Source organism: Dyella sp. AD56 (assembly GCF_002878475.1).
Lineage (GTDB): Bacteria > Pseudomonadota > Gammaproteobacteria > Xanthomonadales > Rhodanobacteraceae > Dyella.
This window is the reverse complement of the sequence record NZ_NRDP01000028.1, coordinates 1-42,397: the sequence shown is the minus strand read 5'-3', so window position 1 is coordinate 42,397 and position 42,397 is coordinate 1. Positions and strand designations below refer to the sequence as shown.

The window sequence follows — 42,397 nt, the reverse complement described above, 5'->3', positions numbered from 1 at the left end:
CCAGATCCTTCAGTCGCTTTGCTTCGGGCACGCTCATGCCTCCGAATTTACTGCGCCACAGGTAATAAGAAGCCTCACTGAAGCCGTGCTTGCGGCACTGCTCCTTGACTGGCATGCCGGCTTCAACCTCTCGCAGGAAGCCGATGATCTGCTCTTCGGTAAAACGCTTCTTCACGTCCAATCTCCTTCGGTTGGGGGATTGGACTCCAAATCGAATCGCTACTCAAAAGCGGGGGGACGTCGCTGAGCGGTGTACTTGCAGCGCAAGGTCACCTTCATCTGGCACAGCTATACCTGCTGGTAGTGGCGTTTGGCGTCGCCGACGCCTTCGCCATGCCGGCGCAATCGGCCTACCTACCCTGGCTATTGCGCGGCAACCAACTGGTGGCCGGCACGGGTCTGAGCCAGGTTGCCGGGCAACTCACATCCATCCTTGGGCCTATCGCTGCGGGTTTGGTGATTGCGAAGCTGGGCGTTGCCTCGGCGTTCTACATCGATGCAGTGAGCTTCATTGTCGTGATCGTCGCTTTGATGCGATTGCCAGACCCCCAACGAGTGGCGTCCTCCACTCATCCGATCGAGGCCATGAAGCAAGGCATCTCCTATGTGCTTGCTGATGCGCCGCTATGCGCCATGATGCTGCTGGCGATGGTGGTGAACCTGTGCGTGACCGGGCCTTTGTCAGTAGGTATTGCGGACTTGGTGAAAACCCAGCTTGGCTCGGCGAGTGCCTATGGCGTGCTGCTATCGGCCGCCGCAGCGGGTGCCCTTGCCGGCGCCCTGCTGGCTAGCGTGTGGAAAGTTCAACGGCGAGGTTTGCTGATACTCGGAGGTAGTGCAGCATTGGGCGTATGCCTCGTCGGTATCGGTCTGCAGCACACGGGGGTTTATTGGCTGGCGTGCGTGCTGGCGTTGATCGGATGCGTGGCGGGATTCGTCAACGTGCATATTGGCGCCTGGGTGATGCAGCGTATCGACCCTGTAGTGCGCGGCCGCGTATCCAGTGTGCTTATTCTGGGTTCGCTAGGCATAGCCCCGCTTTCGATGGGTCTGGCAGGCCTCGCGTTGTTGGTGAATGTCTCAGCGTTGTTCCTTCTGGCTGGTGGCATTCTGATCTGCATTAGCGCAGTCGCCGCAAGAGGTACTTCGATAAGGTACATCACTTGATCACCCTGATTAATCAGGAGCTGGAGATGTCCTTGTTGATGCTTCGCAAGGTCCGCTTTCGACCCGAAGCGGACAGATTTCAAAGGGAGAAACATGGCCGAGAAGGACGACGGCTGGTTGACCGATCAGGCGGATCACCTGATTGGCGCCACGCTCATATGTCGCGAATGGGCGCCGGCTTGCGCTGAAGACGATCATGACCATTGCGCACTCTGTTGGGCCAAGTTCTCGAAGCTCGGGCTCCCGAGCGAACTACGGGTGGGCTGGTGTACAGCAGATGAGCGCAACTGGGTCTGCCAGCAGTGCGTCGACGATTTTACGGTTCGCTTTCAGTGGACTTTGAACGACAACCTGAATCTCGGGATTGTTTAACATGTCCGCTTCCGCCCCATAGCGGACATCACACGGTCAACCATTTGCGCCAATCAATCAGTGACGAACTGTGTGATCAACGATGAGGCGAACGCTTGGCGGTCTACTTTCGTCGACTGTCCGGGTGGTGTCCGCAGGAGTGTCCGCGGACGCTGCGACACACGATGGGGCGTTGCCGTAACTCTATGATTCGGATGATCGCTCCTCTCGATCTAGAGATGGCATATCGTTTGCTCAGTCACTAGGACTGCGATCCGGTGATTCTGGAGAACGATGGGGATGAGTAAATGAAATGGACTCTCGCCTTTTGCCTGTTAGCCGTATCGACCGCTGTCGGAGCCGTTGTCATCCGGGCAGATGTTGATGATGCCAAGTATCGAGTCCAGGCTTCCGCATTTCCCGCATTGGTAGACATGCCTGGTGAGGGGCATGGTGTCCTGATTGCGCCTCAGTGGGTCGTAACCGCAGCTCACGCGGCGCCAATGCAAATGCAAGGCATGGACGACGACGTATCTATTGGCGGTGTGGCGCGCAAGGTCAAGCGCGTCATCATGCATCCCGGTTACAAGAAAATGCCCGATCAACTGATCAAGGAGGCACTGGCATCCGGTAATCTATCCAAGGTGCATGCATTTCTGGACTCATCTAACGACATTGCGCTGATCGAACTCGCATCGCCAGTCACGGATGTAACTCCTGTTCCTATCTATCGTGGGAACAAAGAAGTGGGGATGACCGCGGAGCTTGTGGGTAAGGGCGCCACGGGCAACGGCACCAAAGGCCAGGACGCTCAAAGCTCGCATCGCACCGTTCTGCGACATGCCTTCAACGTGATTGTTGGTGACGACGCGCGCTATGTTTGGTATCGATTTGACGCGCCACCGTCCGCCCTTCCGCTTGAAGGCATCACGGGGAGCGGCGACAGTGGTGGTCCCTTGCTCATCGGGGATGGGAGCTCAAGGCAACTCGTCGGCCTGGCCTCTTGGAGCAGATATCCACCAGACCATCCATTTTTGAGAAAGTGGACAACAGATCGCCCGTTCGTGGAGGGCCTCTACGGCGAAATCGTGTACGCCGTTCGCGTCTCAAGCTACATCCAGTGGATAGAAGGCGCGATGTCTGCAAGCGCGAATCCGTAATGTCCGCTTCCGATCTATAGCAGACGTTTCAAGGGTCCAGTCGGCACCTACGTAAAACGTCCAGCCTGGGCGAAAACGGATCCTATCGATCGATTACAAAATAGTAGCGGCCGCCAAGATGTAGTTCGCGCCTTTGCCTCCCCCTTACGGATAAAGGAAAGCGCCAGTGGCTCATCGTGCAAAGATTGTCGCGGCATGTGCGTTTCTATGCATTGCCAATGGCCCATTATTTTGTCAGGCGATTCCAGGCACTACCCATGTTCCGAATGATTTGGAGCGACGGATCAATCAAATTGAATCCTGTCTTCCAGATCCTGTCATCGTCAAGGGCGAGCCACCTTCCTGTCACACTCTTGCGGAGCGGATGCAGGCGTTACATGTTCCCGGAATAAGCGTTGCTGTTATTCACCATGGGGCCCTCGAGTGGGCAAAGGGCTTTGGTGTTGAGCGGATTGGCGGAGAACCCATCACCCCCGAAACGCTCTTTCAAGCGGGATCGATCAGCAAGCCGATTTCGGCCATGGCTGCGCTTCATCTCGTCCAACAGGGCAAGCTCTCGCTCGACTCGGATGTGAATAGCGTACTCACGACGTGGAAGGTTCCGGCGAGCCCGGCCGCCCCCGGTGCAGCGGTGACCTTGCGTGAACTTCTCACGCATACGGCAGGATTTACGGTGCATGGCTTTCCCGGTTACGCAGCCAATACTCCCGTACCAACGCTTGTTCAGGTGCTGAATGGCGAAAAGCCCGCCAACAACGGGCCCATTCGACTGGAAAGCGTGCCGGGTAGTCAGTGGAAGTACTCCGGTGGTGGTTACACGGTTATGCAACAACTTCTTTTGGACGCATCAAAACGACCTTTCGCCGAGCTGCTTCGCGACACGGTGCTGATTCCGATAGGTATGATCCATAGCACCTATGAGCAGCCCCTGCCGACTTCGCTCAAGGCCGATGCGGCGACTCCTTACGGTGTCAATGAAGAGCCCATTCCTGGTGGCGCACATACTTATCCCGAGAAAGCCGCCGCGGGCTTGTGGACCACGCCATCCGATCTCGCTCGGTATGTGCTTGAGGTCCAGCAGTCATTGCAGGGCAAAGCCAACCACGTACTCAATCCCGACCTGACGAAGCAAATGCTTACTCCTGGCAAAGGACATTGGGGCCTTGGTCTTGAGATCAGCGGCTCCTCGACCGAGCCCTATTTCTCCCACGGAGGTGTGGATGAGGGCTTCGAGAGCCTCTTGGTTGGATATGAGCACAACGGAGAAGGCGCGGTCGTCATGACCAACGCCAAAGGGGGAGGACGACTCGCTTCGCAGGTCATGATGGGCATTGCGGCTGCATACGCTTGGCCGGATTTTCAACCCGTAGTCCGCACAGCCATCGAGTTGGATCGGTCCGTTCTTGCTCGTTATGTGGGGACATACCAATTGGCACCGGACGTCAGCCTCGTCTTCACGCTTGAGGATGGACAGCTGATGGCCCAGGCCACGAATCAACACAAGTTTCCGGTTTTTCCAGAATCGGAAACCAGGTTCTCTTGGAAAGTTGTGAACGCCGAGATTGAATTTTTTCTAGACAGCGCGGGGCACGTAAAATACGTCGTGTTCCACCAAAATGGCCAGGACGACAGAGGCATCAAGAAGTAATCATTTGACGCAAGCAGTGGCGCGCCGCCAACGTCATTGCGAGCAGGCGGGTGGAACGCACTCTTGGTACGGCCTAGACGGCGTCAGCAGCGGCTGCTGTCACTGTAAGGTCGAGCAGCCTGGCTGCTGGTGGAAAGCGCCATGTAGTCCGAGGGGGGGGCGGTCGGTCCTAGAGCTGAGCGAGCTATCCCTAATTTGCGCTTGCGTCCCAAGCGAATGCTTCGAAAAGTGATCAAGCTGTTGGCGGATGGGCTTCTAATGAATCGCGCGTTTTGCGATTTCAGCTACAAGCGCATCGGAGTCAAGAACGCTGGTGTTGCCCAGCATGACGATGGTGATGTCCTGGTCCATCACGTGGAAAAATTGCGCCTGCGCGCCCATGATGAGTCCGGGGCGCTTGACCACAGGGTGTTTGGCCCCCTTTGCCGAGATCACGTAAGACCATAGGCCATCGCCATAGTCGTCGAGTCCAGGCTTGATCATCTGTTTCAGCGTGTCGGGCGCGATCAACCTGGCGCCGAATAGGGCGTCGGCGAACTTCAACAAGTCTCCCGTCGTTGAATACATGGCGCCAGCCGCATACCAATTCTCTGGATATACAGGCAAGTCCATGCACAGAATCTTTCGATCATCAGGGTACCAATAAGTGTCGGCGAGTCGGTCGATGATATCGCCATGGTGCAGCACGCCACTGTCATTCATTTGTAGAGGTTCGAGAATCCGTTCTTTTAGAACCTGTTCGTATGGCTCGTGATACAGGCTTTCGATGATTTTTCCGAGCACGACATAGTCAGCGTTGTTGTAATTGAACGCCTGTCCAGGCGAGCCGATGAGCTTGCCGCTGCTGAATTGTGTCAGCAGTTGATCGCTGGAGTGCGGAAGCTGGTAGACCGGGATGCCATCCCGGAGTGCACTGGCCTGGTCAGTGACCGCATCGAAACTCGGTAGACCTGAGGTGTGATTGAGCAACTGTTGAATCGATACTTTGCTGCCCGCCTCGCCGGCATAGTCAGGCAAGTACGTTTTGATGGGTTGGCCAAGATCGAGCTTGTGTTGTTCGTAGAGCTGAAGGATCAGTACCGAAGTAAACAACTTGGTCACTGATGCAATCTTGTATCTCGTTTGCTGCGTGTTTGGCACGTTAAACGGAATGTTGGCAAGTCCATAACTCTTGGAAAAGCGAGTCTTGTCGTGCCACTGGATAAGGATCGATCCACTGTAGTGGTGTGCATTTGCATATCCGTCCAAGAACGTTGCCACAGCATCGCTCTGGGCGAATAAGACCGGGGGAAAAAGCAACAGGAATATCGAGACAATGCACCGCATGGGAAGCTCCCAGTTAAAGTGGCTATTGGACTCAGCGTGATATCAAGGAAAAAACAAGGTTCGACTGAACCGCGAGGTGCCGAGCGGGTACATGGATGGCGTGCGCCCCCTGCGGCAAGATCCGCACTGACGCACAAATCGACCACACATGTGCCAGCACGTGGAGAATCTTGAAAAGCAGCCCTGGCACGCGATTTGGGCAGTTCTGTCGAGCATAGCCTGCCCCCGTGAGCACTCCAGGCCCTATGCGACGAAACAGAGGTTGCCGCGACGAATGGGCTCGTCGGCAGTGTGAAACAGCCCGGACGGGCGCGATGGCGCTCCGCGTAACCACATAGTCGCCTGGCAGGGGCGGCAAGCCGCTATCTCAGGAACCGTCCGCTTTTGACCCGAGGCAGACACCCTGGTCAGGGTCATGGAAATCGTCGACAGGGGGACTTATGACGAGCCATCAACGGATTGCCACGCTAGTTCTCCGGCTCCTAGGAACCGTTTGGGCTGCGTTCTTTGCCTTTGGCTGGAGTCTTTACTTCATCGAGATGGCGCTTGGCGTCGAGGTTCGGCACTACCCAACGCACACCATCATTGGCAACGTCGCTTACGTTGCTCTTGGGCTGCTAGTGATTGTCATATCGAAGCCCCTGCGGAGCTTAGTAAAAACGGGGTTGAAAACGGGGTCAGGTTCACTTCCGACTGCCTTATAAGTGAACCGACCCCGTTATCTATCTATCGACCCCGTTGTCGAAGACCTCTTGGACGACACGGCTCAACTGGCTGTGCTACGCACTACTTTGAATTCAGGTATTGGCCTGGGGAGCAACCGATCATTTTTCGGAAGTCGTTTTGGAAGTGTGCCTGATCGAAGTAGCCAATGTTCTGTGCGAGGGTAGCGCCCGCTGCGGGCTCGCCTAAAGTGAGTTGAGTGAGTACGTCATATACGCGATAGCGCTTGATCACCCAGCGTGGGCTCGCACCTATATATCGTTGAAATAGTCGCTGCAGTTTTCGCTCTGATAGGCCAAAACGGGCGGTGAGATGTTCCACGCGTGTCATCTCGCCATCGTTCACTATGGCCTCAACGATAGAGCACGCGAGCCCTGTATTGGGATCGAGAGCCGGCAGGTGGGCGATCAGGAATTTGGCAGCGGTATCCACCATGGCATGATCATCGCCGCATGCCAGGATGCGTTGCTCAGCGGACAAAGCATCGGGAAAAACGTGTTCTGCGGCCATCGACGCATTGGCGATCAGGCTGATCGGCTTACCGAAAAATGGATAGAACGCACCCGGGCGAAATTTGATGCCAAGAATGGTGGCCTGTCCACTCAGTTCACGCGCAAAGCGACGCAACTGCACGCCGTAGATCTTCGAGCGGCCGGGTGCAAACACGAGATGTACGCTCGGGTGTGGAAGCACGACCCTCGCCTGCGGCGAGCCATCCCGAAGATCCCACTTTTCCAGCCAGAAGTGCTCGACCCACTCCGTCAGTTCATCCGGAGGGGCATGGCGCGTGTGCTGGTAGGTGCCTGGCGGAGGCGCATGGTGCAGGACACCACAGCCTTGTCCAAAAGCGCCTCGACCAAGCCGGTCGTTTGCAGCGCCGGGCTGCGTATCCACTTGTCGGCTTTTTACAATCATCTTGGCGTGACCCACGATGCAATAAAAGAACCAGCTACCGGGGTATCGCTCGGCGATGAGCCCCAGCATGCTGCTCATCCTACTACCACGCGAACCGAGATCTCACGCTTATGAACATAGTGAAGATGATTCTTCTCACTTGCCTTGTATGTGGCGTCATGAGTTCACCGTTGCCGGCCATCGCAGGTCAGATGCCGTCCGGTCCAGGTGCGCCGGAGATCGAGCCCATACGAACGGTCGAGTTGAAATTTTCAGCGTTCAATCGACACGACGCGGGCGCAATCGAAGCTCTCTATGCCAGAGATGCCATCTTGCATAGCCCAGACTACCCTGAGCTTGTTGGCAACTCGAAGATCGCCGATACATATCGTTGGATTTTTGATGCCATACCCGACGCCAAAGACAGCATCGTCACCATGGAAAGTACGGCGAACTATGTCTACGTTCAGTTCGTTCTTTCCGGCCATCTGAAAGGTGCAGAAAACAAACCCGTCAGCATTCGAATCATGTCGGTCTACACGATCAAGGATCACCTGATTGTGAGTGACTCAACCTATTACGATCGAAAGTCACCGTAGCAACGGCTGCCTTCCAGGCGATAGAGTCGATGTCTGGTCAGCGCACAGGTTTGAAGCCGCTGCTCTGGTCCTGGCTGCGTTGCTAAGCGACAGCGTCGGATGATGGATCGTCGGTGTGCTCGTGTTGCCACGTGTTTTCGAACACGAGCGCTTCCAGTGGTTGTCGCGTGGCCCAGTTCTCCTGTTGCAGCATGGGCTCGGTATAAAACGCCGGTACGTGTCCCAGGCACAGCACGGCGACGGGTGTTGCTCCTGGCGGCAAGTGGAGCAGGGCGCCCAGTGCCTCCGGGTCAAAAAGCGAGACCCAGCCCATGCCTATGCCTTCCGCGCGTGCAGCCAGCCACAGGTTTTGGATGGCGCAGGCTACGGAGGCTAGATCCATCTGCGGCATGGTGCGTCGCCCGAAGATGTGATGTTCGCGACGGTCCATCAAGGCGACCACGAGTAGCTCGCCGCATTCACGGATGCCCTCCACCTTCAGGCGCATGAAGTCGTCCTGACGTTGTCCAAGTGCGGCGGCGGTGTGTTGCCGTTCTTCGTCCACAAGTGCGTGGATACTTTGGCGCAAGCTCGAATCGGTGACGCGGATGAAACGCCACGGCTGCATGAAGCCTACGCTGGGGCCGAGGTGGGCGGCGCGCAGCAGGCGTTGGAGCAGGGCAGGCTCAAGCGGGTCGGGCAGGAAGTGGCGCATGTCGCGTCGTTGCTCGATCACGCGGTAGATGGCGGCGATATCGCCGTCGTTGTAGCGGTTCATGGGGCTTGGGGCCTGCGGCAATAGCGGAAACCTTGGCGGGCTACGGCAAAGGTCCTGCGATGATACCGCTGCTAGCGCCATGCTCCGAACGGGCTGGCGATGCCCCGCGCGGGCGCTGCCGGGTCTGGCGTGCCAGGCCCGAATCCGTCACGCCACAGGGGCGATCAATCAGCGTCGCAGGCAGATGCGCCCCCCGTTGTCGACGGACGGTGTGAGTTGCCGCTAGGCGGCCATGGATGCGGATGCGTAGAACGGTGGCACGCGTACCTGGCGGATCGGGCGATGGGGTTGTGATATCGCAACAAACGATTTGGCCAAGCCCCATCGTGCACCGCGCTAAAAGTCTTGGGGATGGCGGGCGCATCTACTTACAAGGGCACGTCTCGGCGTCACTTTGCACCCCGCTTTAGCGCATTAGAGCTAAAAATGGATCGTGACAAATTGTGATGCACGTCATGCTTATAGCGTCGATGATCGCTCACAAGATTTTTCGTATGGTGCCATGCTGCACCTGCGGCAGCCGTACTTCAGTTTGAAGCAGTTCCGCGTGTTGCATCGCGGCGGTTGGGGCTGAAGACAAGGACGTCGCACCCGTAGAACGAGACGAATCAGGCTGAATCCCCAGTCATGCCGTTTTCGTTTGAGTCCTCGACACAAAACAGGGGTTGTGCAGGGTTCTTAGTAGCCGAGCGCATCGCGTCGATTCCTTTTTTCTTTGAAAACATCGTTCACGCCATAGTGTGAGCGCAGGGGCACTTTCGTCCCGCGCTCAGGCTCACGCGCGCGCGGATGATCCTTTGCGCCCGGCACTTTTGTCTCCTGCTCATCCCTGATGCCGAATCAGTCATAAGGGAGTGAGGCATGAACAAGATTTACAACAAGGTGTGGAACAGCGCGTTGGCGCAAGTCGTGGTCGCCTCGGAGTTTGCAACGGGGCGCGGTGGCGGCGTGGTGGATCGACGCGATAAGCGTCAGCGACTTTTGCCGAGCCGCCTGGGCCTGGGCATTTTCACGGCGCTGGCAGCGCTTGGTGGAGCAGGGTGGATGGAGCGGGCTCACGCACAGGCGGTGGACTGCACCCCGTTGCCTTACAACGCGTACAACAGCACGGCCTCGTGCATGGGCTATGGGGCTACAGCCAGCGGCACCGGAGCCACCGCGCTGGGGGCGAGTGCCAAGGCGGATGTATTGGGTGCGTTGGCCGTGGGGTATGCCTCCCATGCCGCCGGGCAAAACAACATCGCGCTCGGCTTTCAGGCCTTAACCGCAGGCACCAATTCGATCTATCTGGGTGCGCGTTCGGCGGCGGGCACGGGTGCGAATGCGGATGGAGCGATAGCCATCGGCACGGACGTAACGGCCTCTGCCGCCAATGCGGTTGCTATGGGGTCGACGTCCAAGGCGTCGACCATATCCGCGGTGGCCATTGGCACCAATGCAGCCGCATCGGGTGGCACGGCCGGCTTGGCGGTGGCCTTGGGCGCAGGTGCCAAGGCCGTATCCACCAATGGTGGTTCACCCATTGCGATCGGCGCGAACTCCAATGCCAGTGGCAGCGCTGGCGTGGTGCTTCCGAATGGCGCCACTACAACAACTTTTGAAGCCGCTGCGCTGGGCAACCAGGCCACGGCGACGGGTATGCAAAGCGTGGCTGTGGGTAATCTGACGGCAGCCACCGGTATATGGAGTACCGCTGTCGGCTCCATCGCCAATGCGTCCGGCGGAGAATCCACCGCCGTCGGCCAGATGGCGCAGGCGACCGGCACGTATGCCACCGCGCTGGGTGTGGGCGGTACCGCCGCCGCCACAGCGGTAACGGCATCAGGCGCGGGTTCGCTTGCGCTGGGCGGCAACGCCGTGTCGGGTGCAGTGGCGGCCGGTGATAACGCCATTGCCATCGGCGGGCAAGCCACGGCAAGCGTGGGTGGCGCCGCGGCGATCGGTCTGCGCGCGAACGCCAGCGGAGTGAATGCCTTGGCAAACGGCGTGCAGGCGACGGCTTCGGGTTTGTCGTCGGCAGCGGTTGGCGTAAATGCCAATGCTGCGGGGCAGAGCGCTGCGGCGGTCGGAAACTTGGCCAATGCCTCGGCTGATTTCGCACTGGCGCTGGGTAATCAGGCCGTGTCGAGCGGTATTGGTTCGGTAGCCGCCGGCTCCGGTGCGCTGAGCTCGCAACAATCCGCCATTGCCGTAGGCAACAACGCGGCGGCGACTGCCGCGCTCGCTTCCGCGTTGGGTGCGGGTGCGGCGGCAAGCGGCCAGAATGCGGTTGCACTGGGCGCACTCGCGAAGGCCTCGGCAAGCAATGCCACGGCGATAGGTAATACCTCGCAGGCGCTGGCTGCATCCACGGTGGCGCTTGGCGATAGCAACACGGTTGTTGCTGCGGCGGGAACGGGCTCCATTGCCGGCGGCCACAATTCGAAGGTGTCGGGCGGCACGGGTGCGGTGGCACTAGGCGAGGGTCAAGTTGCCAACGGCAACGGTGCCGTGGCGATTGGTGACCCGAATTCCGCGACGGGCAATGGCGCAGTCGCAACGGGTGCCAATGACACAGCGAACGGTGATGGCGCTGTGGCCATTGGCAACAACAACAATGCGCAGGGCATCGGCTCGGTGGCGCTGGGCAACGGCAGTAGTGCGCTGGGTGCCGGCTCATTGGCCTTCGGCAACGGCGCTGCTGCCAATAACGCGAACGATGTCGCGCTTGGCTCTGGATCCAGCACTACCACGGCCGTGCGCACGCCCAGCACCTCCATCAATGGCACGACCTATACCTTCGCAGGTACCAACCCGACCAGCACGGTGAGCGTGGGTGCGTTGAACACGGAGCGCACCATTACCAACGTTGCCGCGGGCCGCATCAGTGGCTCCAGCACGGATGCGATCAATGGCTCGCAGTTGTTCGCGACCAATTCGGCGGTGACCTCGGTGGGTACCACGGTAACCAACCTGGGCAACACCATCGCTACCAGTATTGGTGGCGGGACCACCTACAACTCCAGCACGGGCGCACTGACCACCAGCGTTACCTATGGTGGCAACACCTATAGCTCGCTGCAGAATGTGTTCAATCAGATTAGCGGCGTGGTGGATGGCGGTGGCATCAAGTATTTCCACGCCAACTCGACACTGGCGGACTCCACCGCCGGCGGTGCCAACAGTGTGGCGATCGGTCCGGTGTCCACGGCCAGCACGGCCAATGCCGTTTCTATTGGCAACGGTGCCAACGCGGGTACGAACGTGGGGGATGTGGCGCTTGGCTCGGGTTCGGTCTCCGGCGCCGCCGTGGGCACGCCGAGCACTTCCATCAATGGCACGACCTATACCTTCGCGGGTACTAACCCCACCAGCACGGTGAGCGTGGGCGCGTTGAACACCGAGCGCACCATCACCAATGTCGCGGCCGGGCGGCTAAGTGGCGCCAGCACCGACGCGGTGAATGGCTCGCAGTTGTTCGCGACCAACCAGGCAGTGACCTCGGTGGGTACCACGGTAACCAACCTCGGCAACACCATCGCTAGCAGCATAGGCGGCGGCACCACCTACAACTCAACCACGGGCGCATTGACCACCAGCATCACCTATGGCGGCAACACCTATAGCTCGCTGCAGAATGTGTTCAACCAGATCGGCGGCGTGGTGAACGGCGGTGGCATCAAGTACTTCCACGCCAACTCCGCGTTGGCCGACTCAACAGCCACCGGCGTCAACAGCGTGGCGATTGGCCCGGTCTCCAATGCGGGTACGGTGAATGCGGTCTCCATCGGCAATGGCGCCACGGCGGATACCAACGCCGGTGACGTAGCGCTTGGCGCAGGTAGTGCCACTGGAGCGGTCGTGCAGACGAAGGGCGCCACCATTGCTGGCACCGCGTACACCTATGCCGGTACGGCACCCACCAGCACGGTGAGCGTAGGCAGTGCGGGCAACGAACGCACGATCACCAACGTGGCTGCAGGGCAGGTGACCGGAGGCAGCACGGATGCCGTCAATGGTTCGCAGCTTTTTGCCACCAATCAGGCACTGGATAGCTTAAACAGCAGCGTGACCGCCAATGCGACGCACTACTACAGCGTCAATGACGGTGGCACAGCCGGTAGCAACTACACCAACAACGGTGCCACCGGACTCGACGCGCTGGCTGCCGGTGTGGGCGCCAGTGCGGCAGCTGCCAGCGGCACCGCCTTGGGTCAGAACACGCAGGCTACGGTGCTGGGTGGTGTGGCGCTGGGTTCGGGGGCGGTTTCTGACCGGGCCATTGCGCCCACCTCGGGCACCATCCTCGTGGGCACCAATGTCATTCCGTACAACACGACGGATCGCACGTTGCTCGGCGCGGTATCCGTGGGCAATGCCACCGCCTTCCGACAGATCACCAATGTGGCAGACGGCACCCTGGATCAGGATGCAGTGACGCTGCGCCAGCTCAAAGGGGCGATGAGTTCGTTCTCGGTCACGCCGATCAAGTACTTCCACGCCAACTCCACCGCTTCTGATTCGGCGGCGATCGGTGCGAACTCGGTGGCGGTCGGCCCACAGACCACGGTGAACGGCGACAACGGCATTGGCATGGGCAACGGCGCCATTGTTCAGCAGACCGCGCCGGGCGGTACGGCCATTGGCCAGAATGCGACGGTGAACCTGGCTGATGGCGTCGCACTGGGCACCAATGCCACGTCCAACGGTATCCAAGCGCTCGCACTGGGTGCCGGTACGCAAGCGGCGTATGCCGGCAGTGTGGCCCTGGGTGCGGGCTCGGTGACGGCGGCTCCGGTGGCCACCACCAGCACGACGCTCAACGGCACGACATACCAGTTCGCGGGCACAACGCCGGGCTCCACCGTGAGCGTGGGGTCGGTTGGAGCGGAGCGCACTCTGACCAACGTGGCGGCGGGACGCATCAGTGCAACCAGCACGGATGCGATCAACGGCTCGGAGTTGTACGCCACCAATCAAACGCTGCAGCAGTTGGGGTCGCAGGTGATCAACCTCTCCAACACCATCCGCAACTACCCGCCTGGTGTGGGTGGCAGCACCACCATCAATACCTATCAGACCAGCGGTAACAACAACACGGCGTCTTCAGCCACGGGTAGTAACTCAACCGCAGCAGGTGCTGGCGCCACGGCATCGGGTAACAACAGTACGGCGGTCGGCGCCGGTTCGACGGCGAGTGGTGACAACAGCGTTGCCATTGGCAATGGTTCCGTGGCGTCGTCGAGCAACACGGTATCGGTGGGCTCTGTTGGCCACGAGCGGACGGTTACCAACGTAGCCAATGGCGTGGGTGCCACCGACGCCGTGAACGTGGGGCAGCTTAGCGATGCCATTGCCGAGGCCAAGAATTGGTCGAAGGACTATGTCGACCAGCGCTTTCAAAGCGTAGATCAGGACCTCAACCGGATTGGCAATCGCGCCAACGCGGGCATTGCCTCGGCCATGGCGCTGGCCAGCTTGCCGCAGGCCTATCAGCCGAATCAGAGCTCGGCCGCGGTGGCGCTGGGTGCGTTCCATGGCGAGACAGGCGTTGCCGTCGGTGTATCTGCGATTACCGAAAGTGGTCGCTACGTGTTCAAGCTCAACGCCACCACGAACTCGCGCGGCGATGCCGGCGCGGGCGTCGGCGCGGGCATGGTCTGGTAATGGACGCAGCCCGGCGCCACGCGTCGCGCTCATCCTCCATCGCATGAAGGAATCAACGATATGAACAATCCCTGGAAACAGATCATGGTGGCAGCCACTGCCGCGCTCGTACTTGCGGCCTGCGGTAACGTGAGTCGCAACGTGGCGAAGGACGGTAACTCGGCCAGCGAACTGGTGTGGCCAACACCGGATAGCGTCACACCCATGCACAAGGGTGGCACTTTTCCGAACCTGGCCAATTTGCGGCAGGTTAGGGCGGGGCTTGTCAAGCCACAGATATCCGAGTTGATCGGGTATCCACATTTCAGTGAAGGCTTGTGGGGCGTGCGCGAGTGGAACTATCTATTCAACTTTCGCAAGCAGGGTAGTGACGAGGTAACGGTGTGCCAGTACAAGGTGCTGTTTGATGAGAACAGTGTGGCGCGCAGTTTCTACTGGAAGCCTGAATCTTGCGCTTCGTTGCTGAAAGAGCAGAAGCCGGTTGCTCCGCTTAGTGAGGAGGCACCGCATCGGTTTACGCTTTCTGCCGATGCGCTCTTTGCCTTTGGCAAGTCGGACCTGAGCCCGGAGGGGAAGAGGGCGCTGGCCGATCTAGCGACGCAATTGCATGAACATCTGGCGCAGATAGGGAGCATCCGCGTCGCTGGCTATACGGATCGCCTCGGCACGTCCGTGAGCAATCGTTCTCTATCCGAACGCCGTGCGCGCGCCGTCATGGATGTGCTCGTCGAGGATGGCGTGCCAGGTGCGAAGATCCGAGCCGAAGGGCTGGGTGAAAGCGATCCGGTGAAAGACTGCCCCGAAGGTCCGCGTGCGCAGATGGTGATGTGCCTCGCCCCCAACCGACGTGTCGAGGTAAGGGTCGATCCGTAACCTCTGTTGCATGATAGGCGGCTGATAACGCCGCCCCGGCCATGGCAGAGCCATGGCCGGGATCAAGCACGGAAGCTCGTTGGCGTATCGACCCGGTGTGGCCTCCGTACACCTTCTGTCTGGGTTACATCGTCGGGGCCAAGGTGCACTCTTGCGGGCACCATGGCCCCATCAGTGGCCCAACGTCAGTCGAGGTGGCTATGCACCGCATGACCTGGTTGATTTCCGCCGCGTTGATCCTTCCCATGACTACGATGGTGCCTGCCCAGGTTGCCAGGGCCGCCCAGGACAATGCAGGCGATTGCGTTTCCAGACAGGGCACCAACTTCGTGAACCGGTGCGATTTTCCTGTGACGCACGAATGGTGCGTTTACTCAGAGCCACGTTGCCCCGATCACTACACCCACAAGGCCACCATTCCGCCGCATGGGTCCATCGGCACTGCTGCCGACCGCAACACCGGAACACGTAGCGGGCGCGTCTGCCGAGGCGAGGACTCCATTCCGTCGGACAACGCGGAAGGGTGCAAGTAGGTTGGAGTTGTAGGTTCCACCTCCGTTTCGGCGTTCCGGCACACAGCGAATATCTGCTTCGGGTCGAGAGCGAATATTTGGACGGCTACTCGGCTTTGCTAGCCAGACCTCGAAAGCAGGTTGCGACGGGCTGCATGGTGGCCCGCCCTGTCTCGAATATGGAGTAGAAATACGGGCCTTCTTCCGGCTTCGTCAAAGACCCTCGACTTTTTGTAGCGGGGTACTTCCAAATGATCCTGGCTACCCTAGGGAGAATCTTGAGTTCCGGGCTGAGTTTCTAGCGATATCCGCTTTGAGTTGAAAGCGAACTTTTTATATCGCGTGGATCACGTGGTTCCCATTTGCACGAATGCCTCGCCGGAGGTAACCAATCACCATCGCTGTACCGCAAATCATTTACCCGACACCGCTCGTCACAGCAAAGCGACCTTTCATCCTGCTTGTGCCGACAGGTTAGCGTCACCCTGCTAGCGTGTTACACGCCAATTCTAGCCAAGCGAGTGCACCATGAAGTCGTCACTTCTAGCAGCTTCACTTATGTCTCTCGCCGGAGCCGCCAGCGCCGATCACCCGTCAGGCGACCGCTATTTGACGCCGCAGTTCAGCGCAGGCCAGACCTACAGTAACGTCTTTTCCATCTTGCGATCGATCAAGGCGGATGGCTATGACGAACATGCTTCGCGCAACGGTGGATCGGCCGACTACACCATACTTTCAGCAAGTAACGATGGCTGGGTGACCAGGGCAAAAGGGCGCTACGACGGCCAGGCGAGTGGTGATGACTCCGTGGAGTTTCGGGACAATGGCCGAACCTATTGCCAGTTGAACGCCGGTGGCAAGACGAGCTGCAATGCGTACCTCGAGGGAAGCGGCCTGACCTACAACGCAACGATCTGGGGTATTCCGCCAAAGCAGCTGGTGCAAGGGATAAGTTGGACGGTGGACGTGAAGCAAGCGTGGGAGCTCGGCGGTTCGAACGGCACCGAGAAGGTTACCGTCGTCAGTGTCGATGCTGCGACAGATACCGCGGTCCTGTTGCGTGAGGGTGCATCGGAAGGGTTCTACTCGGAGAGCGATGCTCATACCGTCCAGCTCACCCATGACGGTCACACCGAGATACTTGAAGTAAAGCCGGGTACGTCGCACTGGAAGGGGTATACCACCTTCGTGAAAGGCGTGGTGTTCAGCGATGAACTTGTCGTGACGCGCCAGGATTTACTGGTAAGCAAGAGCGGCAGCTCGGTCAATGCCACTGAGCGTCGAGTGATGCTGCTTAATGCTGCGCCGTTCCCCACGCTTTGATCGCAACCATCAAACGGTGGTGGATTACTGTTTTCCCCTCAGGAGAAACGCGCGGCCAGCGAGCCGTAGCCAAATAGTCCGCTCCGCGTCGAACGTGGAGGTTTTCAGCTTGCTGTCGGGAAGACTTCCCCGCAAAGTCGTCTACCTGTGGATACGGACTTCATCCGCATCAGCAGGGCATTGACCAAAGGCAATGCCTGACTTGATCAAGATCGCCTTCGTCCATTAATGACGCGGGCGTCCTTCCCGACAGCGCTGGAACCGAGCGTTCCGTCCAGCTGACGGAGTCAGCCCTGAGATGGAAGTAGGTGGCCCAAGCGATGTCTTCGTGCCCTCGGCAGGCCCGAATCAGTAGGTCTTGAAAAGTACAGCTCCCGAACTCGTCCTGGCATACCTTCGCGAACACGTTCCAGCGTGGATCCATTTGGTTGAGTTTCCTATCCAGTACCGTTGCACGATGTCTGCTTTGGGGCGGAGGCGGACATCTGAATACCGCACTACTATCACCAATGCCCGCACAAGCGCAGCAGCTTGCAAAAGCGGTCAGGCAAGGTCGGAGGAGAGAATCAAGTGACCAAGACAGAAGTGATCCATGGTTCTTGCCGCTGCGGTACGGTTCAATGGCGCTTCAAAGGAATGCCCGAGTCAGCGACGGTGTGCAATTGCACCGCATGTCACCGCTACGGCGCTCTGTGGGCCTATGATTTTGAAGGGGATGGTATTCACGTCTCGGGCCCGACTCAAACCTACACACAGGGTAGGTGGGTCGTGTTTCATTTTTGCTCCGTCTGCGGCTGCGTGGCGTATTGGCGAGGTTTGAAGAACAGCAACAACGGGCTGCGCCCCATGGGGGTCAACCTGCGGCTGGCCGACGTCGAGAGTGTTGCGCAAATTCCCGTTGTCCGTCACGACGGACTCGATACCACTGATGACCTGCCGCAAGACGGTCGATGCGTCATCGACTATTGGTTCTGAGTCGTCCCTCTGTCATGAGCCAAGACTGGGGTCGGAGAGAACTTTCCATGAATACTGACAGCTACGGCCCACTCTGACCCCTGTTCTAATAACGGCGTCCCCGGTCATGGCGACGTGGCCGGGGTTGAGCACGAAACCCAGCGCAGCAGTGTTTAGCGCTGCATCGACCGGCTGAATCCGCAGCTGGAAACAGGCATTGAAACGGCCTTCCTTTGCGAAGGTGAAGTCAGTACTTCAAATTCAATTCGGGTACGCGCGTTCTGTTGAGCTCGAAGAGGTCTTGGAATTCCTCTTCTGTCAGTTCGTCGGGGGCATAAACCGCCACCGGATCCCAGACGCGGTCCGTCTGCCGTGGCTGGCGTGGGCCAGCGCGCAACGAAAACCAGTGCCCATCGCGTTGGAGCAACTCGGGCGCTTCCTCCATGTGCTCGGTTTTCGCGTCATGGGAGGTCTCAAGGAACACGGCGAAGATCATGGGCAACTCCTTGTGAAGCGTGGTCGGATGTACCGATGGAAAACAACGGATCCTATCTTTGTGTAAGAAGGAGATGGACCGGGAATGAAAGCGATCGCGCGCAGTGTGGATTTTCTTAGGGCTTATAGCTGGGTTGCCGGAAAGGATGCGCGTCGGCGAACGCTGAGAGCTCGAAGCAGCGCTGGCTTAAGGTCGCTAAGTTCGGAAAAGGCGCCATATCCAGTTTATAAAGCTCGGCGAGAATAACTTGGCCGGCGATGCAGATGTCGGCGATCGTCGGCTCGCTTCCCAGTGCGAATGGAGCCGCCGGGCGTCGACTGAGCAGTCGCTCGTAGGTCGCCAACCCTTCCGCCACCCAATGCTTGCACCAGGACTCGATCGCAGCCGTATCGGCACCGAAGGTTGCCTCGAGATGTCTGCGAACGCGCGGTACGACAAGGGGGTGAGCGTCGGCAACCGAAACAAGCGCGAGCGACCGGGCATAGGCACGTTCTTTTACGTCTGCCGGCAGCAGGCGCGGTTCCGGCTGGATGTCGTCGAGATACTCCATGATCGCCAGCGACTGAAAGATACGATGCCCTTCATGCACCAAAGTGGGCACGACGTGCTCCGCGTTCACCTCGTCATAGTTGGCGTCGAACTGGCGACCCGACAGAATGTCGACTTCAATTTCATGGAAGGGGAGCTGTTTCAGCGCAAGCGCGACACGGACACGGAAAGCCGCATTGGAACGCCAGAAGCCATAGAGCTGGATGGTCATGGGGCTAGTCCTTTCTTCGGTTTTCTGGGGATACCTTATGGACGTTGGGCTGCTCGTGAAGACGATTCATGGGATCTCGCCTAACCGGGATGTGGGCGGATCGCGCAGGGCATTGGCCTGAGGGGAAGGCCGTCGTCCGGGGCAGTGGCGACATACGATTGCAATTGCAATCGATATCAGTCGATCATGCCGCTATATAATTGCGATTGCAACTCAATGGGCAGGAGACATCGCATATGGCGAACAAAGAGCCGGATCTCTGGTTCTCATTCGTGCGCTCGCATCGCGCACTGATTCGGGAGATCGAGCGTCGACTGTCCAACGCCGGCTTGCCTGCCTATGCCTGGTATGACGCACTGTGGGGCGTGGAAAGCGGCAAGGACGGCACGCGGCGCATGCACGAGCTGGCCGACACGCTCGTGATCGAGCGCTACAACCTCACTCGCCTGGTGGATCGCCTGGAACAGGAAGGCCTCGTCACGCGTGCGCGCTCCCCCGACGATGGGCGCGCGGCCTATGTCTCCATCACGGATACGGGCCGCACGTTGCGCAAACGCATGTGGAAAATTTACGAAGCGACCGTGACTGAGCTTTTCCTCACGCAGTTCGACGCAAAGGCACAGCGCGAGATGTCAGGTGCCCTTGATCGCGCCGCGCTGGCCGCGCGTCAATCGGCGCAATAACGCGTGGCTGTTTAGGCGATCCATTGGTAATGCAACGTGGGCGCTTGCCAAAGCGCCACTCAAAACCTCTCCTAGGGGAGAGGCCCTGGTCTGCGGCATTGCTGTACCAGGCTACCTATCTCATCGGCTGTAAGCGTTTCTGTTCCCTGGATACAAAGGATGTGTGCTTCAGCTCGGACGCAGGCCTTACTTGGGTCTGCATTTGCCTGCGAAGCCCCATCCTCCGTCGAGCCCGCCGCCGGAGAACTGCAGCTGGCTGGTTGATTGGTCGAAGCTTAGTCCCTCTGAATACGTAGGGTCGGCTCTGGTGCCTAGCGGAGGCTTGATTGATATCTCAGTAACCGTTCCTTTGTGGGCGACTTGGCAAGATGCGCCTCCGCCGCACGGCAGGCTATGACCGGGAAAGTCAATTTCGATCTTGGTCAACGCCGTGCTTGGGTAAACGAGCAACCGTGACCTGTCCTGTCGGCGTCCCGTTAGCCCAGTGACACTGAACGTTCCCTCGCATATCCAGGTGTCATGCGATCCCGGGTTCATAAGGTCCAAGCTGCGCCCAGGGCGCAATGCGCAACCACTTAGGGCAAGCGCTAAGGCAAATAGCAAAGTTGCTTTAACGCGCATCACATCCCCTGAGTGTTGGCAGCCGGCGATAACAGGGTCAGGTTCACTTACAAGACAGTCAAAAGCGAACCTGACCCGTTTTCAATCCGATCTGTTTAGCGCACTGATAGGATCGTTGTCGCATCTGCCTGCCGGGAGGGAACATCATTCTGGCAGGCTGATACTCGGTAGTACTCGAATCGGTAAGTCGAGTTGCGAACGATCCACGGGATATTGATGTTAGTCGCCAATCCGCCACAAGTGACGAGCTTTCGCACTCCGTCAGGCCCGGAGACGAACAACTCAATATCCTGCATGCCATTGGCTGGCGCGTAGGCCATGTTCGCCTGCAAAGTACAGGGGTTGCTGGTAGTGCTGGCGCAATTCACATCACTGAAGCTCAACAGGGAGTCGTCTGAATTGTCCGTGACCACGCGATCGGCTAGTGGTGCGTAGTTGGATAGCTGGGTGGTGGTGTTCAACAGCTGGATCGCTGCTGTTCTTACGGCAGGGTCACACCCACTACATTCTGTGGCTCGCGTATTTGGCCATTGATTCACGGCGATCAGATTGATCTGTGGATTGGCTTCGAGCACGGTTTGCAGCTCGCCTTCCGTCACCGAGTCATTCTGATACGTCTCCATCAACATGATGGGCTTGCTTCCCTCGGATCCCAGTGCCTGCCAGGCCGGGACGAGGTCGCGTTCGACGTTATAGACATCGAAAGCATAGATCTTCGGCTTTACCTGGCCGTACCAAGATAGGCCCGCAAGGTGAGCAGCATCAGGGATGGTTGAGAAGCCGACTGTGTCGTCATTGCCAAATGAGAACGTGTAATCGGACCACAGGCGCTGTACGTAGGCCTGCATATTAGTGCCGCCCAGTGCCTCGCATCCGAGGTCATACAGAACGTTTGTCAATCCACCGCTCATCTGCTGCTGAACAAGACGATGCGTATTGGCGATAAAGTTCCAGGCCTTTTGATACTTGGCTTCTTGCCAAGACGCATATCCCGCGTCGTAGTCCGCAAATCGAATGACTACGGTTCTGAATCCAGCGGCGCGAACCTGATTGAGAATCGCAACCAGATTGGCCTGCTGCATCGGTCGCAGTTGCCCCTGGCTATCATCGACCAATTCCCCCCACACCCAGTTAGCGGGATAGCCGTCATCACAGCCTCCATTTGACTTGCAGGTAGAGAGATCTGCAATCGCGATGTGGATCACGATGTAGTCCATTCCCGAGGCGCGCATGTCGGCTATCTGCGCGTTCACCTTGTCCGGCATCAAGTTGTAGAGGCCAACTGGCGTCTTAAAGTTTTCCCCGGGGTGGTACCAGTTGTTGTTTGAATCGGAGACTGGGATTTCCGTGTTGTAGGTCCCCAGATCGTATGCAAAATAGACCTGTCCCCAGCCTGGAACGCCAGCCGCACAGCTTGTGGCGATGACGCACAGCGCAAGAAATGCGCTGAAGAGGTATCCGTACTTCATTTCGACTTTCTCCCTGTTGGCGTGGAATGCATTCCAGCGTTTCACGTTTCGATCGACCCTACAGCAAATGTCGTTACAAATGCCCATTCTCAATGTCAATGGACACACTAAACATGCACCGTGCGCGTCACCGGTAAGGTCCCGGCGCCTATGCATGCATACGAGAGCGCGACAACTCGTAACTTGTTGGCCTCTTTCGAAGTGTAGAGCGAATGCCATGCGCTTGGACGATCGCAAAAGACGAGCAGAAAACACCATTCCAAGCTGCTTCGCTCCCTAGGCTTTACCTATTCACGTCAAAGGTCGGATTTATTTGACCAACGACGAATATCACTGCAGTGCGCCGGGCGACGTCAATAGGCTTCTTGGTGTACCAGAACCCAAGCCGAATTCATCTTTATTGCAATACGAGGACAGCACGCCGTAATTCATGCGAGGCCCATCAATTGTCGGCTCTAGTTCGAGAGATCGTCACTCTGATCGGGCTGCCTGACGATGTGCGCGATGGTTCGAAAGCAGACCTCAGCCAAACTAGTGCTTAGGTTCCCAAAGCTCGACCTTGTTTCCTTCGGGATCCAAAATCCAGGTGAAGCGGCCGTTTGGGTCGCTGTCGTCACGCTTAAGGATCGTTACGCCCTTGGCTTGCAGTCGCGCGAGCAAGGCATCCATATCATCCACGGCGTAGTTGATCATCCATCCACTGGTTGATGGCGCGAAGTACTTTGTCGACGCGGGAAACGCGTTCCATCCCAGTGCGGGCGGGTGTTTTGGCGCGTCATAGCGGAGAGCTGCGCCTCCCCAGGCTTCCACCGGCATGCCAAGGACATCGCGATACCACGCCGCGAGTGTCTTGGGGTCTTTCGCCTTGAAAAAGACTCCGCCGACGCCCGTGATGTGTCCGGCGGGAGGCGCTGACGCGGCCGTCGCCAGGTTGGCTATCGAAAGCACGGCTAGACATAGCAGGAAAATCGATCGGCGTTTCATCCACGTTCTCCCAGTTTGTGTGGCTTGCTGCATTCTGACTGCTGGTATGTCCGTTTTGGAGCGAAAGTTGGCCTGACGACACCGGTGACAAGCAGCGTCCATTTGGCTTGGCCTCATGGTGCCAAGCCACAACGTATTCGCATCTTATTGCGATCACCATGCGAGATGGATGGCAGCGCCCAGTGGGCGGCTGCGTGATACATTTCTAGCACTTCGCTCGCAGCCTCCGCCATCTACGTGTTGCAACGTAAAGCCCATCGACAGATCGTCACTTGGCTAGCCTGGCTGGCCATAGCGCTTGTTGTCGTTGCGCCCCTCGTTTCGCGTGTCATGCCGGCACACGGATCCATGCCTGGCATGGCCGGCATGATGGGCAGCGATTGCCCGCATGTGGTGGCAGGTGGCGACCATCCCGACCGCCCGGCGGACGCAACGGATCGTTGCGGCTACTGTGTCTTGCTTGATCATCAGTCGCCACTTGCGGCACATGTGATCTTGCATTTGCTCCCTGCACTACCTCGCGCCTTCATGCCCGTTGCCCTTCACGAGGCAGATGTACAGAAGACAGCGTATGAGGATGCGCGCCCGCGCGGGCCTCCACGCTTCGTCTGATATACCGGCGAGTGTCTGCGCGTACTTTGCGCTGAGCTGACTTTTGCCGCCAACGCCATCGACGCTCCGGCCGCCGGATCACGTGCGAGACCACGTGCCCGGACGCGGCCGCGCGAGCATTCAACTACATCCGTACCGAGCGAGCCACCCTGCGTTCGCGGTACGTTATTGGAACACGCACCATGCGCGTCACCCTGTTCTCATTCGCTTTCGCGCCACGCCGCTCATCTCTGCGCTTGGTGGGCACGAGCAGTGTCTTTTTATGCCTCGCCGCCGGGTTCCCGCAGGCGGCTCTTGCTTGCGCGACGTGCGGATGCACACTCAGCACTGACGCTGCCACTGGCTATTCAACGGCTAGCGGTTGGCGGTTGAATGTCGATTACACGTTCATCGACCAGGATCAGCTTCGCCACGGCAGCAGCAAAGCTTCGCCGCAGCAAGTGGTCAATCAGCCATCCGATCCAACATTGGGTGGGGGAGAGATCGAGAAGCAGACGATTAATCGCTACATCAACGTCGGCGCGACCTACCGCTTCAATGCGGATTGGGGCCTCACGTTTGTGGTGCCTTACGTTGTTCGCGATCACGACACCTACGGCACGCAACTTGCGCCCTATACATCAAGCGAAACAGCGCCCGACCAGGTCAGCAACGCCCATGTCGCCGGCCTTGGCGACGTAAAACTCATCGGCAGTTACCAGGGTTTTCTGCCCATGCACAATCTGGGCATCCAGTTCGGCATCAAGCTTCCTACTGGTCATTACGGCGGTGAGACGGACGATGGAGATCTGGTTGGTCATCCGACAACGTTTCGCTCCGGTCCTGGCCTCGGGCAGTCGCTGGATAGCAGTCTGCAGGCCGGCACGGGAAGCACAGATCTCATTATCGGCGGCTACTACTATCAGCCCATCAGCCAAAACTTCGATATGTTCGTGAATGGACAGTTTCAGGCCGCTGTGAGCGAGCGGATGGATCAGCCGGGCGCCGACTTCCGGCCGGGCAACCTTGCCTCTGCCAGCTTAGGCCTGAGATACGAAGCGCACGCAAACTGGGTGCCGCAACTGCAGGTCAACGTCATTCGCCGCAGCGCCGATCAAGGTGCATTCGCTGACCGGCCGGACACGGCCGGCACGGTGGCGTACGTCAGCCCCGGCATCAGCGCGAGCCTGACCAGGAGCATCCAGTTCTACGCGTTCGTACAGGTACCGGTATACAGCCATCTGCAGGGGTATCAATTGTTCCCGCACTGGACGGGTACGGTCGGTCTCAGCATGAAACTGTGACCTTGCTTGCGCACAAGAGAGCATGGTCGTCAACGCGACCATGCTTTAGCAACCCGAGGAACGAACCTTCAATGTTTGCAACGCGACACGCTCGAATGAAACACCTGTGCTCATCCATCACGACATTCCTGCTGTTGATCAGTGCATCCGTGGCATGTGCCAGTGACCTTCGCGAAGGGCAGCCGGCGCCAACCATTGCGCTCGATACGCTGGATGGGCGACACATCTCGCTCGATGAGCTCCGTGGAAAAACGGTCATCGTCACCTTTTGGGCAACGTGGTGCGAACCCTGCCGCGATGAATTGCCCCTGCTATCTCGCTACGCACAGGAGCATGCAGGCGACCATCTTGCCGTACTGGCTTTCAGCCTTGATACGCCGGACACGTTAGTGCAAGTGAAGAGGATCGCATCCACGTTGAGTTTCCCAACGGGTCTTCTCGGTGATCCGCACGTGCCGGGGTACGGCCGTATATGGCGCCTTCCGGTAAGTTTCATCATTGATCGGAATGGCCTTCTCGTCCATGACGGATGGAAAGACAAGCAACCCGAACTCAATCGCGATCGGCTCGAGCAGGTGGTAACCCCACTGTTGGAGAAGCCGTCCCATTGATACATAGCTGAGATAGTGCACCTGATGTGCAGCAGTAGCCCACTGCTTGCGATGAAAGTGCCTGTTTAGGGTCGAGAGACGGCGCCTTTCCGCAAGGGCCGTCTTATCCCCGTCTGGCAAAGTACCGGCTTGGCGTATCCCCGAAACTTCGACGAAACATCGCAATGAAATTGCTTGGTGTGGCATAGCCTAGTGCATCGGCAATCTCTGCCACAGGAACATCGTTCGCGAGCATTTCCAACGCGAGGGTCAAGCGTGCCTGCTGGCGCCATTGCGCGAAGCTGAGTGCCGTTTCAGTCAGAAAGAGGCGGCTCAGGGAACGAACGGACAGGCCCGCCCAGTGTGCCCACTGCTCGATGGTTCGCGCATCGTGCGGATGCTTGAGTATGGCCTGTGCAATACGAAGCAGGCGGCGATCGCTGGGCATGGGTAGGTGCAGTGGTTCGTGTGGCGCGTTGCGGATCTCCTCAAGCAACACGGCCATCATGCGTTTTTGCGCCGTTGCCAGCACGTCCTGATCGGACCACACGACTGCTCTGCGCACCAGCGCAAGCATGAGTTCGTTGAGGCCAATGACACACGGCTGGCGGGGCAGGGGACGACAGGCTCGTGGCGCTATGAACAAGCTCCAGCCCCCCGTTACGCCGCTGATGCTCACTTTGTGAGGCTCGCCTGGTGGTATCCAGCCCGCTCGTTGCGGTGGTAGCAGCCAGGATCCATGGGTGGTGCGCACGTGCATCAGGCCACTCTCGACGCAAAACACCTGGCCGCGGTGATGGTGGTGCCAATCCACCTCGCGTGTACCAAGCCGGAAGTCGCCAACCGTTGCCGCGTCGCCACGAGTAGCGATCAGGTCAGGGCCGTCCGTTCGCTCGCTGTGATCGATGAGTGCTTCGACAAGGCGTTTTTTTGTCATGGCCAGATTTCATTATTTTCTGTCCATATAACGTTATCTGGTTTTTGCTGACTGGCCCACCATGGGTTCCTGTCGCGGATTTACAGCGAACTACGCGTGCCCTCGTTCTTGCCATTTGATAGGTCTTCCCAATGAACCCCACGGAATCGTTCTCCATTCACGACCTGACGTCTTTCCCGCTGGTGAGGATGAAAGATGGCGCAGCGATGCCCGGTTATGCCGCGCAATGGGCGAAGGAGATGGATGCACTGCTTTCGCTTTCTCGTCCCTTCGTGATGCTGCATGGCTCCAGCGAAGGCGGCGAAGCTCATGAAGACAGGAAGGGGCGGGGGCTCTGGCTGAAGCGTCACAAGGAGGAATTGGGTCGCTATTGCCTCGCCATGATCGGCATCGAAGCCGATCCACTCAAGCGCCAGGCCATGAAGGCTATGTCCGCGATGGCAACCAAAGCCTTTGGTACCCCGACGTACGTGGTGGAAAGCGATGATGAAGCGGTCGAGCTCGCTAATCGCTTGCTCGGTGCGTTTGACGTGCAGGAGGTCGCAGGCGATGCGCGCTGATGCTCTCCGTGTCGCCATTGTGGGGGTCGGCCCGGGGGGCCTTTGCCTTGCGCAAGGCCTGAAGAAGCGCGGCATACCATTCGATGTGTTCGAACGCGATCAAGCCGCCAATAGCCGAACGCAGGGCTACCGTATTCGCATTGATTACACGGGACAGAACGCGCTGGCGGCTTGCCTTCCCAGCGCATCCTACTCGTTGTTCCAGCGCACCTGCGCGCTTCCTGCGGTGGGCGTCAACCTGTTGGATGCCCAGTTGAAGGATGTTTCGGGTCGATGGGCGAGCGCCTGGCGAAAGACGCCATCGGACGCCGACGATGCGGATCGATGCGCCCATCGGCAAACGATGCGCGAAGTACTGATGCACGGTATCGAGCCGCACGTCCAGTTCGGCAGGGCCTTTTCCCACTATGAGGAAGGGCGCGACAGCGTGACCTTGCACTTTACCGACGGCAGTACCAGCGACGCCGACGTACTGGTCGGTTCGGACGGCATTCATTCCGCAGTGCGAGGCCAGCGACTGCCTGGACATGACCCGATTGATACGGGGTCTTTATGCATCTACGGAAAGGCTTGTCCGGAGCAGATGAGGGCTACGAGCGGGGCGGAAGCGCTACGCGGCAAGACATCCATCGTCTTTGCGGACGGCGTGTCGGTGATCATGGACGCCATGTCGTTTGATCCATCGGCGTTCGAATCACCGGAAGGTGGCGTGAAGCTCACTCGCGTCGATGACTATTTTTACTGGGCCATCATTGGCACGCGGGCGGCCTTTGGGCTTGCCGACGGCGCGTCGCTTTCGTTGGGGCGAGAGGATATCAAGGCCTTGGTTGGCAGAGCAGCGGGGCCATGGGCTTATCCGCTGCGTGCGGTGTTTGAATGCAGTGACGAGGGAAGCATGGCCATTGCATCGGTACACAGCGCGGCGTCGCTGCCGTTATGGGAGGCAGGTCGGGTTACTTTGCTGGGCGACGCTATCCACGCGATGAGCCCGGCCGGTGGTTTGGGTGCCAACACGGCATTGCGGGATGCCAACGTGCTCGCGGAGTGCCTGGCTGACTCGTGCGCAGGAGGGGTGTCTGTTCTGTCGGGGATTGGCCGATACGAGGCGGCCATGCGCTCTTACGGTACAAGTGCCCTGGCTGCTTCTGAGTCGAGCGCTCGCGCCTTGTTTGATGTCAGTGGCGATGCTTGAAAGAAGAAGGATGTTGACGGGTGTATTGACGTGGTAGCGGTGGATCCACGGACGTCCGCCTCGGATTGAAAGCAGCCCGACAGGAGCGATCGTTGCAGTGCCCACCGCTGACTCTATTCACGCGGGTGGAGAGTCGCGGCGTCGCCGGCGTGGCAAGCCCACCCCGGCGACGCGATGCGTCTGGGCTTTGGAGATTAGGGCAGTGCGTTCACATCCACATCTGGCTTGTGGTTCACCGGCGTGCGCGTAAAGGTCTGGCCTGATGGCACGGAGTTGCTGAAGAAGCCATCGTTACGCAGGTAGAACTGGTTGCCGATAACGCCGCCGGCAAAGTCGAGTCGCTGGCGGTTGAGTCCGGTCGGGTCGACGTCGTAATAGGCGGAAGTGATTTCCGTCCATTGACCATCCGCACCCACCGCCCATTGATTGCCGTAGTGCGCGGAGCGCCCAATGTAGCCGTGGTCAGGGTCGAACGATTCCAGGAACGAGTACATGCCTTTCAAGTAGGTCGATGTGCCTGGATACTTCCAGGTGGCGATGAACTTCCAGTCGCAGCCATCCTTGCGCGCATCGGCGTGGCGATCGTGCGGTGCGCGGCTGAACCACGCGGAGAACAGCGTATTGCCGTTGCCGTCGGGTTGGGCGCGGGTGATGAAGCGATACGTTTCGCCGGCCACCCAGGGATAAACCAGATGGCTTTGGCCGCCCGTACCTTCGCCGCCGAAGTTGTCGACGATGACGTGCGGGCCCTGCTTGACCAACGTCGTGCTGCCTTGCGTCGGATCCCACACCGAGAACAGCACCCAGCGCTCAGTGGCGGAGACGGTCTGCATGCCGAAGTAACCCACGTTGAAGCCGTCAGCCATGTAGTAGGAGCCGATGGGGTCCTGGCCATCGGGCACGGTGACTTCGCTGTAGAAGTACTCCGTGTTGGCGGGCACGTTGTAGCCCAGGTGCACGGAGGGGCCGCGACGTGACCAGTAAAAGTTGCTGGGGTCGTTGGCGAATACCGTGCCTGCCGCGGTGGCGCTGCCTGAAATCTGCAAGCCTGAGATGTCGCCGAAATAGCCCCCGTCGCTGGAGATGCCCTGCAGATCGACCTTGACGTACCCCGGTTTGCGGATGGTGAAATTACCCACCGGAACGACGGGTGGCGCGACGGATGACAGTTTGACCACGCGTGCCTGGTCGCCAATCGAGACCTTGATCGCGCTATGGCTGCCGCCGTTGAGTGCGCCCACCAGGGCAAGGTTCAACTCGCCCGCCTGTTGTACGTCGAAGTACACGCTGACGACGGCCTTGGGCGAATCCCAGTTGTGCAGGCCGGTGTCGGTAATCGTCTCGTCGCCTGCAGGCGACGGGTGGGTGACGTAGGCGTTGCCGCCCAGCGGTACGGTGGGCGCGGCGTCCTGCGCGGTTGCCGTGCTGGCAAACAGGCACATGCCCATGCTTATCCCCAAGCCTAAAGCCAGGTAGCGCATAACTGCTCCTCTCGGTTGAGATGGTGGTGCAGCGATAGACCGCCCGGAAGTGGCAAGGCATGGGCGGATGGAAGCCTGGGCTACCCTCGGTCGCCCTTTCGTTGGACGGCTCAGGATAACCAATCGAAAGTATTCGACAGAATTAATAATTAAATGAAATACGATTGCAAGTGCCTAGCTTGCAATCCGCCCTCAATGGCAGGCGCGCGGGTTCCGTAAGGCAGGGCGGTGCGCCCCGGTCTCGGGCTCGATCTCTCAAGCCCGTTGCCCGCAGGTTGCGGGCGATGTGTATGACTTGGGCGGCCGGCTTACACGTACTGCATCTTGATGGTCATGCCGCCATCGACGACGAAGTGCTGGCCGGTGATGAAGGACGACTGTGCCGACAGCAGGAACACGGCCAGTGCACCGATGTCCTCAGGAATGCCGACGCGGCCTGCGGGATGCTGCGCGTGGTCGCGATGGCTGAGTGCGGGTGCCTGACGCTCGGCAGGTTTGCGCCACGCGTCGGTGGCGATCCATCCGGGAAGAATGGCGTTAACCCGGACGTCAGGGCCTGCGCTTATCGCGAGTGCATGCGTGAAAGCGAGCAGGCCACCCTTGGTTGCGGCATAGGCTTCCGAATCTGCTTCCGATTGCAGTGCACGCGTGGAGGCGATGTTGATCACCGCACCTTTGTGTTGTTTCAGGTCGGCCAGCGCGTGCTTGCTGCAGAGAAAGGGGCCGGTGAGGTTGGTGGCCAGGTAGCGATTCCAGTGATCGAGCGACAGCTCATCAAGCGGGCCGGTGTGCGGGTTGGCGATACCTGCGTTGTTCACCAGTCCGTCGATACGGCCGAAGCGTTTGCGTGCGGCCGCCATCCACCGGCGAACACTGGTTTCGTGTGACACATCAAGCACGGCGAAGGCCGCACGCTTGCCGACGTTCCATTCGTCGATGCAAGCCTTGCCGGCTTCGACATCCAGGTCACCGATGAAGACGTTGCCACCCGCGCCGAGCACGGCCTGCGCGATGCCGCGACCGATGCCTTGCGCACCGCCCGTGACAAGGACGGTCTTGCCCGCGAGCGGCGCAGCGTCGAGCGGGGCGATGGAGGGTGTACTGATCATGGTGGGTGTTCCCGGTGTAAGGCGGTGCGGGCGCATAGCCCGCATAGGCTAAGGCGTGGCGATCCCATGGGCGAGCGTCACCGATGCGCCCGCACTGTGCTGGCGAGCCATCGGCCAAACGGCCTAAATCTCAATGCGGGCTCGCCACGGATTTTCCGCAAGGGTTTTCGTTCCTGTTGCCACGCGGGCATCGACAAGCCTTTGAGTGCCGGAGGTGATTTCACGGCTTGCGTTCTTTTCGCCGAATCCATGTGCGGCAAGACATAGAACCAATGGTTTTGTCAAGTTTTGAAGGGGCGTGGATATACTCGCAAGTGACGCAGTTCACACTTTTTGTGTACAGGGGCCCGCCATGAAAGTACTTCCTCTGTTGTTCGCCGTTTGCGTTACCGCGTTGCTTTCTGCCTGCGCGACAGGCGGCGGCTCGACCGAGGCGCCGAAGATCGATCCGGGCGCCCAGGCGGTGTCCACGTACCTGATCGGGGTCGACGACCAGCTGCAGGTGACGGTCTGGCAGAACCAGGATCTGAGCGTGAGCGTGCCGGTGCGACCGGACGGCAAGATCACTGTGCCCTTGATTGGCGACGTGATGGCCGGCGGCAAGACGCCGGAAGAAGTCGCCGCCGCGATCAAGGAAAAGTTGGGCTCGTATGTTCGTGATCCGCAGGTGGCCGTGATCCTCACCGCGCTGCGTAGCCACGAATACCTGTCCCGCGTGCGCGTGACAGGTGCTGTGCGCCAACCGGTATCGCTTCCTTATCGCCAGGGCATGACGGTATTGGATGCCGTGCTGGCAGCGGGTGGTACCACGGAATTCGCGGCGCCTGATCGTACGGAGCTGTTTCGCGAAGGCAAGGATGGCGTAACCACGCCCTATGCCGTGCGCTTAGACAAGGTACTGCAGAAGGGTGATCTGGACACCAATTACCCGGTGCAACCGGGGGACGTAGTCACTGTGCCGATGCGGTCGTTCTGAGACCGCCAGAAGGTTAAGGGGAGGGCATCGCCATGAGCGGAGAACTCAGGCCGATGGCAAGCCTGGTACCAGCGTTGGTCAACGAGGCGCGTCGTCGCCGACTCGCACTGGGTATCGCGTTTGCTGTGATCGCATTGGCTGCTTTGACGGCCGGCATGTTGTGGCCGCGCAAGTACGTCGCGTCGACGACGATCCTTGCGCAGGAAAGCAGCATCATCACGCCGTTGATGGAAGGCGCTGCGGCGCCCACGGCCAACAAGAACCGCGCCAGCATGGCGCGCGACGTGATTTTCAGCCGCAAGGTGATGGCGAAGATCCTGGATGCCGGTGGCTGGATGGCTACCAACCCGACGCCGGTGGAGCAGGACCGCATCGCCGAGGGCATCAAGTCGCGTACGCAGGTAGACATCACGCACGACAACCTGATCACCATCACCTACAGCGACAACAATGCTCGGCGCACCTATGAAGTGGCGCGTTCGTTCGCCCAGTTGTTCATCAGCGAAAGCCTGGCATCGAAGCAGCGCGAGAGCCGTGAGGCGTACGAGTTCATCAATAGCCAGGTCGAGGCCTACCGCGCCAAGCTCACTGACGCGGAAGACAAGCTGAAAGCGTATCGCGATGCCAACGCCGACGCGCGGCCCGGTAATGAAGCCGACACGGCAGCACGCATCAGCCAGTTGCGCACGCAGATCGAAACGGCGCGCATGGACATGATGGAGCGCCGTTCGCAGGAGGGTTCGCTGGCCTCGCAACTGAACGGCGAATCCGAAGTCAGCACGGTGCAGACCACCGGTGGTGTACTGCAGGCGCAGATCGGCGAGTTGCAGGCGCAGCTCAACCGATTGCAGTTGACCTATACGGACTCGTACCCGGATGTGGTGCGTGTGCGGCATCAGATCGAAGATCTGAAGAAGCAGCTCGCTAGCGAAGACCAACGCGCGCAAGCGGCGAAGGCCTCCGGTACGGCGACGGCCCTGGACAACAACGTAAGCTTCAACCCCGCCTATCAAGAGATCAAGACACAACTGGCCTCTGCGCGCGCCGCCAGCGCCGCCGCCGGGGCACGCATGGGTGCGAGCGAGTCGATGCTGCAGTCGGAACTAGACCGCGCTGCGCGCATAGCCAGTTCGGAAAACGTTACGGCCGAGCTAACGCGCGATTACAACGTCAATCGCGATGTCTACCAGGATCTGCTCAAGCGCCGTGAAAACGCACGCGTGTCGATGAACCTGGATGCCGAGCAGCGCGGCCTGACCTTCCTCGTGCAGAACCCTGCCGTGTTGCCACTGACGCCATCTGGCCTGCGCTTCATGCACTTCGGCATGGCCGGCATGGGGCTGTCCGTACTGCTGCCGCTGGGCCTGCTGCTCGCGTTGGTCTGGTTTGACCCGCGCGTGCGCTCGGTGTGGCAGCTCGAACAGGCCATCGGCGCGCCGGTGCTGGCCACCATTCCGTTCTATCCCACGCCGGGCGATCGCCGCCGCGACCGCATGCGCAATATGACGGTGGCCTTGATCGTGGCCGGCGTGATCGCCGTCTATCTCATTGCCGTGTGGATCCGGCTGAAGGGATGACCATGAAAAATCTAGAAGACGACAACATGTCCGATCGCATCAGCGAAGTGCTGGAAGCGGCCGCCCATAGTCTGGAGATACGTAAATCGTCCAGCCAGTCGATTGCACGCATGCACGAGGAGGGCGGCGCACTGGCGCCGATCCAGCTCGAACAGCGGCGGATGATTCATCGCGAAGAGTCGGTGCGTCAGCAATCCGATGCGTTCCGTGAAATCCGCACGCGCTTGCTCGCCATGGGCGGCCACCAGAATTTCGTGACGCTGGTGGTGGCAGTCAGCCCGCACTCGGGAAGCAGTTTCGTGGCGCGTAATCTGGCCGCGGCCTTCGCGTTTGATGAAGCCAAGACCAGCCTGCTGGTCGACTGCAACGTGCGCTACCCGAACCAGCACAAGGTAATGGGCGTGGAGCCCGCGCACGGTGGCCTGAGCGATCTGATGGACCACCCGGCGATCGGCATCGAGTCGATCATCTATCACACCGGCGTGCCGCACCTGCGCTTGATCCCGGCAGGCAAGCCGCGCGAAAGCAGCAGCGAATACTTCACGTCGCATCGCATGCGCGCAGTGATCGACTCGCTGCGCTCGCGTTACGCCGATCGTTATCTCTTCCTCGATGGCCCGGCCATCAAGGGAGCTCCCGACGCGCGCATCCTCGCCGACCTCGCCGACTTCGTGGTGGTGGTGGCTGGCTATGGACGCGACACGCCGGGGGCGATCAGTCAGGCACTGAGTCATTTCGAACCAAGCAAGCTCGCAGGAGTGGTGTTTAACCAGGCGCCCTAGATGGATAGGGAGGAGGAGATGCCGTCCCGGGAAGGAACGGCATCCCGAGGGGGAAGGGTCAGAGGAATGGATATGCCGGCATACAACAGGCTTGCCCGCGCCACCATGCTCGCGCTGGTCGTGGTGCCCGGCTGTTCGTGGGCTGGGGACTTCGCCTATTCGCTGTTCACCAGTGTGGAGCACAGCGACAATATCGCCCTGTCCACCAATAACCCGGTGAGCAGCAATGTCTTCACCCCGGGCATCAACTTCGCCTATCGACAGATCGGCTCGACCATTCAGGCGAATGTGATCGGCACGGCGGAATACCTCGATTACAGCAGCAGCCAGTTCGATAGCCAGGCGCTGGGTACGCTCAGCGCGCAGGTGAACTGGTCGGCGATTCCGCAACGGCTGGATTTCACCGTAGAAGACGACGCCGGCGTGCAACCGGTGGACACGCTCGCTAGCAACGCGCCCAATAACCGACAGCAGACCAACGTGCTGTCGCTGGGCCCGGTGTTGCACTTCGACTTCAACGCCGCCACGCGTGGACAGGTGGAGCTGAAGTACGTCAACAGTTACGCCTCCAAGGTGGACGACTTCGATTCCTCGCGTGGGCTGGGTGCATTCCGCGTGATTCGCGACGTGAGCCCGACCACGCAGGTGTCGCTGAACCTCGAATCGCAACGCGTCGACCTGAAGACCGCGACCGCTGGCCCCAACTACACGCGTGACGAGATCTACGGCCACTACGTGCACACGCTGAAGTATTTCGACGTGGATGCCCTGGTGGGTTGGAACTATGTCGACTTCAACAGCGCACCAAGCGCATCCAAGCCAATGACCCGCTTCACGGTGGGCTGGCGCCCGAGCACGCAGAACAGTTTCACCCTGACCGGCATCTACGAGTTCTCGGACGCCGCCCAGGACATGTTGCTGCAGCCGGGCCAGACGATCGTGGATGCCATGACCAATGTGTCCAGCAACCCGCTGGACCTGATCAACGATCCGAACCGCGGCCTCAATACCGGCACCGTGGTCATCGATTCGACGGTGTACCTGGACAAGAGCCTGCAGGGCACTTACAGCTACCGTGGCGACCGCCTGTCGATCACCGTGGCCCCGGTGTACCGCAAACTCGAGTACCTCAACACGCCGACCTTCAACCAGAAGGAAAAGAGCGTCGACATTGCTGTTGACTATAAGTTGCGGCCCAACCTGACGCTGACGGGCTTTGGCGACTACCAGCACATCGACTACACGGCGCTTACCCGCACGGACAAGACCACCCGCTTCGGCGTGGCGCTCAGCGACGAGTTTACGCAGCACTGGAGCTGGCGGGTGAGCTATACCCGGCAATTGCGCGCCAGCACCGCTGCCCTGCAGAGCTACCACGAGAACGAGATCATGGTGGGCGTGGTGTATCGCCGATGAAAGCGCGTATCGAAGCCGAACTGCCGTTTTACTTCGGGCCGGGGCGCGAGCTGTTCGGCTTCTATCATCCTGCTGCGCCGGTCACGGGCACCGCCGTGTTGCTGTGTCCGCCGTTTGGCGTGGAACAGATTCGTTGTCACCGCTTGTATCGACAACTGGCCCATGGGCTGGCGGAGAGCGGCTTGCCCGTGCTCCGCTTCGACTATTTCGGCACGGGCGATTCGGCGGGTGATAGCCGTGAGTTCGAATGGACGCGCTGCCTGGCCGATGTTGTTACCGCGGCTGCCGAGTTGCGCACGCGCCACGGCGGTGGCCGGGTATTGGCCTTCGGTGCGCGGCTGGGCGCCAACGCAGCGCTGGCCACCGCGCAGGCGGCGCGGCTGGCTGGCGTGGTGACATGGGATGCCATTACCGATGGTGCGGCGCTCGTGCGCCAGTACGATCGCATGCAGGAGGCGCTCAAGGTCGATCTGAACCGCTTCGAATATGCGCGCCCCGAACTGGATGTCGGCAGCCAATGGCCTGGCTTTGAACGGGGCGATGGCCTGCGCGACCAATTGCAGGCGTTGCGTTTGCTCGATCCGGGCATGGCGTCGGTGTGGCTCTCGTCGGCGGTGATCGACGAGGCCTCGCAACCGGACGAACGCTACGCCAGAAAGCGAGTCAGCGTAGACGTTGCGCCGCGCTGGGACGAGGTCGATTGCCTGGAGCTGGCGATCCTCTCGCATCCCTTGCTCGATGCGGTGAAGCGGCACCTGAAGGAGATGGCGTGATGCACGAGCAGGCCTTCCGTTTCGGCGTCGCTCGGCATCTGGTCGGGGTGGTGGGGCTTCCTGCCGTAATCGATCATGGCGTCGGCGTGATCTTCCTCAACGCCGGGATGGTGTATCGCGTGGGCCCGTTCCGGCTGCACGTCGACCTGTCGCGGCGGCTCAATGCGCTGGGGTATCCGACGCTGCGCTTCGACATGTCCACCATCGGCGACAGTGGCGCCAGTGGGCAGCGGCTGTCGCGCCCCGAGCAGGTAGTGGCCGATGTGCGTGATGCGATGGAGGTGCTCAAGCAGCAGTCCGGCTGCACGCGCTTTGTTCTATTCGGCCTTTGTTCGGGCGCGCAGAACGCACACTCGGCGGCACATGCTGATCCGCGCGTGGCGGGTGCCTTCTTTCTTGATGGCTACGGGCACCGTACTTTCGGCCAGCGCGTGCGCCACTACCTGCCGCGCCTGCTGAGTCTCTCAACGTGGCGCAATCGGTTGCTGCGTCGGCATGTGGAGGCATCGCCGCGCCCGGCCGAGCCAGCTTTCGTGGTTGAGCCGCTGCCACCCAAGCTGGTACGCGCTCAGCTCACCGACATGCTTCAGCGCGGACTCAAGCTCGACTTCGTCTACAGCGGCGGGGTGACGCGGTATTTCAACCACATCCGCCAGTTCCGCGAGTGCTTTGGCCGGCTGGCCGACCATCCCGGCGTTGATGTCAGCTTCTTCAAGGAAACGGACCACACCTACGTTCTCAGCGGCGACCGCCAGCGACTGATCGATCACGTCGTGCAATGGATGGGGCGCCACTTTCCCATCACGCGAGCAGGAACGTGAGCATGCACAAGACACTTGTCACCGGGGGAGCCGGCTACATCGGGAGCCACGTCGTCCAGCAATTGGCAGCGCGCGGCGAGCATGTGGTGGTCATCGACAACCTGAGCACGGGGTTCCAAGAAGCCGTTGGTGCTGCCGAGTTGGTCGTAGGCAACGTTGGCGATACAGAACTCGTCGAGTCGGTGATCAAGGCACATCGCATCGACGCGGTGCTACATTTCGCGGCACACACGGTGGTGCCAGAGTCCGTGAGCAACCCGCTCAAGTATTACGGCAACAACACCTGCAACACGCGCAATCTGTTGGCGGCGTGTGCGGCGTCCGGCGTAGATAAATTCATCTTCTCATCAACGGCGGCGGTCTACGGGTTAACCGACGAGGGTGTGGCGGACGAAGACACGCCGACACATCCGGCCAACCCCTACGGCATGTCCAAACTCATGTCAGAGATGATGTTGTGCGATTACTGCGCAACCGGCCAGATGCGCCACGTCATCCTGCGCTACTTTAATGTCGCTGGTTGCGACCCCAAGGGGCGCATCGGCCATTCCGCGCCGTCCGCCACGCTGCTGATCAAGGCCGCCTGCGAACATGCCGTGGGCAAGCGTGAGTTCATGGCCATCTACGGCACCGACTACAACACCCCAGACGGCACCGGTATACGCGACTACATTCATGTAGAAGATCTAGCTTCCGCCCACTTGCGTGCGCTGGATCATCTACGCGCCGGCGGCGCGTCGCTCAAGCTCAACTGCGGCTACGGCCACGGCTATAGCGTGCGCGAGGTGCTCGATGCGGTGGCGCGCGTTGGCGGGCATCCGCTGAATATCGTCGAGTTTCCTCGGAGGGACGGTGATCTCGCCATGCTCATCGCCTGCAGCGACCGGCTGAAGCAGGTGCTTGACTGGCATCCGCAGTACGACGACCTGGATTTCATCGTGCGCACGGCGTTGACGTGGGAGCGCAAGATGGTGAGTCAGCACGCCCCACTGTCGTCGGTGGCGTGATGATGCCGGTCGTACCCGTGGTCGGGTGGCCCCTTCGCAAAGCGGGCCGGTTAGTCGTGACGTTGGTGCTGGGGTTGGTGTTTGCGTGCTCGCCGCTCGCGACGTGGTCGGCGTCGCATTCGCATCACACATCGGCGGATTCGCCGGCCAAGAGTCAGGAACCTGCCGGGCCGCAGGCACCCCAGGACAGCACGGCCGAGCAGCGCATCGTTGTCCATAAAAACGTCGGCGATGCCACGGATGTGCGTGTGTCGGTGGGCATTCCGTTTCCGCCATCCGTGCTCCGCGATGTCCAGCAGATACGCATTCTCGACGCGTCGGGCAACGAGATTCCCTCGCATGTCACGGCCACTCTTCTGTGGTACGCCCGCGATCGCAGCATCCGTGCGGTGCGCGCCCAGTTCCAGGCGCAACTGGTGAAAGGCGAGGGTACCTATTACTTCGCGATGGGCAAGCCGCGGACCAAGGACATACCCGGTTGGCCTTACGTGCAGGAGCTGGTGCCGGATGCCAACGGCGTGCGCGTGGCCGCCGCCCTGGCGACGCTGGAGCCGGCATGGCTTTGCGCATCGCTGATCGCCGGGCCACAGGTACCGGCGCCCAAGGGCGAGGCCTACGCCAACTATGTATCCACGCAATTTGAGTGGGCACGCAAGCTGCCTGCCGACGATCACACCGCGTGGCTGTTCGATCGGCCGAGCACCTTGTTCAAGGCCTATATCCGCACGGGGCGGCTCGACTACCTGCAAGCCGCGGACGAGAGCTATCACTTCTACATGAAGTACATCAAACGGGACGGCATGCCGTTCAGTCCGTTCTGCGGCGGTGGCTGGACGTACGGCAAAGAGCCGTGCGACGTGAAGTACGTGTACGTAGAGCCCATCTTGCTTGCACTGGCCCTGACCGGTGACGACAGCGAGCACGATGCGGAACTGGTCGACAAGATGGTCATCCTGTGGCGGCACAACGGCTGGAGCGGCGAAGCCGGGCCGTACACCGAGCCGGGGGAGCGCTTTACCGAGCGTCTTGCGGGCCTTGGCCTGCTGGCCACCATCAATGCCTATGAACTGACCGGTACGACGCATTATCTGGAGCTGGCGCGCGAACGCGTGAACTGGCTATACGACCATCAGCGCAACAACCCGGACAAGCTCGGTGACGACGGCTCGTGGCGCAACAGTTGGAACCTGCACGAGGACGACTCCTGGAACCCGGATCGCGACGTGCGCGGTACCTCGCCGTGGATGAGCGAGAACATCATTGACGGCCTATGGCATACCTGGCTCGTGACCGGCGACAAGCGCATCCCTGAAATGATCACCGCATTCGGCCGTTACATGGAGCGCTACGGCTGGATCGACGTAAGCACGATCGTGCAGGGGCACGACTGGCGCAACCCATGCTCCGGTTCCAACGGGCAGATCGCCTGGTACTGGGCGTCCTCGCAGGCCAACCACAAGAAGTTGGCCGACATCGAGGACTCGGACGGTTGGTACAGCGATGCGCACAACGTCGAACTGGTGATGCCGATGGCGGCCGCCTACTACTTCGAGCGTGACCCTGCGCAGAGCGCCGCCTACAAGAAGCGCATCGATGCGGTGTCCACGTCCTACAACACCGAGTGCGCGCAGATCGGCGAGACGTTGCGCCGCTTCAACTGGAACAACCGTGGCGCAGGCGTGGCGATGTGGTTCCTGCAGCAGCCGCCCGGCAGCGGCGCAACGGCGCCCGTCGCGACACATACGGCGCCTTAGGGCACCTTCAGGGAGCAGGCATGAACAGGGGCAGGTGCAGATGAATCGTCGGATGGCAGCACTCCGCAGCGTGGCGCTGGTATCGGCGTCCACGTATGTGGAGTACGCGCTGGGTTTGTTCATCAGCGTGTGGATCGCCCGCGCGCTGGGCCCGGCGGATTTCGGCCGTTACGCCTTCACCGTGTGGCTGTGCGGCTGGCTGATGACGTTTAGCAATCACGCGCTGACCACCTCGTCGACCAAGTTCATTGCCGAAGCGTACGGCGCGGACACTCCCAGTGTGGCCTCGCATATCTCCTACCGACTCGCACGTAACCAGGCATGGAGTTGTGCCGCGGTGATTGGCCTGTTTTTCGTGGGCGTGGGCATCATTCGTCCGCAGGAGTGGACAGGCTCCATCCTGCCGATCGCGGTGCTGGTGGCCATCGGTGTCGTGGCAAAGGCCAATTACAGCCTGTGGGTGGCCATTTCGAAAGGGCAGGAGCGATTCGAGCCGGTGTCGATCGCCACCGTGATATCCGGCGTGATCATGCTGACGCTCGTCGTTTTGGCCACGGTGTTCCATGCGGGCCTGCTGGCTTTCGTGGGTATCTTCACCATCTCATGCCTTACGTTGAACGTGATCAACCGCATTGCCTATCGGCGCTACTGCCTGCCATTCGGTCCGGGCGATGTGCCTGCGGATCTGTCGAAGCGACTGACCCGGCACCTGCGGCTTACCGCCGTGCTGATCCTGCTGCTTGCACTCAAGAGCAACACGGTCGAAGTATTCCTGCTCACCACCTATGCCAATTCCACAGCGGTAGGCTTCTTCGCCATCGCCGGTACGTTGACGCGCGGCGCCGTGGAGTTGTTCTCCGTGGGCCTGACGACAACATTGCTGCCATACATGGCGCGTGCCTTCGGGCAGAACGGCCAGGGCCAGGCGACACGCGTGCTGGCTGAGGCCACCCGATTCTATTGGGCCACCGGCTTGATGATTGCAGGGCTTGGCTTTGTTACCACGCCAGGGCTGGTGACGCTGATGTATGGCAACAAGTACGTAGACGCCATTCCCGCCATCGAGGTGACCTTGGTACTCGCCGGCCTGCTGCTGATCACCAACAGCATCGCCGCGTTCCAGGTGGTGACTGATCGTCAGTGGGATCGCTTGCGCATCTCCGGCTCCGCGTTGGTCATCAACGTCGTGCTCGGCTTCAGCCTGATTCCGCACTTTGGCCTGCTTGGCGCGGTGCTCTGCTACGCCGGCACGCGATTGGCAGAACTGGTGATCTGCACGTTCTACATCCGCCGTGTGGCGAGCGCCGGCTTGCCAATGGCGGTGATGGCGAGGCTGTTCGCCGTGGGATTGGTGGCGACTGGTGCGGGATGGCTCGTGGCGAATGTGACGCCGGGGCATTTTGCGTTTCTGGCGGGGGCTGTCGTGTTTTCCGCGGTGTTCTTGCCGGCAAGTTTCCTGGTGCGGTATTGGAGTGATGCGGACTATCGGTTGATGGGGATGATTACGGATAAGTTGGGGCCGGTGGGTAGGGTGGCGAAGCGGGTGATTGGGGTGTTGCAGGGGCCGGTGGAGAGGGTGGCGCCTTAGGTTCGGGTTTTGCTCCCTCTCCCTTTTGGGGAGAGGGTTGGGGTGAGGGGCGGGTGCTCGCGTCGGCGTTTCATCTTTGCCATCGCCCAGGCGTTATCGCTTGGTTGTCGCGCTGCAGCGACCTGGCCGCTTGCGCAGCGGGCGTTTCGACCTTCTGCCGAAGGCCGAGTTACTTTTCTTTGCTTGCCCAAAGAAAAGTAACCCAAAGAAAGGGCACCCCGGATGAGTCGCCTTGCGGGCTTCGCCCTCCAGGTACGCGGTCGGGTTCCGGGCTTTTCGACGGGGCTCCTGCCCCGGCGAAAAGTGGCTGGCATCCATGCCAGCCACCCCTGCGGGGCCTTTTCTCCACCCGCCCGCCGCCTCATACGGGGCCCGGAAGATCAAAAGCGCAAAACGGACGGCTCGTGCAGCGTTGCTGCACATCGCATCGCAGCAGGTCGCGGTGCTCGTGCTCTAGGGCACAAAGCCAAGGCAGAAAAGAAAGACGATGTCGTCCCGTGGCGAACTCTCCACCCTGGTCGGAAAGCGTAGCGTCCTCTTTGCCCTAGCCTCAGCGATCGGGAAGCGTATCGAAGCCTGCTTTAAGTCCTCTCCGCCATGGCGCGTTGCGAAGCGCTCCGAACTACTCGCTGTGTCCCACGGGACTAGCTTCGCGTCGTATAGGCGAAGGTTGCCAAGCGACAACGTTCCTCATCCGTTCGAGCCTATCCCCACGTAACGGCGGCGTCCGTCTTCTTTGGCTTTGTGCTCTAGAGCGCGGGTAACGCGACCTGCCGCGATGCGATGTGCAGCATCGCTGCACGAGCCGTCCGCTTTCGCTTGTGATCTTCGGGCCCCCTGTGCGGCGGTGAGGGGTGGACGAGAAGGCCCGCAGGGGGATCGGCATGGATGCCGATCCCTTTTCGCCAGGGCAGGATGCCCTGTCGAAAAGCCCGGCCGCCCCTCACGAACTGGCCGGCTTCACCGGCCAGCGCCAAGTCGGGGTGCCGTTTC

The 42,397-nt window shown here is 60.0% G+C and carries 34 protein-coding genes; 23 read left to right on the top strand and 11 right to left on the bottom strand.

Annotation, left to right across the window (positions count from 1 at the left end; translation table 11 throughout):
- The coding region (locus DyAD56_RS18640) for a transposase (RefSeq protein ID WP_146010567.1) at positions 1 to 175 on the bottom strand (175 nt) is incomplete at its 3' end.
- 5 nt (positions 176 to 180) lie between these two features.
- Here DyAD56_RS18640 and DyAD56_RS18635 point away from each other — a divergent pair.
- The 4 genes from DyAD56_RS18635 (at position 181) to DyAD56_RS18620 (ending at position 4,326) form a co-directional block, all read left to right on the top strand.
- Entirely contained in the window at positions 181 to 1,167 is a 987-nt protein-coding gene (locus DyAD56_RS18635) for an MFS transporter (protein WP_102304347.1), read from the top strand.
- Positions 1,168 to 1,260: 93 nt separating this feature from the next.
- Complete coding sequence (locus tag DyAD56_RS18630; protein ID WP_102304346.1) at positions 1,261 to 1,539, top strand: hypothetical protein; 279 nt, start codon at positions 1,261 to 1,263, stop codon at positions 1,537 to 1,539.
- A 287-nt stretch (positions 1,540 to 1,826) separates the two neighbouring features.
- Complete coding sequence (locus tag DyAD56_RS18625; RefSeq protein ID WP_102304345.1) at positions 1,827 to 2,678, top strand: trypsin-like serine protease; 852 nt, start codon at positions 1,827 to 1,829, stop codon at positions 2,676 to 2,678.
- 166 nt (positions 2,679 to 2,844) lie between these two features.
- Positions 2,845 to 4,326: a serine hydrolase gene (locus DyAD56_RS18620; RefSeq protein ID WP_146010566.1), complete on the top strand. Its 1,482-nt coding sequence runs from the start codon at positions 2,845 to 2,847 to the stop codon at positions 4,324 to 4,326.
- 255 nt (positions 4,327 to 4,581) lie between these two features.
- Here the strand turns inward: DyAD56_RS18620 and DyAD56_RS18615 are convergent, their stop codons facing one another.
- On the bottom strand, positions 4,582 to 5,652 hold the full coding sequence (locus DyAD56_RS18615; RefSeq protein WP_102304343.1) for a serine hydrolase domain-containing protein: 1,071 nt from the start codon (positions 5,650 to 5,652) through the stop codon (positions 4,582 to 4,584).
- Positions 5,653 to 6,438: 786 nt separating this feature from the next.
- Positions 6,439 to 7,359, bottom strand: coding sequence for a helix-turn-helix domain-containing protein (locus DyAD56_RS18605; RefSeq protein ID WP_233202638.1), 921 nt, complete (start codon positions 7,357 to 7,359; stop codon positions 6,439 to 6,441).
- Between the two features lie 89 nt (positions 7,360 to 7,448).
- On the opposite strand from DyAD56_RS18605, the gene DyAD56_RS18600 reads away from it, so the two are divergent.
- Positions 7,449 to 7,868, top strand: a complete 420-nt coding sequence (locus DyAD56_RS18600) for a nuclear transport factor 2 family protein (protein WP_158241389.1) — start codon at positions 7,449 to 7,451, stop codon at positions 7,866 to 7,868.
- 82 nt (positions 7,869 to 7,950) lie between these two features.
- On the opposite strand, the gene bluB is transcribed toward DyAD56_RS18600, so the two are convergent.
- Positions 7,951 to 8,625, bottom strand: coding sequence for a 5,6-dimethylbenzimidazole synthase (gene bluB / locus DyAD56_RS18595; protein WP_102304339.1), 675 nt, complete (start codon positions 8,623 to 8,625; stop codon positions 7,951 to 7,953).
- A gap of 861 nt (positions 8,626 to 9,486) precedes the next feature.
- Here bluB and DyAD56_RS18590 point away from each other — a divergent pair.
- The 4 genes from DyAD56_RS18590 to DyAD56_RS18570 all read left to right on the top strand — a co-directional run bounded on the left by DyAD56_RS18590 (position 9,487) and on the right by DyAD56_RS18570 (position 17,954).
- Entirely contained in the window at positions 9,487 to 14,271 is a 4,785-nt protein-coding gene (locus DyAD56_RS18590; protein ID WP_102304338.1) for a YadA-like family protein, read from the top strand.
- A 60-nt stretch (positions 14,272 to 14,331) separates the two neighbouring features.
- The gene (locus DyAD56_RS18585; protein ID WP_102304337.1) at positions 14,332 to 15,144 is read left to right on the top strand and encodes an OmpA family protein; all 813 of its coding nucleotides are present in this window, start codon (positions 14,332 to 14,334) and stop codon (positions 15,142 to 15,144) included.
- Positions 15,145 to 16,214: 1,070 nt separating this feature from the next.
- Positions 16,215 to 16,979 carry a hypothetical protein gene (locus DyAD56_RS18580; RefSeq protein WP_102304336.1) on the top strand — a complete coding sequence of 255 codons (765 nt, stop codon included), beginning with the start codon at positions 16,215 to 16,217 and terminating at the stop codon, positions 16,977 to 16,979.
- Positions 16,980 to 17,549: 570 nt separating this feature from the next.
- Positions 17,550 to 17,954, top strand: a complete 405-nt coding sequence (locus DyAD56_RS18570) for a GFA family protein (RefSeq protein WP_199179039.1) — start codon at positions 17,550 to 17,552, stop codon at positions 17,952 to 17,954.
- A 226-nt stretch (positions 17,955 to 18,180) separates the two neighbouring features.
- Here DyAD56_RS18570 and DyAD56_RS18565 read toward each other — a convergent pair whose 3' ends face one another.
- Positions 18,181 to 18,429 carry a hypothetical protein gene (locus tag DyAD56_RS18565; protein ID WP_102304334.1) on the bottom strand — a complete coding sequence of 83 codons (249 nt, stop codon included), beginning with the start codon at positions 18,427 to 18,429 and terminating at the stop codon, positions 18,181 to 18,183.
- A 115-nt stretch (positions 18,430 to 18,544) separates the two neighbouring features.
- Entirely contained in the window at positions 18,545 to 19,189 is a 645-nt protein-coding gene (gene maiA / locus DyAD56_RS18560) for a maleylacetoacetate isomerase (protein ID WP_102304333.1), read from the bottom strand.
- A 236-nt stretch (positions 19,190 to 19,425) separates the two neighbouring features.
- Here maiA and DyAD56_RS18555 point away from each other — a divergent pair, with 236 nt between their 5' ends.
- Positions 19,426 to 19,872: a MarR family transcriptional regulator gene (locus DyAD56_RS18555; protein WP_102304332.1), complete on the top strand. Its 447-nt coding sequence runs from the start codon at positions 19,426 to 19,428 to the stop codon at positions 19,870 to 19,872.
- Between the two features lie 716 nt (positions 19,873 to 20,588).
- Here the strand turns inward: DyAD56_RS18555 and DyAD56_RS18550 are convergent.
- Complete coding sequence (locus tag DyAD56_RS18550) at positions 20,589 to 22,007, bottom strand: hypothetical protein (protein WP_146010565.1); 1,419 nt, start codon at positions 22,005 to 22,007, stop codon at positions 20,589 to 20,591.
- 486 nt (positions 22,008 to 22,493) lie between these two features.
- Positions 22,494 to 22,979, bottom strand: coding sequence for a VOC family protein (locus DyAD56_RS18545; RefSeq protein ID WP_233202636.1), 486 nt, complete (start codon positions 22,977 to 22,979; stop codon positions 22,494 to 22,496).
- A 761-nt stretch (positions 22,980 to 23,740) separates the two neighbouring features.
- Here DyAD56_RS18545 and DyAD56_RS18535 point away from each other — a divergent pair.
- On the top strand, positions 23,741 to 24,841 hold the full coding sequence (locus tag DyAD56_RS18535; RefSeq protein WP_199179038.1) for a transporter: 1,101 nt from the start codon (positions 23,741 to 23,743) through the stop codon (positions 24,839 to 24,841).
- A gap of 95 nt (positions 24,842 to 24,936) precedes the next feature.
- The gene (locus tag DyAD56_RS18530; protein WP_102304328.1) at positions 24,937 to 25,452 is read left to right on the top strand and encodes a TlpA disulfide reductase family protein; all 516 of its coding nucleotides are present in this window, start codon (positions 24,937 to 24,939) and stop codon (positions 25,450 to 25,452) included.
- Positions 25,453 to 25,555: 103 nt separating this feature from the next.
- Here DyAD56_RS18530 and DyAD56_RS18525 read toward each other — a convergent pair whose 3' ends face one another.
- Positions 25,556 to 26,368: a helix-turn-helix transcriptional regulator gene (locus DyAD56_RS18525; RefSeq protein WP_102304327.1), complete on the bottom strand. Its 813-nt coding sequence runs from the start codon at positions 26,366 to 26,368 to the stop codon at positions 25,556 to 25,558.
- 206 nt (positions 26,369 to 26,574) lie between these two features.
- Between DyAD56_RS18525 and DyAD56_RS18520 the strand changes: the two genes are divergently transcribed.
- Together DyAD56_RS18520 and DyAD56_RS18515 are read left to right on the top strand one after the other, a co-directional pair.
- A complete protein-coding gene (locus DyAD56_RS18520; protein WP_146010564.1) occupies positions 26,575 to 26,928 on the top strand; it encodes a hypothetical protein in 354 nt (117 codons plus the stop codon).
- A complete protein-coding gene (locus DyAD56_RS18515; protein ID WP_158241387.1) occupies positions 26,918 to 28,120 on the top strand; it encodes an NAD(P)/FAD-dependent oxidoreductase in 1,203 nt (400 codons plus the stop codon). Before DyAD56_RS18520 ends, DyAD56_RS18515 begins: the two co-directional genes overlap by 11 nt.
- A gap of 194 nt (positions 28,121 to 28,314) precedes the next feature.
- On the opposite strand, the gene DyAD56_RS18510 is transcribed toward DyAD56_RS18515, so the two are convergent.
- Positions 28,315 to 29,601, bottom strand: a complete 1,287-nt coding sequence (locus tag DyAD56_RS18510) for a DUF5077 domain-containing protein (protein WP_102304324.1) — start codon at positions 29,599 to 29,601, stop codon at positions 28,315 to 28,317.
- A gap of 308 nt (positions 29,602 to 29,909) precedes the next feature.
- A complete protein-coding gene (locus DyAD56_RS18505) occupies positions 29,910 to 30,710 on the bottom strand; it encodes a glucose 1-dehydrogenase (protein WP_102304323.1) in 801 nt (266 codons plus the stop codon).
- Positions 30,711 to 31,062: 352 nt separating this feature from the next.
- On the opposite strand from DyAD56_RS18505, the gene DyAD56_RS18500 reads away from it, so the two are divergent.
- The 9 genes from DyAD56_RS18500 to DyAD56_RS18460 all read left to right on the top strand — a co-directional run bounded on the left by DyAD56_RS18500 (position 31,063) and on the right by DyAD56_RS18460 (position 41,404).
- Positions 31,063 to 31,686, top strand: coding sequence for an XrtA/PEP-CTERM system exopolysaccharide export protein (locus tag DyAD56_RS18500; protein WP_199179037.1), 624 nt, complete (start codon positions 31,063 to 31,065; stop codon positions 31,684 to 31,686).
- 32 nt (positions 31,687 to 31,718) lie between these two features.
- Positions 31,719 to 33,263: an XrtA system polysaccharide chain length determinant gene (locus tag DyAD56_RS18495; protein ID WP_233202628.1), complete on the top strand. Its 1,545-nt coding sequence runs from the start codon at positions 31,719 to 31,721 to the stop codon at positions 33,261 to 33,263.
- A gap of 2 nt (positions 33,264 to 33,265) precedes the next feature.
- Positions 33,266 to 34,045 carry a polysaccharide biosynthesis protein gene (locus DyAD56_RS18490; protein WP_233202626.1) on the top strand — a complete coding sequence of 260 codons (780 nt, stop codon included), beginning with the start codon at positions 33,266 to 33,268 and terminating at the stop codon, positions 34,043 to 34,045.
- A gap of 72 nt (positions 34,046 to 34,117) precedes the next feature.
- Positions 34,118 to 35,461, top strand: coding sequence for an outer membrane beta-barrel protein (locus DyAD56_RS18485; RefSeq protein WP_233202625.1), 1,344 nt, complete (start codon positions 34,118 to 34,120; stop codon positions 35,459 to 35,461).
- Complete coding sequence (locus DyAD56_RS18480) at positions 35,458 to 36,234, top strand: alpha/beta hydrolase (RefSeq protein ID WP_102304319.1); 777 nt, start codon at positions 35,458 to 35,460, stop codon at positions 36,232 to 36,234. Before DyAD56_RS18485 ends, DyAD56_RS18480 begins: the two co-directional genes overlap by 4 nt.
- Entirely contained in the window at positions 36,234 to 37,055 is an 822-nt protein-coding gene (locus DyAD56_RS18475; RefSeq protein ID WP_102304318.1) for an alpha/beta hydrolase, read from the top strand. The genes DyAD56_RS18480 and DyAD56_RS18475 overlap by 1 nt, the downstream gene beginning before the upstream one ends.
- A 2-nt stretch (positions 37,056 to 37,057) precedes the next feature.
- On the top strand, positions 37,058 to 38,062 hold the full coding sequence (galE, locus tag DyAD56_RS18470) for a UDP-glucose 4-epimerase GalE (protein WP_102304317.1): 1,005 nt from the start codon (positions 37,058 to 37,060) through the stop codon (positions 38,060 to 38,062).
- The gene (locus tag DyAD56_RS18465) at positions 38,011 to 39,816 is read left to right on the top strand and encodes a hypothetical protein (protein WP_233202624.1); all 1,806 of its coding nucleotides are present in this window, start codon (positions 38,011 to 38,013) and stop codon (positions 39,814 to 39,816) included. Before galE ends, DyAD56_RS18465 begins: the two co-directional genes overlap by 52 nt.
- Positions 39,817 to 39,868: 52 nt before the next feature.
- On the top strand, positions 39,869 to 41,404 hold the full coding sequence (locus tag DyAD56_RS18460; protein WP_158241385.1) for an oligosaccharide flippase family protein: 1,536 nt from the start codon (positions 39,869 to 39,871) through the stop codon (positions 41,402 to 41,404).
- Positions 41,405 to 42,397: the final 993 nt, after the last annotated feature.

Excerpts from the sequence above, each read along its gene's own strand:
- DyAD56_RS18485 (WP_233202625.1), top strand. The coding sequence starts at position 34,118 with ATGCCGGCATACAACAGGCTTGCCCGCGCCACCATGCTCGCGCTGGTC.
- DyAD56_RS18535 (WP_199179038.1), top strand. The coding sequence starts at position 23,741 with ATGCGCGTCACCCTGTTCTCATTCGCTTTCGCGCCACGCCGCTCATCT.
- DyAD56_RS18565 (WP_102304334.1), bottom strand. The coding sequence starts at position 18,429 with ATGATCTTCGCCGTGTTCCTTGAGACCTCCCATGACGCGAAAACCGAG.
- DyAD56_RS18545 (WP_233202636.1), bottom strand. The coding sequence starts at position 22,979 with ATGCAGCAAGCCACACAAACTGGGAGAACGTGGATGAAACGCCGATCG.
- DyAD56_RS18480 (WP_102304319.1), top strand. The coding sequence starts at position 35,458 with ATGAAAGCGCGTATCGAAGCCGAACTGCCGTTTTACTTCGGGCCGGGG.
- DyAD56_RS18525 (WP_102304327.1), bottom strand. The coding sequence starts at position 26,368 with ATGACAAAAAAACGCCTTGTCGAAGCACTCATCGATCACAGCGAGCGA.
- DyAD56_RS18555 (WP_102304332.1), top strand. The coding sequence starts at position 19,426 with ATGGCGAACAAAGAGCCGGATCTCTGGTTCTCATTCGTGCGCTCGCAT.
- DyAD56_RS18590 (WP_102304338.1), top strand. The coding sequence starts at position 9,487 with ATGAACAAGATTTACAACAAGGTGTGGAACAGCGCGTTGGCGCAAGTC.
- DyAD56_RS18520 (WP_146010564.1), top strand. The coding sequence starts at position 26,575 with ATGCCCGGTTATGCCGCGCAATGGGCGAAGGAGATGGATGCACTGCTT.
- DyAD56_RS18495 (WP_233202628.1), top strand. The coding sequence starts at position 31,719 with ATGAGCGGAGAACTCAGGCCGATGGCAAGCCTGGTACCAGCGTTGGTC.
- DyAD56_RS18490 (WP_233202626.1), top strand. The coding sequence starts at position 33,266 with ATGAAAAATCTAGAAGACGACAACATGTCCGATCGCATCAGCGAAGTG.
- DyAD56_RS18605 (WP_233202638.1), bottom strand. The coding sequence starts at position 7,359 with ATGCTGGGGCTCATCGCCGAGCGATACCCCGGTAGCTGGTTCTTTTAT.
- DyAD56_RS18580 (WP_102304336.1), top strand. The coding sequence starts at position 16,215 with ATGTCTCTCGCCGGAGCCGCCAGCGCCGATCACCCGTCAGGCGACCGC.
- DyAD56_RS18530 (WP_102304328.1), top strand. The coding sequence starts at position 24,937 with ATGAAACACCTGTGCTCATCCATCACGACATTCCTGCTGTTGATCAGT.
- DyAD56_RS18625 (WP_102304345.1), top strand. The coding sequence starts at position 1,827 with ATGAAATGGACTCTCGCCTTTTGCCTGTTAGCCGTATCGACCGCTGTC.
- maiA (WP_102304333.1), bottom strand. The coding sequence starts at position 19,189 with ATGACCATCCAGCTCTATGGCTTCTGGCGTTCCAATGCGGCTTTCCGT.
- DyAD56_RS18475 (WP_102304318.1), top strand. The coding sequence starts at position 36,234 with ATGCACGAGCAGGCCTTCCGTTTCGGCGTCGCTCGGCATCTGGTCGGG.
- DyAD56_RS18460 (WP_158241385.1), top strand. The coding sequence starts at position 39,869 with ATGGCAGCACTCCGCAGCGTGGCGCTGGTATCGGCGTCCACGTATGTG.
- DyAD56_RS18630 (WP_102304346.1), top strand. The coding sequence starts at position 1,261 with ATGGCCGAGAAGGACGACGGCTGGTTGACCGATCAGGCGGATCACCTG.
- DyAD56_RS18600 (WP_158241389.1), top strand. The coding sequence starts at position 7,449 with ATGAGTTCACCGTTGCCGGCCATCGCAGGTCAGATGCCGTCCGGTCCA.
- DyAD56_RS18510 (WP_102304324.1), bottom strand. The coding sequence starts at position 29,601 with ATGCGCTACCTGGCTTTAGGCTTGGGGATAAGCATGGGCATGTGCCTG.
- DyAD56_RS18500 (WP_199179037.1), top strand. The coding sequence starts at position 31,063 with ATGAAAGTACTTCCTCTGTTGTTCGCCGTTTGCGTTACCGCGTTGCTT.
- bluB (WP_102304339.1), bottom strand. The coding sequence starts at position 8,625 with ATGAACCGCTACAACGACGGCGATATCGCCGCCATCTACCGCGTGATC.
- DyAD56_RS18505 (WP_102304323.1), bottom strand. The coding sequence starts at position 30,710 with ATGATCAGTACACCCTCCATCGCCCCGCTCGACGCTGCGCCGCTCGCG.
- DyAD56_RS18615 (WP_102304343.1), bottom strand. The coding sequence starts at position 5,652 with ATGCGGTGCATTGTCTCGATATTCCTGTTGCTTTTTCCCCCGGTCTTA.
- DyAD56_RS18515 (WP_158241387.1), top strand. The coding sequence starts at position 26,918 with ATGCGCGCTGATGCTCTCCGTGTCGCCATTGTGGGGGTCGGCCCGGGG.
- galE (WP_102304317.1), top strand. The coding sequence starts at position 37,058 with ATGCACAAGACACTTGTCACCGGGGGAGCCGGCTACATCGGGAGCCAC.
- DyAD56_RS18585 (WP_102304337.1), top strand. The coding sequence starts at position 14,332 with ATGAACAATCCCTGGAAACAGATCATGGTGGCAGCCACTGCCGCGCTC.